General features: G+C 39.4%; 44 protein-coding genes (1 of these 44 running past the window's edge). 28 read left to right on the forward strand and 16 right to left on the reverse strand.

Going from position 1 to position 57,671, the window contains the following annotated elements; genetic code table 11:
- Positions 1-66: 66 nt before the first annotated feature.
- Positions 67-1,452: a Cu(+)/Ag(+) sensor histidine kinase gene (locus FVA69_RS03265; RefSeq protein WP_164528417.1), complete on the reverse strand. Its 1,386-nt coding sequence runs from the start codon at positions 1,450-1,452 to the stop codon at positions 67-69.
- Positions 1,445-2,128, reverse strand: coding sequence for a heavy metal response regulator transcription factor (locus FVA69_RS03270; RefSeq protein WP_109911851.1), 684 nt, complete (start codon positions 2,126-2,128; stop codon positions 1,445-1,447). Before FVA69_RS03270 ends, FVA69_RS03265 begins: the two co-directional genes overlap by 8 nt.
- 154 nt (positions 2,129-2,282) lie before the next feature.
- On the opposite strand from FVA69_RS03270, the gene FVA69_RS03275 reads away from it, so the two are divergent.
- Genes FVA69_RS03275 through FVA69_RS03295 form a run of 5 tightly spaced genes read left to right on the forward strand, consistent with a single transcriptional unit; the run spans position 2,283 to position 8,918 of the window.
- The gene (locus FVA69_RS03275; protein WP_164528418.1) at positions 2,283-3,677 is read left to right on the forward strand and encodes an efflux transporter outer membrane subunit; all 1,395 of its coding nucleotides are present in this window, start codon (positions 2,283-2,285) and stop codon (positions 3,675-3,677) included.
- An 8-nt stretch (positions 3,678-3,685) separates the two neighbouring features.
- Entirely contained in the window at positions 3,686-4,027 is a 342-nt protein-coding gene (locus tag FVA69_RS03280; protein ID WP_226537944.1) for a copper-binding protein, read from the forward strand.
- Positions 4,028-4,044: 17 nt separating this feature from the next.
- Positions 4,045-5,313, forward strand: a complete 1,269-nt coding sequence (locus tag FVA69_RS03285) for an efflux RND transporter periplasmic adaptor subunit (protein WP_110731402.1) — start codon at positions 4,045-4,047, stop codon at positions 5,311-5,313.
- A 3-nt stretch (positions 5,314-5,316) separates the two neighbouring features.
- Positions 5,317-8,454: an efflux RND transporter permease subunit gene (locus tag FVA69_RS03290; RefSeq protein WP_110731401.1), complete on the forward strand. Its 3,138-nt coding sequence runs from the start codon at positions 5,317-5,319 to the stop codon at positions 8,452-8,454.
- 41 nt (positions 8,455-8,495) lie between these two features.
- Entirely contained in the window at positions 8,496-8,918 is a 423-nt protein-coding gene (locus FVA69_RS03295; protein ID WP_164528419.1) for a DUF411 domain-containing protein, read from the forward strand.
- A gap of 51 nt (positions 8,919-8,969) precedes the next feature.
- Here the strand turns inward: FVA69_RS03295 and FVA69_RS03300 are convergent, their stop codons facing one another.
- Both FVA69_RS03300 and yaaA read right to left on the reverse strand, forming a co-directional pair.
- Positions 8,970-9,959, reverse strand: a complete 990-nt coding sequence (locus tag FVA69_RS03300) for an aldo/keto reductase (protein WP_004914707.1) — start codon at positions 9,957-9,959, stop codon at positions 8,970-8,972.
- A 191-nt stretch (positions 9,960-10,150) separates the two neighbouring features.
- Complete coding sequence (yaaA, locus tag FVA69_RS03305; protein ID WP_109911856.1) at positions 10,151-10,927, reverse strand: peroxide stress protein YaaA; 777 nt, start codon at positions 10,925-10,927, stop codon at positions 10,151-10,153.
- Positions 10,928-11,311: 384 nt separating this feature from the next.
- Here yaaA and tal point away from each other — a divergent pair, with 384 nt between their 5' ends.
- Together tal and mog are read left to right on the forward strand one after the other, a co-directional pair.
- Positions 11,312-12,265 carry a transaldolase gene (gene tal, locus FVA69_RS03310; RefSeq protein ID WP_004914703.1) on the forward strand — a complete coding sequence of 318 codons (954 nt, stop codon included), beginning with the start codon at positions 11,312-11,314 and terminating at the stop codon, positions 12,263-12,265.
- Positions 12,266-12,456: 191 nt separating this feature from the next.
- Positions 12,457-13,038: a molybdopterin adenylyltransferase gene (gene mog, locus FVA69_RS03315; RefSeq protein WP_164528420.1), complete on the forward strand. Its 582-nt coding sequence runs from the start codon at positions 12,457-12,459 to the stop codon at positions 13,036-13,038.
- Between the two features lie 79 nt (positions 13,039-13,117).
- Here the strand turns inward: mog and satP are convergent, their stop codons facing one another.
- A complete protein-coding gene (gene satP / locus FVA69_RS03320) occupies positions 13,118-13,684 on the reverse strand; it encodes an acetate uptake transporter (RefSeq protein ID WP_004905651.1) in 567 nt (188 codons plus the stop codon).
- A 335-nt stretch (positions 13,685-14,019) separates the two neighbouring features.
- Between satP and dnaK the strand changes: the two genes are divergently transcribed.
- Positions 14,020-15,936, forward strand: coding sequence for a molecular chaperone DnaK (gene dnaK / locus FVA69_RS03325; RefSeq protein WP_109911857.1), 1,917 nt, complete (start codon positions 14,020-14,022; stop codon positions 15,934-15,936).
- 110 nt (positions 15,937-16,046) lie between these two features.
- Positions 16,047-17,183: a molecular chaperone DnaJ gene (dnaJ, locus tag FVA69_RS03330; protein ID WP_109911858.1), complete on the forward strand. Its 1,137-nt coding sequence runs from the start codon at positions 16,047-16,049 to the stop codon at positions 17,181-17,183.
- A gap of 68 nt (positions 17,184-17,251) precedes the next feature.
- On the opposite strand, the gene FVA69_RS03335 is transcribed toward dnaJ, so the two are convergent.
- On the reverse strand, positions 17,252-18,652 hold the full coding sequence (locus FVA69_RS03335) for an amidohydrolase (protein WP_004914697.1): 1,401 nt from the start codon (positions 18,650-18,652) through the stop codon (positions 17,252-17,254).
- A gap of 120 nt (positions 18,653-18,772) precedes the next feature.
- Complete coding sequence (locus tag FVA69_RS03340; RefSeq protein ID WP_164528421.1) at positions 18,773-19,621, reverse strand: EamA family transporter; 849 nt, start codon at positions 19,619-19,621, stop codon at positions 18,773-18,775.
- 391 nt (positions 19,622-20,012) lie between these two features.
- Here FVA69_RS03340 and nhaA point away from each other — a divergent pair, with 391 nt between their 5' ends.
- Both nhaA and nhaR read left to right on the forward strand, forming a co-directional pair.
- On the forward strand, positions 20,013-21,182 hold the full coding sequence (nhaA, locus tag FVA69_RS03345; RefSeq protein WP_004914692.1) for a Na+/H+ antiporter NhaA: 1,170 nt from the start codon (positions 20,013-20,015) through the stop codon (positions 21,180-21,182).
- A gap of 195 nt (positions 21,183-21,377) precedes the next feature.
- Positions 21,378-22,298, forward strand: a complete 921-nt coding sequence (nhaR, locus tag FVA69_RS03350) for a transcriptional activator NhaR (RefSeq protein ID WP_004914690.1) — start codon at positions 21,378-21,380, stop codon at positions 22,296-22,298.
- 54 nt (positions 22,299-22,352) lie between these two features.
- On the opposite strand, the gene rpsT is transcribed toward nhaR, so the two are convergent.
- Positions 22,353-22,613, reverse strand: a complete 261-nt coding sequence (gene rpsT / locus FVA69_RS03355) for a 30S ribosomal protein S20 (protein WP_004914688.1) — start codon at positions 22,611-22,613, stop codon at positions 22,353-22,355.
- A 589-nt stretch (positions 22,614-23,202) separates the two neighbouring features.
- Here rpsT and ribF point away from each other — a divergent pair.
- The 9 genes from ribF (at position 23,203) to FVA69_RS03400 (ending at position 36,154) form a co-directional block, all read left to right on the forward strand.
- Positions 23,203-24,141: a bifunctional riboflavin kinase/FAD synthetase gene (ribF, locus tag FVA69_RS03360; RefSeq protein ID WP_109911859.1), complete on the forward strand. Its 939-nt coding sequence runs from the start codon at positions 23,203-23,205 to the stop codon at positions 24,139-24,141.
- A gap of 28 nt (positions 24,142-24,169) precedes the next feature.
- Positions 24,170-26,980 (forward strand): isoleucine--tRNA ligase, encoded by a 2,811-nt coding sequence (gene ileS, locus FVA69_RS03365; RefSeq protein WP_004914683.1) that lies wholly within the window; start codon positions 24,170-24,172, stop codon positions 26,978-26,980.
- The gene (gene lspA / locus FVA69_RS03370) at positions 26,980-27,483 is read left to right on the forward strand and encodes a signal peptidase II (protein WP_109911860.1); all 504 of its coding nucleotides are present in this window, start codon (positions 26,980-26,982) and stop codon (positions 27,481-27,483) included. Before ileS ends, lspA begins: the two co-directional genes overlap by 1 nt.
- Before the next feature lie 82 nt (positions 27,484-27,565).
- Positions 27,566-28,036 (forward strand): FKBP-type peptidyl-prolyl cis-trans isomerase, encoded by a 471-nt coding sequence (gene fkpB / locus FVA69_RS03375; RefSeq protein WP_004905629.1) that lies wholly within the window; start codon positions 27,566-27,568, stop codon positions 28,034-28,036.
- A complete protein-coding gene (gene ispH / locus FVA69_RS03380; RefSeq protein WP_004914678.1) occupies positions 28,017-28,970 on the forward strand; it encodes a 4-hydroxy-3-methylbut-2-enyl diphosphate reductase in 954 nt (317 codons plus the stop codon). Before fkpB ends, ispH begins: the two co-directional genes overlap by 20 nt.
- Before the next feature lie 290 nt (positions 28,971-29,260).
- Positions 29,261-30,082, forward strand: coding sequence for a 4-hydroxy-tetrahydrodipicolinate reductase (dapB, locus tag FVA69_RS03385; protein ID WP_109911861.1), 822 nt, complete (start codon positions 29,261-29,263; stop codon positions 30,080-30,082).
- A 446-nt stretch (positions 30,083-30,528) separates the two neighbouring features.
- On the forward strand, positions 30,529-31,692 hold the full coding sequence (gene carA, locus FVA69_RS03390) for a glutamine-hydrolyzing carbamoyl-phosphate synthase small subunit (RefSeq protein ID WP_164528422.1): 1,164 nt from the start codon (positions 30,529-30,531) through the stop codon (positions 31,690-31,692).
- Between the two features lie 15 nt (positions 31,693-31,707).
- Positions 31,708-34,929, forward strand: a complete 3,222-nt coding sequence (carB, locus tag FVA69_RS03395; protein ID WP_109911863.1) for a carbamoyl-phosphate synthase large subunit — start codon at positions 31,708-31,710, stop codon at positions 34,927-34,929.
- A gap of 202 nt (positions 34,930-35,131) precedes the next feature.
- The gene (locus tag FVA69_RS03400; RefSeq protein WP_164528423.1) at positions 35,132-36,154 is read left to right on the forward strand and encodes a MerR family transcriptional regulator; all 1,023 of its coding nucleotides are present in this window, start codon (positions 35,132-35,134) and stop codon (positions 36,152-36,154) included.
- Between the two features lie 57 nt (positions 36,155-36,211).
- Here FVA69_RS03400 and FVA69_RS03405 read toward each other — a convergent pair whose 3' ends face one another.
- Entirely contained in the window at positions 36,212-36,889 is a 678-nt protein-coding gene (locus FVA69_RS03405) for a DedA family protein (RefSeq protein ID WP_004914669.1), read from the reverse strand.
- A gap of 163 nt (positions 36,890-37,052) precedes the next feature.
- The gene (gene metC / locus FVA69_RS03410) at positions 37,053-38,237 is read right to left on the reverse strand and encodes a cystathionine beta-lyase (protein ID WP_110731399.1); all 1,185 of its coding nucleotides are present in this window, start codon (positions 38,235-38,237) and stop codon (positions 37,053-37,055) included.
- Between the two features lie 413 nt (positions 38,238-38,650).
- On the opposite strand from metC, the gene exbB reads away from it, so the two are divergent.
- The 4 genes from exbB to yedF all read left to right on the forward strand — a co-directional run bounded on the left by exbB (position 38,651) and on the right by yedF (position 43,007).
- Entirely contained in the window at positions 38,651-39,592 is a 942-nt protein-coding gene (exbB, locus tag FVA69_RS03415) for a tonB-system energizer ExbB (RefSeq protein ID WP_004914664.1), read from the forward strand.
- 5 nt (positions 39,593-39,597) lie between these two features.
- Positions 39,598-40,023 carry a TonB system transport protein ExbD gene (gene exbD, locus FVA69_RS03420; protein ID WP_004905603.1) on the forward strand — a complete coding sequence of 142 codons (426 nt, stop codon included), beginning with the start codon at positions 39,598-39,600 and terminating at the stop codon, positions 40,021-40,023.
- 1,533 nt (positions 40,024-41,556) lie between these two features.
- Positions 41,557-42,771, forward strand: coding sequence for a selenium metabolism membrane protein YedE/FdhT (gene yedE / locus FVA69_RS03425; protein ID WP_109911866.1), 1,215 nt, complete (start codon positions 41,557-41,559; stop codon positions 42,769-42,771).
- A complete protein-coding gene (yedF, locus tag FVA69_RS03430; RefSeq protein WP_004914660.1) occupies positions 42,768-43,007 on the forward strand; it encodes a sulfurtransferase-like selenium metabolism protein YedF in 240 nt (79 codons plus the stop codon). The genes yedE and yedF overlap by 4 nt, the downstream gene beginning before the upstream one ends.
- 339 nt (positions 43,008-43,346) lie before the next feature.
- Here the strand turns inward: yedF and FVA69_RS03435 are convergent, their stop codons facing one another.
- Both FVA69_RS03435 and rdgC read right to left on the reverse strand, forming a co-directional pair.
- Positions 43,347-43,862 carry a GNAT family N-acetyltransferase gene (locus FVA69_RS03435; RefSeq protein WP_004914659.1) on the reverse strand — a complete coding sequence of 172 codons (516 nt, stop codon included), beginning with the start codon at positions 43,860-43,862 and terminating at the stop codon, positions 43,347-43,349.
- A 237-nt stretch (positions 43,863-44,099) separates the two neighbouring features.
- Positions 44,100-45,005 (reverse strand): recombination-associated protein RdgC, encoded by a 906-nt coding sequence (rdgC, locus tag FVA69_RS03440; RefSeq protein WP_164528424.1) that lies wholly within the window; start codon positions 45,003-45,005, stop codon positions 44,100-44,102.
- Positions 45,006-45,194: 189 nt separating this feature from the next.
- Here rdgC and mak point away from each other — a divergent pair, with 189 nt between their 5' ends.
- Positions 45,195-46,100, forward strand: a complete 906-nt coding sequence (mak, locus tag FVA69_RS03445; RefSeq protein ID WP_109911867.1) for a fructokinase — start codon at positions 45,195-45,197, stop codon at positions 46,098-46,100.
- Between the two features lie 755 nt (positions 46,101-46,855).
- A complete protein-coding gene (locus tag FVA69_RS03450; RefSeq protein ID WP_164528425.1) occupies positions 46,856-48,805 on the forward strand; it encodes a bifunctional 2',3'-cyclic-nucleotide 2'-phosphodiesterase/3'-nucleotidase in 1,950 nt (649 codons plus the stop codon).
- A gap of 196 nt (positions 48,806-49,001) precedes the next feature.
- Here the strand turns inward: FVA69_RS03450 and FVA69_RS03455 are convergent, their stop codons facing one another.
- From FVA69_RS03455 to FVA69_RS03465, 3 genes are all read right to left on the reverse strand, one after another.
- Positions 49,002-49,301, reverse strand: coding sequence for a hypothetical protein (locus FVA69_RS03455; protein ID WP_004914650.1), 300 nt, complete (start codon positions 49,299-49,301; stop codon positions 49,002-49,004).
- 438 nt (positions 49,302-49,739) lie between these two features.
- Complete coding sequence (locus FVA69_RS03460) at positions 49,740-50,339, reverse strand: nitroreductase family protein (RefSeq protein WP_164528426.1); 600 nt, start codon at positions 50,337-50,339, stop codon at positions 49,740-49,742.
- A gap of 351 nt (positions 50,340-50,690) precedes the next feature.
- Positions 50,691-51,551 (reverse strand): MetQ/NlpA family ABC transporter substrate-binding protein, encoded by an 861-nt coding sequence (locus tag FVA69_RS03465; protein WP_004914646.1) that lies wholly within the window; start codon positions 51,549-51,551, stop codon positions 50,691-50,693.
- 238 nt (positions 51,552-51,789) lie between these two features.
- On the opposite strand from FVA69_RS03465, the gene FVA69_RS03470 reads away from it, so the two are divergent.
- Both FVA69_RS03470 and FVA69_RS03475 read left to right on the forward strand, forming a co-directional pair.
- A complete protein-coding gene (locus tag FVA69_RS03470) occupies positions 51,790-52,824 on the forward strand; it encodes an isopenicillin N synthase family dioxygenase (protein ID WP_164528427.1) in 1,035 nt (344 codons plus the stop codon).
- 48 nt (positions 52,825-52,872) lie between these two features.
- Complete coding sequence (locus tag FVA69_RS03475) at positions 52,873-54,156, forward strand: cystathionine gamma-synthase family protein (RefSeq protein WP_109911872.1); 1,284 nt, start codon at positions 52,873-52,875, stop codon at positions 54,154-54,156.
- Between the two features lie 47 nt (positions 54,157-54,203).
- Here the strand turns inward: FVA69_RS03475 and FVA69_RS03480 are convergent, their stop codons facing one another.
- Positions 54,204-57,671, reverse strand: partial view of an AAA family ATPase gene (locus tag FVA69_RS03480; RefSeq protein WP_164528428.1) — the 3' portion only. 216 nt of this gene lie beyond the right edge of the window; 3,468 of the gene's 3,684 nt are visible here — the last part of the coding sequence; its start codon lies off the right edge, out of view; it ends in the stop codon at positions 54,204-54,206.

Genomic DNA, 57,671 nt, shown 5'->3' on the forward strand with positions numbered 1-57,671 from the left:
CTTTATTTCTGTCTGAATACTGACAACAAAATGACAAAATTGCCATTTATAAAGAAATTTTTAATTTTATTTTATAGGTAAAAATACAGTGAAACGTGTTGAAAAATCATCTGATGTTACAGTGATCCTGCCTTTATGTGCTGATACAATCGATTTGACGATAGCTAATCCGATACCGCTTCCTTCATTTTTTCGTTGTCTTGATTTATCCACGCGATAAAACCTATCAAAAAGTTTAGCTAAATGTTCTTCTGGTATTTTTATACCAGGGTTGCTGATGATTAATTCAATTCCCTCTTTTACATTTGAAATATTAATACTGATAGAATCGCCTTTTGGGGTATAGCGGATAGCATTTGAGATTAAGTTAGTAATCGCTCTCCTTAACATGTCTTTATCGGCCATAATAGAGGTTGTTTCACCAATCAGCTTGAGTTTTATTTCATTCTCTTCTGCGAGATATTCAAAATAATCAAATATAAGCTCTATTTCAGTTTTAATATTAATCATTTTTTTCTCTGGAATAAGCCTATTATCATCTGCTTGAGCAAGAAAAAGCATGTCAGATATCATTCGTGATAGACGGTTATATTCTTCCAAATTAGAATATAACACCTCAACTAGCTCTTCTTTACTGCGGTTTTTACTCAGAGATATTTGAGTTTCAGTCATTAAATTAGTAATTGGCGTACGCATTTCATGGGCAATATCTGCAGAGAAATTCGTTTGCCTTACAAAAACATCTTCAATCTTTACTAACATCTGATTAAATGATTTAGTTAATTGCTTTAATTCATTAGGCACAGAGTCAGGGTCTAAACGAACACTTAAATTTTCAGAGGTTACATTCTTTATTTCATCGCTAACTTCTTTAAGTGGCTTGAGGCCTTTGATAACTAAAAAATAAACAACTGCAATAGTAAATAAACACAGTAAAATCGCACTGATTATCAGGTTATATATGAGAGAGCTAAGATAATTATGATGAAAATTAAGAGAAAGAGCCGTTACTAGGCGGTATTGCTGTATATCATTGGAGCGATATACCTTAATTTTACTTTCGGCTAATCGATAACTTTCAAGATATTGATCTGCATTATCTTTAGTCGAGTCATAATTTTTTAGGCGAGAAATGAGGTATACAGTTGCATTTGAGGAAGTCAGGACATTCCCATTTTGATCTATGAGGTAGACAACCAAATCTTGGTGTTCATTCAAAATAGTTCTGATACGTGAAAATTGTTCATCTTGTGAGTTAGTTTTTTCACTTAATAAACTGCGAATAGTGAGATTTATTTGGCTCAATGTATATTCATCTTGCTGTTTGAAATGTAACATAACTGAATTGATCATGATCGAGCTAAATAATAATAAAGCGAGGGAGAGGGTAATACTGATTAAAACAATAAGACGAATTGAAATAGAGACAGGAGATCGAAATAACTTAATCATTTTCAGGGATCTCAAGTAAATAGCCCATTCCTCTGATGGTATGAATCAATTTAGGTTCATAGCCTTGATCTATTTTAGCTCTCAGTCTTTTGACTGCAACATCAATGACATTGGTATCACTATCAAAATTCATATCCCAAACTTTTGAGGCTATTAGAGAACGAGAAAGAACTTCACCTTGGTGAAGAATAAAAAATTCCAATAAAGAAAACTCTTTACTGGTGAGTATAATTTTATCATTTTCACGGGTAACGCGCCGTTTGATCAGATCAACATGCAAATTAGCGATGGTAAATTGTGTTTTTTGGATGCTGTTATTGCCTCTGCGCAATAAAGTTCTCACTCGGGCAAGTAGCTCAGAAAAATCAAATGGTTTAACGAGATAATCGTCAGCACCTAACTCTAACCCTTTGACTCGATGTTCAACATTACCTAAAGCAGTAAGCATGAGTATTGGTGTATTTTTTCCTACACTGCGTAATTTTTTTGCAATCTCCCAGCCGTTAATATCCGGCAACATCACATCAAGAATAATTAAATCATAGTCTTCAGTTGTGGCCATATGCAGGCCTGTAATGCCATTTTCGATTGCATCAACAATAAACCCGGACTCACTTAAGCCTTTAGATAAGTATTCTCTCGTTTTATGTTCATCTTCAACAATAAGTAATTTCATCTTAGACCTAGCAGACAGGTAAACAATACTGCCATTCTAAGCACTACAGTAACGAAATGTAAAATGACAAATTTGTCATTTTCATGTCATGAATCTAACAGTTGTTCTTTTTTACTATAGCCTCAATTTTAATCACTAGAGGCATGGCTATACCATGTATTCCCCAAAAATATTAATTATAGCTTATGCCTTAATTTTGACGGGTTGTGTTTCGCTAGCCCCTGAATATCAACGTCCTAATCTTAATGTACCTCATCAATTCAGTAGCAATATTCCTGATGCAGTAAAGCAGGCTCAAATAGAATTATCGATTCCTAGTTGGGACAAATTTATTCAAGATCCACAAATGAAAAGAGCGATAGAAATTGCGCTTGAGAAAAACAGTGATTTATATCTTGCTGCGTTAGATGTAGAAGAAGCTCGTGTGCGTTTTGGGTTAGCGGAAGCTGAAAAATATCCTCGAGTTAATTCATCAATGAGTGCTGACTACAGCCAATCATTAGAGTCTGGCACATCGTTCAATAAGAAATATAGTGCGGGTATTGATATCAGCTATGAACTGGATTTTTTTGGACGTATTAAAAATTTATCTGATGCAGATAAAGCAAAATTTATCGCTTCTCAAGAGATGAACCGTGCGACACAAATTATAACAATCAAAACGGTAGCAGAAGCGTATTTAGATGTGGTGTATAACCAAAAACTATTATTAATTGCACAAGAGACGAAACAAAGCTACCTCAATAGTCAATCGATAGTAATACAAAAAGTGGCGGCAGGAAAAGCGGGGCTATCAGACTTAGAACAAGCTAAAGGACAAGTTCAGTCTATTTCTATTAATATCGAAAAAATTAAAAGTGAAATTGTAAAAAATGAAAATTTACTGAATTTTTTGACGAATGATTATGTAACAAAGATAAACTCAGAGTTAGGGCACTACGAACCGAATTATCCCTTGATTACAACACCTTCAAATATTCCCTCTGAAATATTATTAAAACGCCCAGATATTATGGCAGCGGAACAAAATATTGTTTCTGAGAATGCCAATATTGGTGTAGCGAGAGCTGCTTTTTTTCCTTCAATTTCCTTTAATACGGGTATCGCAAATAATAACGAGTCTTTAACTGGGCTATTTGATTCTTCAAATGGTATCTGGAATTTTATTCCTAAAATCACGTTACCTATTTTTACTGGAGGATCAAATAGCCGAAATTTAGAGTTGGCAAATATTAGAAAAAATAAAGCGATTGCTAATTATGAAAAAAGCATTCAGGTGGCGTTTCGTGAAGTGAAAGATGCCCTAGTGATCAAATCGAGTTTAGAAAAACAACTTATATCCCAAGAGCAATATGTCAACACGCTGCAAAACGTCTTAATACAGAAACAAGCTAGTTATCGATATGGTGGCTTGAGCTATCTCGATGTTCTTGAAGCACAGCGTAGCTTATTTACCGAACAGCAAAATTTATTGATGTTGAAAATAGAACAGCAGAAGAATGAAATAAATTTATTCTCTGCACTAGGTGGCGGATTAATAAAATCATGAGGGTAACAATGAAAAAATTAAATACGGTATTTTTTGCAATTTCAATGGCGATGTTAGCAGCAACTGGCTATGCAAACGGCGCTGAACATAACCACTCTATTTATCCAGAAAAAGTCGCAGAACCGACAATCAATACGGAAGGAAAGCTCATTTCGATTGATAAAGAGAACAAGAAATTAACGATTAACCATAAAGAAATTGAAAGTATTGGCTGGCCACCAATGACTATGCGTTTTACTTATGAAAATGAAAATATGATCAACGGTTTACAAGAAAATGATGAATTAAAATTTTCCTTTGTACAACAAGGTAATCTTTCAATGTTGAAATCCATCGAAAAGATAAACTAAATAGGTAGAGAGATGTTATGTCATTAGTTAACCTGACCAAATTGCTATTGGTAATTATTTTATCGAGCGTTATTTCAATTTTATTTTATCGTTATTTTTTCGTTGTAGAAAATAATAGCCAATCAGTTGAAAAACAAGAACGCACCGTATTGTATTGGTATGACCCAATGTATCCCAATACTAAATTTGATCAACCAGGAAAATCCCCATTTATGGACATGGACCTTGTTCCTAAATATGCGGATGAAAACTTGGCTTCAGCGGATAGCAAAGGAATAACAATTAACCCAACACAGACACAAAATTTAGGGCTTAAAACGGTGGATGTAAAGTGGGGAAAATTAAACTATGACTTAACATTTCCAGCTGAAATTGTGTTTAATGATCACCAATTTGCGATCGTACAAGCACGAGAAAATGGTTTTGTTGAAAAAGTTTATCCATTCACAGTCGGTGAGAGGATCCAAAAAGGCGTTCCTATTGCGGAGCTAACGATCCCAGCATGGGTTGAAGCACAAAGCGAATATCTCGCACTTAAACAAATGAATGCGAGCCAACAAGATCTTAATAGCGTCATTGAGCGTTTACGTTTAAATGGTATGCCAGAAGGTGCGCTTTCCCAGTTTATTAAAACAGGAAAAGTGCAAACACGTTTTACCGTTCAAGCCCCTATTTCTGGGGTAATTACTGCACTTAATTTGCGCTTAGGGATGAACGTATCCAAAGAAGTCGTTATTGCACAAATTCAAGGAACAGATCCATTGTGGATTAATGCATCTGTTCCTCAGTCAGTTGCTGAATTACTTAATCAACAAACACAATTTACAGTTTCTATTCCTGCCTACCCTTCGCAGTTATTTAATGTAAAAAACTGGTTGATATTACCCAGTGCAGATCAAGCAAGTCGTACAATTAATATTCGTACAGAAATTGCGGATCCTAACCATTTATTAAAACCGGGTATGACTGCATATTTAAATCTAGTTGCAGAAGGTAAGGAAAGTTTGTTGATCCCATCACAAGCCATTGTGGATTCAGGGAAAAAACAGCATGTTATTGCTGTTGGTGAGAATGGTGAATTTATTCCGAAAAGGGTGCGAGTGCTGAGTGAATCCCAACAAATGACGGCAATATCTGAAGGCTTACAAGTGGGCGAGCATATAGTGACTCAGGGGATTTTCCTAATTGATTCTGAAGCGAATATTGCCGGGGCATTAGCCAAGATGGAAGCGCTTCCCGAACCATCGGCGTCATCTAATCATTCATCACATAAATCTCAGGAGTAGAGTATGTTGGAATGGATTATAAGACGCTCAGTTGCTAACCGGTTTTTAGTGCTAATGGGGGTCGTATTTTTAGTTATTGCGGGTATTTGGAGCATTCGCAGTACTCCTGTTGATGCATTACCTGACTTATCTGATGTACAAGTGATCATCAAAACCACTTACCCAGGGCAAGCGCCACAATTGGTCGAAAACCAAGTCACATACCCGATAACAACCACAATGTTATCTGTGCCGGGAGCAAAAACGGTGCGTGGTTTTTCTGCCTTTGGCGACTCATATGTTTATGTTATTTTTGAAGATAATACAGATTTATACTGGGCTCGTTCACGAGTTTTAGAATATTTAAACCAAGTCCAAAACCAATTACCTAAAGGTGCAGTGGCATCCATTGGACCTGATGCGACAGGTGTTGGTTGGGTTTTTGAATATGCTTTAGTGGATAAAACGGGAAAGCATAATTTAGCGGAACTGCGTTCATTACAAGATTGGTTTTTGAAATATGAATTGAAGGCGTTGCCAAATGTTTCAGAAGTTGCAACCGTTGGCGGTGTGGTTAAATCTTACCAAATCTTAGTTGACCCACTCAAACTTAGCCAATTTTCAGTGACATTACCTGAAATAAAACAGGCAGTTGAAATGGCTAACCAAGAAGCGGGTGGGTCATCGATTGAAATTGCTGAAGCTGAATATATGGTTAGAGCAAGTGGCTACCTTCAATCTATTGATGACTTTAATAAAATCTACCTAAAAACCTCGGAAAATGGCGTCCCCATTTACTTACAAGATGTGGCTCGAATACAGGAAGGGCCCGAAATGCGCCGTGGGGTTGCAGAGCTAAATGGAGAAGGCGAGGTCGTGGGTGGTATTATCTTGCTTCGTTCAGGTGAAAATGCACGTAATGTGATTCATGATGTAAAACAGAAGCTTGAAGATTTAAGTGCTAGCTTGCCGGAAGGCATCGAAATTATCACGACTTATGATAGAAGTATTCTTATTGATAACGCGATTGATAATTTAAGTTATAAATTACTGGAAGAATTTATTGTTGTCGCATTAGTGTGTGCTGTTTTTTTATGGCATTTCCGTTCTGCTCTCGTGGCTATTATTTCCTTGCCTCTTGGATTATTTATTGCCTTTATCGTCATGCGCTACCAAGGAATAAATGCAAATATTATGTCATTAGGGGGTATTGCAATTGCGATCGGAGCCATGGTGGATGCTGCCATTGTTATGATAGAAAATGCACATAAAAAATTAGAAAAGTGGCAGCATGAAAATGAAGGTAAAGTCATTGATAATGCCCAGCGTTGGAAAGTTATTACGGACTCGGCTGTTGAGGTTGGACCCGCATTATTTATCAGCTTATTAATTATCACATTGTCTTTTATTCCTATCTTTACGTTAGAAGGGCAAGAAGGCCGTTTATTCGGTCCACTCGCATTTACAAAAACCTATGCCATGGCGGGGGCTGCAGCGTTAGCATTAATTGTTATTCCAATTCTAATGGGGTATTGGATCCGCGGTAATATTCCAAATGAAAATAAAAACCCACTGAATCGTTGGTTGATTTCACTCTACAGCCCTATTTTAACTAAGGTATTGGCATGGCCAAAAACAACTTTGTTAATTGGTTTCTTATCTTTATTTACCGTGATATGGCCATTAAAACATTTAGGTGGTGAATTTCTTCCTGCGATTAATGAAGGTGACTTACTTTATATGCCCTCAACGTTACCGGGGGTTTCTCCTGCACAAGCAGCATTTTTACTACAAAATACAGATAAGTTAATCAAAACTATTCCTGAGGTGGATACGGTATTTGGAAAAGTCGGTAAAGCTGAAACAGCTACGGATTCAGCCCCGATGGAAATGATTGAAACAACGATACGTTTGAAGCCGCAAACACAGTGGCGAGAAGGTATGACTCTCGAAAAAATTATTGATGAGCTTGATGAAACGGTGCGTTTACCTGGAGTTGCGAACTTATGGGTTCCTCCTATTCGCAATCGTATTGATATGTTATCTACGGGAGTCAAAAGCCCTATAGGTATCAAAGTATCCGGCAGAGATCTCGAAGAAATTGATGCATTAGCCCAAGAAATTGAAAAAGTCACCAAATCGGTGCCTGGAGTTGTTTCTGTTTTAGCCGAGCGATTGGTTGGTGGGCGCTATATTGATGTCAAAATTGATAGAGAAAAAGCAGCTCGTTTTGGTATGAGCATCAGTGACGTACAAGTTTATATTTCAATGGCGACTGGCGGGGAAATGGTTGGGGAAACGGTTGAAGGGATTGAGCGTTATCCAATTAGCATAAGATATCCTCAAGATTACCGAAATAGTGTATCTGCGATGAAATTGTTGCCAATTTTAACGCCGAGTAAACAGCAAATTGTGCTTAGTGATGTTGCGGATGTATTCGTGAATATGGGCGCTCCAATGTTGAAAACTGAGAATGCAAGACCGACTAGTTGGATTTATATTGATGCGCGCGATCGCGATATGGTCTCTGTTATTAAAGATATTGATGCAGCAATAAAAGATAACATCCAAATGAAGCCGGGTCTTAGCTATTCCTTTACGGGGCAATTCGAATTACTTGAAAGGGCTAATCAAAAGTTAATGTTAATGGTTCCCGCTACCATCATGATTATTTTTGTCTTGCTTTATTTAGCATTCAGACGATTTAGTGAAGCTTTGCTGATTTTATTAAGCTTACCTTTTGCTTTGGTTGGGGCTATTTGGTTCCTTTACTGGATGAACTTTAATTTATCGGTTGCGACAGGAACTGGATTTATTGCATTAGCAGGTGTAGCCGCTGAATTTGGTGTGGTAATGTTGATTTATTTACGCCATGCAATCGAAGATAAAGAAAAACAGCAAGGAATAAGCAGCTTATCAGATCAAGATTTAGACCGTGCATTATATGAAGGCGCTGTTTTACGAGTTCGTCCTAAAGCCATGACGGTTGCTGTAATTTTAGCGGGCTTATTACCCATATTACTTGGAACAGGCGTTGGTTCGGAAGTGATGAGCCGTATTGCGGCGCCGATGATTGGCGGCATGATCACCGCACCGTTATTATCCCTATTTATTATTCCTGCAGCTTATAAATTAATCTGCCAGTTACGTCATAATAAATAATGATGAATATTCACCATGACTATTTTGAAGGTAAATTAAAAATGAAAAAATTAATGTTGAGTGGAATGTTATTACTGTCATTTTCGGCATTTTCTCAAAGCCAGAGCGTGCAATTGTATAAAGATGCAAATTGCGGTTGCTGTGAATTGTGGGGAGAAGGGGTTAAAAAAGCGGGATATAACGTTGAAGTGAACGAAATTAGTTATGATGAATTAAATCAACTCAATGATGAATTGAAGGTCCCTTATAACTTACGCAGCTGCCACATAGCGAAATACAAAGGCAAAGTGATTGTTGGGCATGTTCCTGTGAGTAGCCTTGATGCGATTGATGCTTTACCGGCAGATGTGGTGGGAATTTCTGTTCCGGGCATGCCAATTGGTAGCCTAGGTATGGAGCAGCCAGATGGCCATACTCAGCCTTATTCTGTGGTGCAGTTTAAAGCAAATGGGGAATATCGTTAATTAAGCTGTATTTCAGTAAGTTGCAGGATTTCCTGCAACTTGTGTATTTCATTAGCTTTCTAATATTAATTCGATAGCTTTGAGCTCTTCTTGCGTAAAATTACGATTTTTTAGGATCCCCATCGCATCATCAATTTGGCTGATACGGCTTGCTCCGATGAGCACTGAAGTGATCCTATCATGTCTCAGTAACCATGCTAAGGCCATTTGGTTTAGCTTCTGTCCTCTTTTTACCGCCAGCTCGTTCAGCTGTTTAACCTTTGATAAAACGTTGGATGTGAGTCTTTCTGGCGGTAAAGAAGGATTACCCGCAGCGCGTGAATCCGCAGGAATACCATTAAGATAGCGATCGGTTAAAATTCCACCTGCTAACGGAGAGTATGCGATAGAGCCGACACCTTCTTCTTCCAGTAAATCAAGTAAATCTTCTTCAGGAGTGCGTTCTAGCATGGAATATCTAGGTTGGTGAATCAGGCAAGGGGTTCCTAATTCATTGAGAATATTAATGGCTTCTTTAGCTAAATTTGTTGGGTAATTAGAAATTCCCACATACAGAGCTTTTCCTTGGCGAACAATGAGATCTAGTGCTCCCATAGTTTCTTCTAATGGAGTATTGGGGTCAGGTCGATGATGATAAAAGATATCTACATAATCTAAACCCATGCGTTTCAAACTTTGATTTAGGCTTGCAACCAAATATTTTTTACTTCCCCAGTCGCCATAAGGGCCATCCCACATAGTGAAACCGGCTTTCGATGAAATGATCATTTCATCACGATAAGGCAGAAAATCCTGTTGCATGATCCTGCCAAATGTACTTTCGGCAGATCCTGGCGGTGGCCCATAATTATTCGCAAGATCGAAATGGGTGATCCCAAGGTCAAAAGCGTGGCGAAGCATGGCTTGGCAATTATCAAAGGGTTTGTTATCGCCAAAGTTGTGCCATAACCCTAATGAAATCAGTGGTAAGCGTAATCCGCTACGGCCACATAAACGATATTCCATTTCAGTATAGCGTTTTGATGATGCGACATAAGGCATACTTCACCTCCAAAATAGTGGGTAAAACTCAATTTATACTGTCATAAAGCTAAAAAGTAGGCTGAGGAATCAATGCTAATTCGTGCTTAGCAAGAAGGTTTATGAGTAAATTGTGATTGAGCCCGAAAAAAGAATGAAGTATTTTGAAATACGTGGGTATCTGCTGTGCGCCAGTCCCCACGTTTTGTGCATTAAGCTTGCTCTGGGCGAGTAAATATCAACTCGTTACCTTTAGATTGGCTTTCATCGAACTGATAGCCTTCTAAATTAAAATCAGCCAGTTGGTCTGTTTTCGTTAATTTATTTTGGATAATAAAACGGCTCATTAAACCTCGAGCTTTTTTTGCATAAAAACTGATAACTTTATATTTACCATTTTTTTCATCCAAGAAAATAGGCTTGATAATTTGGCCATCCAGTTTTTTTGTATTCACTGATTTGAAATATTCATCTGAGGCAAGATTGACTAATATTGGGTCTTTTTGCTCGGCTAATGCATGATTTAATTGCTTGGTGATAATGTCTCCCCAAAACTCATATAAATCTTTTCCACGGGTATTTTTTAAACGAATTCCCATTTCTAAGCGATAAGGCTGCATTAAATCTAGCGGTCTTAAAACACCATAAAGGCCTGATAATATACGTAAATGGGATTGAGCAAACTCAAAATCGTTTTGAGAAAACGTTTCTGCTTGCATACCCGTATATACATCACCTTTGAAGGCGAGGATCGCTTGGCGTGCATTTTCTGGGGTAAAGTCCGCATGCCATTCTGCAAAACGAGCGGCATTGAGCCCTGCAAGTTTGTCACTAATTTTCATTAAACTGGCGATATCCGCGGGGGTTAACTTACGACAGACATTAATTAATTTTTGAGACTCAGAGAGTAACTCAGGCTGAGTAAATTGCTGTGTTGCAAGTGGGCTTTCGTAGTCTAATGTTTTTGCAGGTGAAATTGTAATAAGCATGACTTGACCCTTAATAAAGAATGATACTACTTACTTTAGCAAAAATTCTGCCTAATTGGCTAATTGATACGATAAGCCAAACCAATATTATTCTTTATTACAATAACAGCACGATATAACTTGCTAAAAGGATTCAGTTTCTAATTGGCTAGCGAAATCGATTGCCAATCAAATAGTTGCTTTTGACTAGATTTACTTGCTTGCAGCAATATGGATGCATGATATTATCTGTAGACGGTGCGGCGATAGCCACAATTCCTTTATAATACGCAAAGTAATTCAAGTTGCAGTTTGTTAGCCTACACCACAAGAGTCGCAAGAATTGTAGGTAGCCAACACCGCTACAACTTGGAATATGACGGGTATAACAACGAGATTAAAGAAATGACCGATAAACTAACCTCATTACGTAGTCTGACAACTGTTGTTGCTGATACTGGCGACATCGAAGCAATGAAGCTTTACAAGCCACAAGACGCGACCACAAATCCATCGCTGATCTTAAATGCTGCACAAATTCCTGAGTACCGTAAATTAATTGATGAAGCGGTAGAATGGGCACGTAAGCAAAGCAATAATCGCGAGCAACAAATTGTTGATGCTTGTGACAAGCTGGCTGTTAATATCGGTCTGGAAATTCTGAAATTAGTTCCGGGTCGTATTTCTACTGAAGTTGATGCGCGCCTTTCTTATGATGAAGAAGCTTGTATTGCTAAAGCGCGTCACTTAATCAAAATGTACAACGATGCAGGCATCAGTAATGACCGTATTCTGATTAAACTGGCTTCGACTTGGCAGGGTATCCGTGCTGCAGAGAAACTGGAAAAAGAAGGCATTAACTGTAACCTGACTTTATTATTCTCTTTTGCTCAAGCACGTGCTTGTGCGGAAGCGGGTGTATACCTGATCTCTCCATTTGTGGGTCGTATTCTTGACTGGTACAAAGCGAATACAGATAAGAAAGAATTCGCGCCACATGAAGATCCAGGTGTGGTTTCTGTTACTGAAATCTACAACTACTACAAAGCTCACGGTTATAAAACTGTGGTAATGGGCGCAAGCTTCCGTAATGTGGGTGAAATCATTGAATTAGCCGGTTGTGACCGCTTAACTATCTCTCCAGGATTATTGAAAGAGCTGTCAGAATCACAAGGTGAATTAGTACGTAAACTGACAGATTCAGGTAAAACTCAAGAGCCAGGCGCTAAGTTGACGGAAGCAGAGTTCTACTGGCAGCACAATCAAGATCCAATGGCGGTTGATAAACTGTCTGATGGTATTCGTAAGTTTGCAGTAGACCAAGAGAAACTGGAAAAAATGATTGCAGATTTACTGTAATTTATTTCGTTTTTTCTTTAAAACCCAGCCGGTTGGTTGGGTTTTTTTATATCCATTTTTCATTGAGTTAGTTCTCAATTTGAAGATAAAAACACCTCGACACTGTATGCAGTCGTTCATCATGATATGATATCGCTCCTGTTTATTCTTAAGTGAACAGTTTTTGATTGAATAATTTCTTTGAGGTTTGTATGGATGAATTGCGCATAGGTCTGGTTTCTGTTTCTGATCGTGCTTCGAGCGGTATTTATGAAGACAAAGGTATTCCTGCACTAGAAGAGTGGTTAGCAAAAACGCTGACAACACCTTTTCGCATCGAAACTCGCCTGATCCCTGATGAGCAAATCATGATAGAGCAAACATTATGTGAGCTGGTGGATGAGTTTGCTTGCCATTTAGTCCTAACTACCGGGGGCACAGGCCCCGCTCGTCGCGATGTTACACCTGACGCAACCCTCGCGATTGCAGACCGTGAGATGCCGGGGTTTGGCGAACAAATGCGCCAAATTAGCCTAAAGTTCGTGCCTACTGCGATATTATCACGCCAAGTTGGAGTAATACGCAATCAGGCTCTGATTTTAAATTTACCAGGGCAGCCTAAAGCAATTGCGGAAACTCTGGAAGGCTTAAAGGACAAAGAAGGGAATGTAGTCGTTTCTGGTATTTTCGCCAGTGTTCCTTATTGTATTCAATTGCTTGATGGCCCATATGTGGAAACAGACCCTACGGTTGTGAAGGCATTTAGACCTAAATCAGCAATTCATTCTGAGTAGTATTTCAATATAATCAGGTGAGCATTGACTCACCTGATTAATAATATTTAATGCATAAAATCACATACGTTAGTCAAACTTAACCACGTTGACCAATCGGTAATACAGTTTTGCCATATTGCTCATTTAAGATTTCCGCAACCGCTAAATAAAATGCGCTAGCACCACAGATAATTCCTTCAAAACCTGCAAATTTTAGTAATGCCGCATTTCCCGTAATATTACCAATCGCTAATAAAGCGAATAATACAGTTAAGCTACCAAAGACAAATTGCAAAACAAAATTAGCTTTGAATGTTCCCAAGAACATAAAAAAGGTAAAAATTCCCCAAATAGCGAGGAAAACACCTAAAAACTCAGGTGAAGTTGCTTCAGCTAATCCCATTGAAGGTAAAAATAATAGACCAACTAATGCAATCCAAAACATCCCGTAAGAAGTAAATGCGGTTGCACCGAATGTATTGCCTTTTTTGTATTCAATCAGGCCCGCAATAAATTGAGCAATACCACCATAAAAAATGCCCATACTTAAAATAACGGATGAAAGAGGGAAAAAACCTGCGTTATGAATGTTTAGCAGGATGGTTGTCATACCAAAGCCTAGTAAACCAAGTGGGCCTGGATTTGCAAGAGAGCTAGACTGCATATAACCTCTGGTAAAATATATAAAATTCAAATAGATAAAAAACAGAAAGTTTTGCCAAAGTGACAGCGGCGGCGCATCATACGCAGTTTTGATTGTTTAAACCATGATCACAAGACAGGTTTTTTTGCAATAAATGCAAATTTTTTTGATTCTCCCCCTTGATGAATGAATTTGTGACCCCATCTTAAAAGCATCAACTGATATCAATCCAAATTATTGCGTATTGAAAAATAATTTAGGCTCAGAGTGAAAACTCCCTTGAAAATGAAATATTGAGCCTCATATAGATTGATATCGAAATCATAGTGAAAAGAATTCCTTTGGAGGCGTTTTAGATGGGTAAAATCATTGGTATCGACTTGGGTACAACTAACTCATGCGTTGCAATTATGGATGGTACTACAGCTCGTGTTCTGGAGAACAGCGAAGGTGATAGAACGACTCCTTCCATCATTGCGTACACTCAAGATGGTGAAATTTTAGTAGGTCAGCCAGCAAAACGTCAGGCTGTGACTAACCCAGAAAATACTTTATTTGCAATCAAACGTTTGATTGGTCGTCGTTTCCAAGACGAAGAAGTTCAGCGCGACGTTTCTATCATGCCATATAAAATCATTTCGGCTGATAACGGCGATGCTTGGTTAGATGTGAAAGGCCAAAAAATGGCTCCGCCACAAGTTTCAGCTGAAGTTCTGAAAAAAATGAAGAAAACAGCTGAAGACTATTTAGGTGAGCCTGTAACAGAAGCAGTTATTACTGTACCTGCTTACTTTAACGATGCTCAGCGTCAAGCGACTAAAGATGCTGGTCGTATCGCTGGTTTAGAAGTAAAACGTATCATTAACGAACCAACAGCTGCGGCATTAGCATATGGTTTAGATAGAGAAGTGGGTAACCGTACTATTGCGGTTTATGACTTAGGTGGTGGTACATTTGACTTATCAATCATCGAAATTGATGAAGTTGATGGCGAAAAAACCTATGAAGTTTTGGCAACCAATGGTGATACTCACTTAGGTGGTGAAGACTTCGATACTCGTTTAATCAACTACTTAGTTGAAGAGTTTAAGAAAGAACAAGGTGTTGACCTACGTAACGACCCGTTAGCGATGCAACGTCTGAAAGAAGCTGCAGAAAAAGCAAAAATTGAGCTGTCTTCTGCACAACAAACAGACGTTAACCTGCCGTACATTACAGCGGATGCAACAGGTCCTAAACATATGAATATTAAAGTGACTCGTGCGAAATTAGAGTCACTGGTAGAAGATTTAGTTAAGCGTTCTATGGAGCCAGTTAAAGTTGCTCTGCAAGACGCGGGCTTAAGCGTGAGCGAAATCAACGACGTTATTTTAGTTGGTGGCCAAACACGTATGCCAATGGTTCAAAAAGTTGTTGCTGATTTCTTTGGTAAAGAACCACGTAAAGACGTGAACCCTGACGAAGCAGTTGCAATGGGTGCGGCAGTACAAGGTGGTGTTTTAGCGGGTGATGTTAAAGACGTTCTGTTACTTGACGTAACTCCTCTGTCTTTAGGTATCGAAACCATGGGTGGTGTGATGACTTCGTTAATCTCGAAGAACACCACTATCCCAACGAAACATAGCCAAGTATTCTCAACAGCGGAAGATAACCAAGCAGCGGTAACTATCCATGTTCTGCAAGGTGAGCGTAAACGTGCAAGTGACAACAAATCACTGGGTCAGTTTAACTTAGATGGTATTCAACCTGCCCCACGCGGTATGCCACAAATTGAAGTGACTTTTGATATCGATGCTGATGGTATCTTGCATGTTTCTGCGAAAGATAAAAATAGCGGACGTGAGCAAAACATCACCATTAAGGCTTCTTCAGGTCTGAATGACGAGGAAATCGAAAAAATGGTACGTGACGCAGAAGCAAACGCTGAAGCTGACCGTAAATTTGAAGAGTTAGTTCAGGTTCGTAACCAAGCTGACCAATTAGTTCACGGTACTCGTAAACAAATTGAAGAAGCCGGTGATAAATTACCAGCTGAAGATAAAGCGAATATTGAAAAAGCAACTTCTGAATTAGAAGCGGCAGCAAAAGGTGAAGATAAAGCGGATATTGAAGCGAAAATCCAAGCTTTAGTCACTGCATCTGCAAAACTTCTGGAAATCGCACAGCAACAAGCTCAAGCGCAAGCGGGTGGTGCTGCTGGCGCAGAAGCGAAGAAAGATGATGACGTTGTTGATGCTGAATTCGAAGAAGTTAACGACAAAGATAAAAAATAATGCCCTTAGCGGGCGCAGTAGCTGTAGCAAATGCTAGTTAATGGTTACTGATACCGGATACGGGCGTCGAGGGAACTCTACGCCCGTTCCGCATGTTAAGGGTAAATAGAATGGCGAAAAGAGATTTTTATGAGGTGCTAGGCCTCGAAAGAAATGCTTCAGATAAAGATATTAAGCGAGCTTATAAGCGCTTAGCGATGAAGCATCACCCCGACCGTAATCAGGGGGATAAAGAATCAGAAGGTAAATTTAAAGAAATTAAAGAAGCTTACGAAGTTCTTTCTGACGAGCAAAAACGCGCCGCTTATGACCAATATGGTCATGCAGCGTTTGAGCAAGGCGGAATGGGCGGAGGCGGCGGCTTTGGTGGTGGCGCTGACTTTAGTGATATCTTTGGTGACGTCTTCGGTGATATTTTTGGAGGTGGCCGCAGACAGCAGCGCCCAAGCCGTGGTTCTGACCTACAGTACAACATGGAACTGACTCTTGAAGAGGCTGTCCGTGGAGTGACCAAAGAAATCCGTATTCCGACCTTAGAAACCTGTGACGTTTGTCATGGTAATGGTGCGAAACCGGGAACCAGTGCGGATACGTGCTCAACCTGTCACGGTATGGGCCAAGTCCATATGCGCCAAGGCTTTTTCTCTGTACAGCAGCCTTGTCCAACTTGCCATGGTCGCGGTAAAGTTATCAAAGATCCATGCAACAAATGTCATGGTCATGGCCGTGTTGAAAGATATAAAACACTGTCAGTTAAAATTCCAGCTGGCGTAGATACGGGTGACCGTGTTCGTTTGTCAGGGGAAGGTGAAGCCGGAGAAAACGGAGCACCAGCAGGAGACTTATTTGTTCAGGTTCATGTATTGCCTCATAATATTTTTGAGCGTGATGGTAATAACCTGCACTGTGAGGTGCCGATTAACTTTGCTGATGCAGCACTGGGTGGCGAAATTGAAGTGCCAACCCTTGATGGGCGTGTAAAACTGAAAATCCCAGCAGAAACTCAAACCGGTAAAATTTTCCGTATGAAAGGAAAAGGTGTGAAATCGGTACGTGGTGGCCTGCAAGGTGATTTAATGTGCCACATCGTTGTTGAAACCCCTGTTAAACTCAATGAGAAACAAAAAGAGTTACTCAAAGAATTTGGTGAATCATTAGGTGGAAAGAGCGGTGAGAAGAACAGCCCGCGCTCTAAAAGCTTTTTAGATGGTGTGAAGAAATTCTTTGATGATTTAACTAATAAATAATTAGTTAATAGTTGGTAAAGTTAGAATGGCTGACTGAGCATATTGCCAAGTCAGCCATTTTTTTTATCTTATTTTACAACTTCACCGCTAGCAACCACAGTTTCTCGGACTTTATTGGCAAAATCTTGAGCTTCTTTGATGATTGAATTTTCATCCGCAGTCAGTATTTTACGGTCTTTCATCAATACGTTGCCATCAACTATGGTATGACGAACATTGGCTCCATTAGCCCCATATACCAGCGCAGCATATGGGCTATACATAGGAACCATATTAGGTGATTTAGTATCAATAACAATAATATCAGCTAATTTCCCTGGTTCGAGAGAGCCCAGTTTATCTTCCATGTGTAATACACGAGCAGAGCCCATTGTTGCCATATCAACAACAGTGATTGGTGGCATCGCTGCTCTATCTTTATTTGCTAGTTTGTGAATCTTACCCACTAAATTCAATTCATTTAACGTCGTCAACGTATTACTCGACATTGGTCCATCAGTTCCCAAGCCAACACGGATCCCTTTTTCAAGCATGGTTGTCACAGGGGCAACACCCTTAGCGGACTTAGTATTCGCACTGATATTATGTGCAACACCGACATCATATTGTTTGAGCAAATCTATATCTTTTTCATCAACCATAATGGCATGGGCAGCTATTACTTTATTGTTCAGTGCACCTATGTCTGCCATATATTGTACCGGGCTTTTGCCACCAGTGCGTTTGGCGATTTCTTCTTGCTCACGATCTGTTTCCGCTAGATGGATCATCACGGGAACATCAAGTTCTTGAGATAATTTTGCTATTTTTTGTAAATGCTCTGTTGTGTTGGTATAAGGGGCATGGGGAGCAAAAGCAGGAGTGATACGTGGGTGATCTTTGTATTGATTAATAAAGTTTACGGCATAATTGATGCCTTCATCTGCATTTTTTGCATCAGCGACAGGAAATTGAATAACAGATTCACCAAGGACAGCTCTTAAGCCAATTTTATCAACGGTTTTAGCCACTTCATCTTCAAAATAATACATATCAACGTATGTTGTGACACCCCCTTTAATCATTTCAACATTAGCAAGGTTTGCCCCAACTCGTACCATTTCACGGGAGACCATTTTATTTTCTAATGGGAAAATATAACGGTGTAAACGGTCTGGTACATCATCGGCTAAAGAACGAAATACGGTCATAGATGCATGTGTATGCGTGTTAATTAGACCTGGCATGACAATATCACCATCAACATTCAGTACATTAGGTGCTTGATAATGTTGAGTAAGCTCAGGGCCACCAACGGCAATAATTTTATTGCCTTTGATGACAACCGTACCATGGTCAATAACCTGTTTTTGAGCATCCATAGTTAAGATGGTGCCATCTACAATTATGATGTCAGCGGGTGTAGCAGCAAAGCTAGAAAAAGAAGCACTAATAATGGAAATAGCCAGTAAAGATTTTAAAAGCGACATTTTGGCCTCATATCTGGTGAGAAAATATAAAAACTATAGGTAAATAAAAAAAATAATACTATTTTTAATAAAACAAAATTGATTGCTTGGTAACCGAACATTTAAATAATAATAATTTTATTAATGACTTAATTTTGCTAATAAAACACCAAAAACAATAACAACACAGGCAACGACTCGCATGACGTTGAATTTCTCTTTAAGAAAAGCAATAGATAGGAACATAGCGAATAGTACACTAGTTTCTCTAATTGCAGCGACCATGACAATGGGTGCTTGGCTCATCGCCCATATGGCAATACCATAGCTAATCAGTTGCATTAACCCACCTAGTAACCCAGAGCGCCAGTATTGTTGAATTCCAACAATTAGGGTACCACGATATTTGATAAAGCCAGGTACAGCTAACACAATCCCATTCAATAGAAATAACCAAAGTGTATACACTACAGGGTCTTCACTTGCTCTAGCACCATAGCCATCAGATAAGGTATAACAGGCAGTAAAAAAGGCAGTTGATATGGCAAAAGCCAGTGCTTTTCCTTTGATATTTAAGGTGAAATTTTTTCCTGCAAAGGCAATGAGCACTACGCCACTAATGATAAATAAAACACCAATAAGGCCCATTAATGGAATTAGCTCACTAAATAGCAAAGCGCCGAGTAGTGCAGTCATTAATGGCGCAGACCCACGTGATATGGGGTATATCTGGCTTAAATCACCATGTGTATAAGCCTGGCTTAAAAAATAGGTATAGCCAATATGAAATAATACCGATAAAGCTAACCAATGGATAGCTTCTGGTGATGGTAGGCCTAACCAGAATATTGCTGGTAGCGTTAAGATGCCAGAAAAAACAGAAATCATGACTAGACCGAAAAAGCGGTCATTGCCAAATTTAACAATGGCGTTCCAGCTTGCATGGCAAAAAGCAGCAAAAAGCACGGCAAATAGTACGTGAGTTGTCATTAGTAAATTGTAATCTTGAGTTTTTTATTGGCAATCTAATCGCATTTTATTTGCGAAGCGCTTTGCAAATATCTTGCAAGCAGTTTCCCACATTTAAAATCTTCACGAAAGGTATCGAGAAAAGAAGATATATAATTATTCTGTGGTGGTTGAAAAATGTAGGTTGGATACTGTAATAAGAAATTGAAATTATAAAGTCCATTTTTAACAAAATTTGTTATTTGTTTTTATAAAAGTTGTCTATAGTAAAATTAACGTTTCTTTATCATTCTCTGTGATGCTTAACTTAAATTACTCGATAATTCCGATTTATTTCTGATGAATAAACGACTTTTTGCGAATTGATGATTAGCATAGTATTAACATTCAAAAATATATTGGGGTTAACTATATGACAGCAATTATTCGTAAATTTCTAAGGTTAGAAGCAGCAGGGGGCTTACTCCTGATTATTGCTGCCATAGTCGCTTTAATGATGGCTAATTCGCCATTACAAGGGGCTTATCAGCAATTTTTAGATATTCCTGTATCAATTAAAATATCAGAGTTTGGTTTAGATAAACCTCTGATATTATGGATTAATGACTTCTTAATGGCGATTTTCTTTTTGGTGGTCGGCCTTGAAGTAAAACGTGAATTATTAGAGGGATCTCTTGCCGGGCGTGATAAAGCGATATTTCCAGCAATTGCAGCATTAGGGGGAATGATTGCCCCTGCACTAATTTACCTGTTATTTAATGGGGGAGATGCAGTTACTCAGCAAGGTTGGGCGATACCTGCAGCGACAGATATTGCGTTTGCTTTGGGGGTGATGGCTTTATTAGGTAAGCGGGTTCCAACAGAACTTAAGGTATTCTTATTAGCATTGGCTATTATTGATGACCTTGGTGTTATCGTAATTATTGCTTTTTTCTACACAAGTTCTGTTTCTTTGGTTGCATTGGGGCTTTCAGCATTGTGCATCGCCATTCTCTGTATGATGAATTGGCGTAGAGTAGAGAATACAGCGGCTTACTTAGTTATTGGGTTAATATTATGGGTGTGTATTTTGAAATCTGGGGTTCATGCCACACTAGCAGGGGTCATTGTTGGCTTCTTGATTCCTTTACATGGTACTAACCAGACCAAGCCTTCAGAAGAATTGGAACACGTCTTACACCCATGGGTTGTTTACTTAATTCTACCTATTTTTGCGTTTGCTAATTCGGGTGTACAGCTTCAAGGTGTAACATTAGAAGGTTTATTAAGCCCACTGCCATTAGGTGTCGCTGCAGGGCTAATTTTTGGTAAGCCTATCGGAATTTTTCTATTTAGTTGGGTTTCGGTAAAACTTGGGTTTGCAAAGTTGCCTGAGTCGATTAACTTAAAACAGGTTTTTGCCGTTTCTGTATTGTGTGGGATCGGTTTTACTATGTCTATTTTTATAACCGGCCTCGCATTTGATGGGCTTGATGAGGTGTATAGTACCTATTCACGTCTAGGTATTTTGCTTGGTTCTACGTTAGCTGCATTTTTAGGTTACTTTATGTTAAGAGTCGTGTTACCGAAACAAAAAGACTAACTTAGTACCAGCTCAATATTTAATTTTGCAAATTATTAGTAAGAATTTCCGAACTAATAATCTATGATATACCGTAGTGTGTTTATAAATACACTACGGTATTCATTTTAAAGGCTCTGAGAAATATGAGCTGCGGGTAAATGTGTATGGTCAATAGTGGTTTTTCTAGCTAGTGACGGTACAAAAGGAATCGATATGCGGGTTTCACATCTTAATTTTAACCATCTTTACTACTTCTGGCATGTATGTAAAGAAGGCTCTGTCGTCGGAGCAGCAGAAGCGCTTTACCTGACTCCTCAGACAATTACAGGGCAAATAAAAGCATTGGAAGAACGATTAGGTGGAAAATTATTCAAAAGGCAGGGGCGAGGTTTGGTGCCATCTGAGCTTGGGCAATTAATTTTTCGCTATGCAGATAAAATGTTCATGCTTAGCCAAGAAATGCTAGATATCGTTAATTACAGCCGCGAATCTAATTTACTGTTTGACGTCGGGGTTGCGGATACCCTATCAAAACAGTTAGTTAGTAAAATATTAGAAACTACAGTTGTAGAGCATGAACAAATTCATTTGCGTTGTTTTGAATCAACACATGAATTGCTATTAGAACAGCTCAGCCAACATAAATTGGACATGATTTTGTCTGACTGCCCAGTTGACTCATCGCAGCAAGAAGGCTTATTTTCGGTGAAATTGGGCGAGTGTAATATGAGTTTCTTTTGTCGTCAGCCAATCCCTAAAAAGCCATTCCCTGAATGTTTAGAGGAACGTCGTTTATTAATTCCTGGGCGGCGATATTTGTTAGGTAGGCATATCTTAGCTTGGATACGAAATAAAAATCTGCAAGTTGAAGTGTTAGGTGAGTTTGATGATGCGGCGCTTATGAAAGCATTTGGTATGCATTATAACGCGATTTTTGTAGCTCCATCGCAGTATACACCTGATCTTCTAGGTGGCGAAGACATTGTAGAGTTAGGCCGTTTAGAGAGCGTAAAAGAAGAATATTACGTTATTTTTGCAGAGAGAATGATACAGCACCCAGCAGTACAGCGAGTGTGTAATAAAGATTTTTCAGATTTATTTTCAGTTCCGCTTGATAGCTTAGATAAAAAATAACGACAAATAAAAAACCGGCATAAGCCGGTTTTTTAAGCTAATCAAGAAGCAAAATTACATTGCTTTGATTTGAGCAACTAAGTTAGCTTTATGACGTGCTGCTTTATTTTTGTGGATCAGGCCTTTAGTAGCATGGCGATCAACAATAGGTTGCATGTCATTGAATGCTTTCTGAGCAGCTTCTTTATCGCCTGCAGCGATAGCAAGGTAAACTTTCTTGATAAAAGTACGTACCATAGAGCGACGGCTAGCGTTATGCTGGCGACGTTTCTCTGACTGAACGGCACGTTTCTTAGCTGATTTGATATTAGCCAAGGTCCAACTCCCAAATGTATTCTATTGAGGACAATTCAAAGGTCGAGGAATATGCCCTTTCGCCCTTCATTTGTCAATGGATTTGTGCAAATAAACATCGTGTACTTCGATGCTCATGCGCTGTGAATGGTGCAAGATTCTATCAGCAAATATAAGAAGAATACAGATCTTAGCGTGAAAAAATGCGTAATTGATGGCAGAAATTTAAAAAGAATTAAGGCGAAAAATATTTTTTAGTTTATCAATCAGTGGGTAGTATGAAAACCAAGCATGTTATGGTTGTTTTTTGTTCTTTTTGACCACGAGGTTATAACCATTGAAGTATAAAACATAAAAATATAATATTTTTAGAGACCTTGGAACAAATTTGTTGTATTGATAATCCATTGGTTACCCCAAAGTTTTTGATGTTCGAATCTAATTGCTCTGTTTGAGGAGCGTAATAACCCACTAATTGCATAAAAATAGTGGTTAATAAATCGTGTAGAGATCAAAAAAATAGGGTTTAATGAAACCTTTTGCGAACTAAGGTTAACCTTATGCGTCGTACAAGGTATAATCCTGCAATTTCCTCGGTATTGAGCCTGTTATGGAGCTAATTCGCGGTATACAGAATATCCGGGCGTGCCATCATGGTTGCGTGCTGACTATCGGTAATTTTGATGGTGTCCATCGTGGGCATCAGGTTTTGCTTCAAAATTTGAAACTTAAGGGAGCGCAGTTAGGGTTACCAACTGTCGTGATGATATTTGAGCCACAGCCCCTTGAATTTTTTATTGGTGACAAAGCGCCTGCGCGTTTGACACGCTTGCGAGACAAAGTTAAATATCTTGCAGACAGTGGTATTGATTACCTCTTATGTGTTGAATTTAACCAGCACTTTGCATCATTAACACCCGCTGAGTTTGTTGCTGACTTACTTGTCAGTAAGCTTGGGGTAAAGTATCTCGCTATAGGTGATGATTTCCGCTTTGGGAAAAATCGCATGGGGGATTTTACTTTTTTACAACAGGCGGGTGATGAATTCGGTTTTGAAGTTGCAGATACAGAAAGCTTCTGTGATTCAGGGCTTCGTATTAGCAGTACGGCGATACGAAAAGCGATTCAAGAAAACAATCTTGAATTAGCTGAAAGCCTATTAGGGCATTCTTATCGTATTAGCGGGCGAGTGGTTCATGGTAATCAACTTGGCAGAACAATAGGTTTTCCAACAGCAAACCTACCGTTAAAACGTTTAGTCACACCAGTTACTGGTGTGTATGCTGTAGAAGTTTACGGTTTAGGTGATAAGCCTCTACCTGGTGTGGCAAATATTGGCACACGTCCGACTGTATCTGGAAAAGGAACACAGTTAGAAGTTCATCTGATTGATGCAAATATGGATTTATATGGGCGTCATATCGATGTAGTGTTACGTAAGAAATTACGTGATGAGCAGCGGTTTGCTTCGTTGGAAGCGCTTAAGGAGCAAATTGCTAATGATGTAATTGCAGCGAGAGAGTATCTTACTGCAATAGGAATCAGATAATTTAGCGGAAAATTGGAACTGAGAATCGATGAGTGACTATAAAAATACCCTGAATCTACCAGAAACAGGGTTCCCAATGCGTGGCGATCTCGCTAAACGCGAACCACAGATGTTAGAGCGCTGGTACAAAGAAGGTTTGTATCAGGCAATCCGTAAAGCAAAATCGGGCAAGAAAACCTTTATTCTGCACGATGGTCCTCCGTATGCTAACGGCAGTATTCATATTGGTCACTCAGTTAACAAAATTCTCAAAGATATTATTATTAAGTCCAAAGGGTTGGCGGGTTATGATTCCCCATACATCCCAGGTTGGGACTGCCATGGATTACCGATTGAACATAAAGTTGAACAAATCGTCGGTAAGCCAGGGGAAAAAGTTTCTGCCGCTGAATTTCGTGCACAATGCCGTCAATACGCTAAAGAGCAAATTGAAGGTCAAAAAGCTGATTTCATGCGTCTTGGTGTTTTAGGTGAGTGGGATAAACCTTATCTAACAATGGATTTTAAAACCGAGGCTCACATTATTCGAGCATTGGCGAAAACTATTGCAAACGGCCATTTAGTGAAAGGGGCAAAACCTGTTCACTGGTGTACAGCTTGCGGTTCTTCATTAGCGGAAGCTGAAGTCGAATATTATGATAAAACCTCGCCATCTATCTATGTTCGATTCCCTGCGGTAGATGGCAAAACCGTGTGCGAAAAATTTGGTGTGGCAAGTGACAAAACTCCGTCGCTGGTTATTTGGACAACGACACCTTGGACATTGCCAGCAAACCGTGCAATTTCATTAAATCCTGAATTCAAATATAACTTGGTCGATGCAAATGGTGAGTTAGTCATTTTAGCTGCTGACCTTGTTGAAGACGTGATGAAAACTGCGGGTATCACCGCATGGGAAGTTCTTGGTGAATGCGAAGGTTCAGCATTAGAATTGTTGCGCTTCCAGCACCCATTTATGGGCTTTGATGTTCCTGCTATTTTGGGCGATCACGTGACATTAGACGCAGGTACGGGGGCTGTTCATACCGCACCAGGCCACGGCCCTGAAGACTATGTTGTCGGGCAGAAATATGGCTTAGAAACGGCTAATCCTGTGGGCCCAGATGGCTGCTTCTTACCAAATACTTACCCAACATTAGATGGTGTATTTATTTTTAAAGCTAATGACCTTATCGTTGAATTATTGAACGAAAAAGGTGCGTTACTGTACAAACAAGCGATTCAACACAGCTACCCATGTTGCTGGCGCCATAAGACTCCAGTTATCTTCCGTGCTACGCCACAGTGGTTTATCGGCATGGATAAAAACGGCTTACGTGAACAATCTCTGAAAGAAATTGATATTGTTCAATGGATCCCGGGTTGGGGACGTGCACGAATTGAGTCTATGGTTGAAAACCGCCCTGACTGGTGTATTTCTCGTCAGCGTACTTGGGGTACCCCAATGTCGTTGTTTGTTCATAAAGACACTGAAGAGCTACATCCTCGCACGTTAGAATTAATGGAAGAAGTGGCTAAGCGTGTTGAAGTGGATGGCATCCAAGCATGGTGGGATCTTGACCCTGCCGAGCTTCTGGGTGATGAAGCTGAAATATATCGTAAAGTACCTGATACCTTAGACGTGTGGTTTGATTCAGGCTCAACGCATTTTGCGGTTGTTGATGCACGTCCTGAATTCCATGGTAATTCAGCGGATATGTACCTTGAAGGGTCGGATCAACACCGTGGCTGGTTTATGTCATCATTGATGTTATCAACAGCAATGAAAGGGAAAGCACCTTATCGCCAAGTGTTGACACATGGTTTTACTGTTGATGGCCAAGGCCGCAAAATGTCTAAATCTTTAGGCAACACAGTAAGCCCACAAGATGTAATGAATAAACTGGGTGCAGATATCTTACGTTTATGGGTTGCATCAACGGATTATACTGGCGAAATCGCGGTTTCAGATGAAATTTTAAAACGTGCTGCTGATTCATATCGCCGTATTCGTAATACTGCACGTTTCTTACTGGCTAACCTGAGTGGTTTCAATCCTGAAACCGATATGGTGAAACCAGAAGATATGGTGGTTTTAGACCGTTGGGCGGTGAGCCGTGCGTTAGAAGCTCAGCAAGAAATAGCCAAAGCTTATGATGAATACGACTTCTTGTCTGTTATCCAGAGATTAATGCATTTCTGCTCCATTGAAATGGGGTCATTCTATCTGGATATCATCAAAGACCGTCAGTATACGGCGAAAAGTGATAGTTTAGCGCGTCGTAGTTGCCAAACTGCGTTATTCCATATTGTTGAAGCGTTAGTGCGTTGGATGGCTCCAGTTCTGTCCTTCACTTCCGATGAAATTTGGAATGAGTTACCAGGAAAACGCGCTCAATTCGTTCTTACCGAAGAGTGGTATGACGGTTTGTTTGGTTTAGATGAATCAAATGAAATGAACAACAGCTTCTGGACTGAGCTATTGGCTGTTCGTGGTGAAGTGAATAAGGTCTTAGAACAAGCGCGTACTGATAAGCTTATCGGGGGCTCATTAGAAGCTGCGGTGACATTGTATGCGGATAAAGCTCTGGCCGAAAAACTGCAAAGCTTGGGTGATGAATTACGCTTTGTTTTACTGACATCACAAGCCCATGTCGCTGATATCGCAACAGCTCCAGCAGATGCACAAGAAAGTGAATTGAAAGGCCTGAAAATTGCTTTCAGTAAAGCAGCGGGTGAAAAATGCCCACGTTGCTGGCATTATGCAAGTGATATTGGTTCTTCAAGCGAGCAACCAGAAATCTGTGGTCGCTGTGTCACTAACGTAGCCGGTAACGGCGAAACACGTAAGTTTGCTTAATGAAGACGCCAGTTTGTTCTACCGGTTTGCGTTGGTTATGGTTAACCATTGTGATCATCGTTGCGGATTTAGGCATTAAGCAATTAGTGCTTAGTGACCTAAATTTGTACGAACCGCATCCGATCATGCCATTTTTTAACATAATGTATGCGCAAAATTTTGGCGCGGCATTTAGTTTCTTGGCTGATGAAGGCGGATGGCAACGTTGGTTCTTTGCAGGTATTGCAATTGGGATCTCCGTTATCTTAATGGTTATGATGTATCGCCAAAGTGCACAAAAACGCCTATCTAACATTGCATATGCATTGATTATTGGTGGTGCTATCGGTAATTTAAGCGACCGTTTAGTCCATGGCTTCGTTATCGATTACCTTGATTTTTACGTCGGTAATTGGCATTGGCCGACATTTAACCTAGCGGATATGGCGATATGTATTGGTGCAGCTCTTGTGATTTTAGAAGGTTTCCTACCAGATAAATCAAAGCAAGAAAAAGCCAAATAAAATGGTAGTGCACTAGGTTAGAATGTAATAACTCACAGCCCAGATTTTCTGGGCTGAATTTTATGATAAATAGGTTTGGTTTATGTCTACTCAAATACAGGCGCAGAGCTCTGTTTTACTGCATTTCACACTGAAATTGGAAGATGGCTCTACGGCTGATTCCTCGCATGCACAAGGAAAGCCTGCGTTGTTTGTTTTAGGGAATGACTCCTTATCGCCAGAACTTGAAGCTCAATTGATTGGCCTTAATGAAGGTGAAAAGAAAAGTTTTTCGCTGCCCGGAGACACTGTTTTTGGGAAACATAATCCTGATTTAGTTCAATATTTTTCATTGCGTGACTTTATAGAAACAGGCATTCCTGAAATTGGTACGATAATGCTATTTACCGCGATGAATGGCAGTGAAATGCCAGGTGTAGTAAAATCAATTGAAGGTGAGTCGATTACTATTGATTTTAACCACCCTCTCGCTGAGCAGCAGATTAGTTTTGATATCGAAGTGCTTGAAGTAGACCCGCAATTGGAGAATCACAATGCAAATATTAATGGCTAACCCTCGTGGGTTTTGTGCTGGCGTAGACCGCGCAATTAGCATCGTAGAAAGGGCATTAGAAATATATGGTGCTCCGATTTACGTTCGTCACGAAGTGGTTCATAACCGTTATGTTGTTGATGATTTACGTCAACGTGGTGCTATCTTTATTGAAGAAATCTCAGAAGTACCGGATGGGTCAATCTTGATTTTTTCTGCGCATGGCGTTTCTCAAGCCATTCGCCAAGAAGCGCGTTCTCGCGATCTAACGATGTTATTTGACGCCACTTGTCCTTTGGTGACGAAAGTCCATATGGAAGTTGCACGAGCGAGTCGTAAAGGCAAAGAAGCTATTTTAATTGGGCATGCCGGGCATCCAGAAGTCGAAGGCACGATGGGCCAATATAGTAACCCTGAAGGTGGGATGTATCTTGTTGAGAGCCCAGAAGATGTTTGGAAATTAAAAGTGAAAGATGAAAATAATCTCTCTTTCATGACACAAACAACACTTTCTGTTGATGATACCTCTGATGTTATTGATGCACTGACTTCTCGCTTTCCAAGCATTGTAGGACCTCGTAAAGACGATATTTGCTATGCAACGACTAACCGCCAAGAGGCAGCGAGAGAACTTGCAGAACGCGCTGATATTGTTTTAGTCGTCGGTTCTAAAAACTCATCAAACTCAAATCGTCTAGCGGAATTAGCTTCGCGCATGCAAAAACCTGCATTTTTAATTGATGGTGCAGAAGATATTAAAACGGAATGGTTAGCAGATAAAAACATTATCGGCTTAACTGCGGGGGCATCAGCGCCAGACATCTTAGTTAGGCAAGTCATTGATCGACTTAAAGAGTTAGGAGCCGACTCGGTTGTTGAATTGCAAGGGCGTGAAGAAAATATCGTCTTTGAAGTCCCTAAAGAATTAAGAGTTGAGGTTAAAGAGATTAATTAATCATTTGGTTTTAATTACAGGAACAGCCGCTTTACCATTCCTATCTTTGCGGCTGTTTTAACCTTTTTATTCAAGTTGTTCCTTTCGCGTTTTCTCTCAATTAAAACTTTTACTGATAATCTCTATGCTTTCTACGCTTTTGTTAATAACTCTGCATTTTTGCTAGCAGAATACAGTCAGGATAGTTAATCTGTATCACAATCATTTCTAAACTGTGGGTAAAAATAGCCTTTTTATCCTAAACAACAGTTCAAATTTATATATTTGCATTAATTAAAAAAGGATAAACCATGGCAAATTCAGTGGTACGTGTCGCAATAGTTGGTGCAGGTGGACGTATGGGACGCCAGCTAATCCAAGCCGCACAACAACAAGATGGAATTCAATTGGGGGCAGCGATTGAGCGTGAAGGATCATCACTTATCGGAACCGATGCAGGTGAACTCGCAGGTATCGGTAAGTTAGGTATTTCCATTGTTGATTCACTTGACCAAGTTGTTAATGATTTTGATGTGGTTATTGATTTTACGCGTCCAGAAGGCACATTGCATTACTTAGCATTTTGTAAAGCCAACCAAAAAGCCATGGTCATTGGTACGACAGGGTTTGATGAGCAAGGGAAGCAAGCCATTGCCGAAGCTGCGAAATCTATTCCTATTGTCTTTGCAGCAAATTTCAGTGTTGGCGTCAATGTCGTACTGAAATTACTGGAAAAAGCAGCAAAAGTAATGGGAAATTACACGGATATTGAAATTGTTGAAGCTCATCACCGCCATAAAGTGGATGCGCCATCAGGTACTGCTTTAGCTATGGGGGAATCTATTGCTAGCGCGCTGGGTAAAAATTTAAAAGAGTGTGCCGTATACACCCGTGAAGGCTACACAGGAGAGCGAGAACCTGGAACCATTGGTTTTGCAACTATCCGAGCTGGGGATATTGTGGGTGAACATACCGCCATGTTTGCAGATATCGGGGAACGAGTTGAAATTACTCACAAAGCCTCTAGCCGCATGACCTTTGCAAATGGTGCAATTAAAGCATCAGGTTGGGTTTGTGCTAGAAATAGTGGGTTATATAATATGAAAGATGTGTTAAATCTTGATGATTTATAGTATTTATTATTTATTTTTTTGTTTATATATCAGTTAATTGCGATTAATAAGTATTTATTTTATGTTGATTTGAATTATTTGCATTCAAATCAACATAACCTTATCTTTTCATTGTTTTTATCTTCGGTTTTGCTCGTTAATTATCCTTCCCTCCTTCTTTTAGCTGAGTTATTATCAATAAACTAGTTATCTTACTTTGCAACCGTTTACTAATTCATTTTTACTATGATTTATACTACTCATCCAACTAAAAGCGAGGTAGTTGAGTAAAAAAGTAAGATAAAAGTGAAAAAAATGCATTTTTTTCTAGACAAGACCCTATCTCATCATTAGAATGCGCGCAATTTGCCAAAAATTTGCTTAAAAACTCATTTTGGCATTGATTTAGATCGCAAAATCTGAATTAATATGCAAAAAACGTGATTTATTATTCTCCGGAGGGTGTTTTGATTAAGTCAGCTATATTGGTTCTGGAAGACGGAACCCAATTCCACGGGCGTGCTATCGGTGCAGAAGGCGCTGCTGTTGGAGAAGTCGTTTTCAACACGTCGATGACCGGATATCAAGAAATAATTACAGACCCTTCCTATTCCCGCCAAATTGTTACTCTCACTTATCCCCATATTGGTAATGTCGGCACTAATGCTGATGACGAAGAATCTCCAAATGTTCATGCTCAAGGCTTAATCATTCGTGACTTACCATTGGTATACAGTAACTTCCGCGGGCAAGAAGGGTTATCTGAATATCTAAAACGCCATAATGTGGTGGCGATTGCAGATATCGATACACGTAAATTGACACGTTTACTGAGAGAAAAAGGCGCTCAAAACGGTTGTATCATTGCGGGTGATAACCCAGATGTTGCACTGGCATTGGAAAAAGCGCGTAGTTTTTCAGGTTTGAATGGGTTGGATTTAGCAAAAGAAGTCTGCACTAAAGAGATTTATAACTGGTCCCAAGGTTCATGGACGCTGGAAAATGGCCAGCAAGGCGCAAAAACTGCGGATGAACTCCCTTTACATGTTGTCGCTTATGACTTCGGTGCGAAGCGCAATATTTTACGTATGTTAGTTGACCGTGGCTGCCGTTTAACGGTGGTACCAGCAACAACACCCGCAGAAACTGTATTAGCGATGAACCCCGATGGTATTTTCTTATCGAATGGCCCTGGTGACCCAGCCCCATGCGATTACGCCATCAAGGCCATTGAAACATTTTTAACCACAGAAATTCCAGTATTTGGTATCTGTTTAGGGCACCAGTTACTTGCCCTGGCGAGTGGCGCTAATACCATGAAAATGAAGTTTGGCCATCATGGTGCTAACCATCCAGTTAAAGATTTAGATAAAGATGTGGTGATGATCACGGCGCAAAACCATGGTTTTGCTGTTGATGAATCGACACTTCCCGACACACTGCGAGTGACTCACAAGTCGCTGTTTGATGGAACATTGCAAGGTATTCACCGTACGGATAAACCAGCATTCAGTTTTCAAGGCCACCCAGAAGCAAGTTCAGGGCCACATGATGCGGCAAATTTATTCGACCATTTCATTGAATTAATTAATGAATACCGTCAGAACACACCTCGTCAAAACGCACAATAATCGGGAGCAAAAGAAATGGCAAAACGTACTGATATAAAAAGCATTCTGATTTTAGGTGCCGGCCCGATTGTGATTGGCCAAGCATGTGAATTTGACTACTCAGGTGCTCAAGCATGTAAAGCACTGCGTGAAGAAGGCTACCGCGTAATCTTAGTTAACTCGAACCCTGCGACAATAATGACTGACCCAGAAATGGCAGATGCAACTTACATCGAGCCGATTCACTGGGAAGTTGTGCGTAAAATCATCGAAAAAGAGCGCCCAGATGCAGTATTACCAACCATGGGTGGCCAAACCGCACTGAACTGTGCGCTTGAATTAGAGCGTAAAGGCGTTTTAGCCGAGTTCGGCGTCACTATGATTGGGGCAACGGCAGATGCAATCGATAAAGCTGAAGATCGCCAACGTTTTGATAAAGCAATGAAAAAAATCGGCTTGGGTACAGCACGCTCAGGTATTGCACATAATATGGAAGAGGCATATGCCGTTGCAGATGCGGTCGGCTTTCCCTGTATTATTCGCCCATCATTTACGATGGGAGGCACCGGTGGTGGTATTGCCTACAACCGTGAAGAGTTTGAAGAAATCTGTACTCGCGGTTTAGATTTGTCCCCTACTAACGAATTATTGATTGATGAATCGCTCATTGGCTGGAAAGAATACGAAATGGAAGTTGTCCGCGATAAAAAAGACAACTGTATTATCGTTTGTTCCATTGAAAACTTCGATGCCATGGGGATCCACACGGGGGATTCTATCACCGTAGCTCCTGCTCAGACATTGACCGATAAAGAATATCAAATCATGCGTGATGCATCGATGGCAGTGTTGCGTGAAATCGGCGTTGAAACGGGCGGCTCTAATGTTCAATTTGCGGTAAACCCTAAAGATGGTCGCTTAATTGTTATTGAAATGAACCCACGGGTTTCGCGCTCATCAGCGCTTGCTTCTAAAGCGACGGGCTTCCCAATTGCAAAAATTGCGGCAAAATTAGCAGTGGGTTATACCCTTGATGAGCTAATGAATGACATCACTGGTGGCCGTACTCCGGCATCATTTGAGCCTTCCATTGACTATGTTGTGACAAAAATTCCACGTTTTAACTTTGAAAAATTTGCGGGCACGAATGATCGACTAACAACGCAAATGAAATCTGTCGGCGAAGTGATGGCTATTGGTCGCACATTCCAAGAATCAATGCAAAAAGCATTACGTGGCTTAGAAGTAGGCGCAACAGGCTTCGACCCGAAAGTGGCCCAAGAAGACCCTGAAGCACTAACTCGCATCCGTCGTGAGTTAAAAGATGCAGGTGGAGAACGTATCTGGTTTATCGCGGATGCGTTCCGTGCCGGTCTTTCTGTTGATGGTGTTTTCAATTTAACCAATATTGACCGCTGGTTCTTAGTGCAAATCGAAGAATTGGTGCGTTTAGAAGAAGAAGTGGCTGAATTAGGCATCAATGGCCTAACTAAGGACTTCTTACGTGTACTTAAGCGTAAAGGATTTGCAGATGCACGTCTGGCAAGTTTAGTCGGTGTTTCTGAAGCAGAACTACGCAAACTACGTCAAGGCTATGATTTACATCCCGTTTATAAACGTGTTGATACCTGTGCGGCAGAGTTTGCAACAGACACGGCTTATATGTATTCCACATACGAAGATGAGTGTGAGTCAAACCCAAATAATGCTAAACCGAAGGTGATGGTATTAGGCGGTGGGCCAAACCGAATTGGGCAAGGGATTGAATTTGACTATTGCTGTGTACATGCATCTCTAGCGTTACGTGAAGACGGCTATGAAACCATTATGGTGAATTGTAACCCAGAAACTGTTTCAACCGATTACGACACGTCAGACCGTCTCTATTTCGAACCTGTCACTCTTGAAGATGTGCTGGAAATTGTACGCATCGAGCAGCCAAAAGGTGTGATTGTGCAGTATGGTGGTCAAACACCATTAAAATTAGCTAGAGCGTTGGAAGCTGCGGGTGTTCCTGTTATTGGTACGAGCCCAGATGCCATTGACCGCGCAGAAGACCGTGAACGTTTCCAGCAGGCCGTTAATCGCTTGAACTTAAAGCAGCCACAGAATGCAACTGTCACTGCTATTGAGCAAGCAGTTGAAAAAGCAGCTGTTATTGGTTATCCACTGGTTGTTCGCCCATCCTATGTGTTAGGTGGCCGTGCAATGGAAATCGTATATGATGAAATCGATTTGCGTCGCTATTTCCAAACGGCGGTGAGCGTTTCTAACGATGCGCCAGTGCTACTTGATCGCTTCTTAGACGACGCAGTTGAAGTTGACGTAGATGCGATCTGTGACGGTGAGATGGTGCTGATTGGCGGTATCATGGAGCACATTGAGCAAGCTGGCGTGCACTCTGGTGACTCTGCATGTTCACTACCTGCATATACACTTAGCCAAGAAATTCAAGATGTGATGCGCGAACAAGTCCGCAATCTTGCCTTCGAATTACGTGTACGTGGCTTGATGAATGTGCAGTTTGCCGTCAAAAATAACGAAGTTTATTTAATTGAAGTCAATCCACGTGCCGCAAGAACTGTGCCTTTTGTCTCTAAAGCAACAGGTGTACCATTAGCGAAAGTTGCAGCGCGAGTGATGGTAGGGCAAACCTTGGCACAGCAAGGAGTAACGGAAGAAGTTATTCCACCATACTACTCTGTAAAAGAGGTCGTATTGCCATTTAATAAATTCCCTGGGGTTGACCCAATTCTTGGGCCTGAAATGCGCTCAACAGGTGAAGTAATGGGTGTCGGCCGGACATTTGCAGAAGCATTTGCTAAAGCGATGTTAGGCAGTAGCTCGACGATGAAAAAATCAGGCCGTGCACTGTTATCCGTTCGTGAAGGGGATAAAACACGTGTGGTTGATTTAGCCGCTAAGCTGTTAAAACACGGCTTTGAGTTAGATGCTACTCACGGTACGGCGATTGTGTTAGGAGAGGCTGGGATTAATCCGCGCCTCGTTAACAAAGTTCATGAAGGTCGTCCACACATTCAAGATAGAATTAAGAATGGTGAATATGATTACATTGTGAATACCACCGCAGGCCGTCAAGCTATTGAAGACTCAAAATTAATTCGTCGCAGTGCATTGCGCTACAAAGTTCACTATGACACGACGTTGAATGGCGGTTTTGCCACCACGATGTCGCTCAGTGCAGATCCAACAGATACAGTAATCTCTGTACAAGAAATGCATGCATTAATTAAGTAATTATTTAATAAGTCACCTATGTAAGCCTCAGTATTCAATTTACTGGGGCTTTTTTATGGCTACTTTTAAACTATCGCTAGCGAGAAAATAATTGTCTGGTGATATTGTGGGTAAAATATAATTCCAATAAAAAATGCAAAATTGAGATTGACTCTCACGTAACGTGAGGCACTAACCTTGGTCGCAATTACAGGAGGAACCTATGCTATTTCAAGTTGGTGAGATTGCGGAAAAAACAGGATTAACCATCCGTACACTGCATCATTATGAAGAAATTGGCTTATTGGTACCAACTGCAAGAACCGATGCGGGTTATCGGCTTTACAACATGCAATGCATAGAGCGTTTAACGCAAATTCAATTGCTACGGCAGGTTGGAGTCAAACTGAAAAACATCGGTGAATTACTGGATGGCCAGAGTGGAGATATGACGAGTTTGCTGCAAGAACGAATTGCATTATTAACGGAACAAATGGAGCAAATGGCGACATTACGTTATCGATTAGAGCAATTACACAAGCAAATGCAAACAGGTAATAGTTTAACTCAGGCTGATTGGTTTTCTGTATTGGAGATGATGTCGATGTTTGATAAATATTTTACCCCTCAAGAATTGGAACAATTGCCACTCTATACGGCGCACACGCTGAAAAACCAAGAGTGGCAACAACGCATAGCAACGGTAAATAAGTTGATGGAACAAGGTGTAACACCTCAATCTATCGAGGTGCAACAAATTGCACATGAATGGATGACGGCATTAGAAAGAGATACCGGAGGCAACCCGGATTTCTTTGCACGATTGAATCGAATTCATTTATCGGATAACACGTTAGCCTATTCATCAGGTATTTCTGTTGCAATGATCCAATATGTAGCAGAGGGTTTTAGTGAGTACCAATTATCACTGTTTAAACCACATTTAACCGCGGAGCAATTTGCTTTTGTTCAGCAGCATTATTTTTCCTCAGGTGAGGCGTGGCCCGAATTAATCGCAGGTTTATATAATGCATTAAAAGCACATAAATCCCCAGACTCACCCGAAGTACAACAATTAGCGAAAACATGGTTAGCGATGTTCAACCAGTTTACGGGGGGAGATCCTGAGCTACAAGAGAGAATTCGGGTAATTTATCGTGAGGAACCCAAGACTTCGCAAGGAACATGGATGACAGCAGAAATTGGCCAGTACTTATTTTCTGCTATTAGTTTGATGGATCAATAAGTTTGATGGATCAATAAAACCAAATGGCCGCTAATTAGCGGCCATTACTCGGTCATACTATGATTTTTCTTTGCTACCAGAGAGTGCCTTTCGGTGTTTCCAATACATTACAATTGAACCAATTAGCCCACTAATTAGTAGGATGACAGGGATAATCATTAGCGCACTAATAACAATTTGCTCATGTTCTTTCACAAAAGGAATTTGGTTTAAGGCATACCCCAAGGTGACAATCAAGCCAACCCATAACAAGCCACTTAGCCAGTTAAAAAATTGGAAACGGCGGTGACTTAATTCAGATAACCCAGCGAGCAAAGGTAATATTGTTCTGACAAATGCAAGGAAGCGGCCGATAAGTAGGGCGTATAATCCTTGCTTATTAAACATATTATTTGCTTTGGTGTGATATTCCTCAGGAATTTGCGCTAACCAGCGTTTCACAACCTTGGTTTCACTTAACCATCGGCCTTGTAGAAAACCTAACCAGCAACCTAAACTGGCTGCTGTTGTTAGCAATAGTATTGTGGGAATAAAGTGTAAGACCCCTTTGGCAATTAATGCACCTGAAAGGATCAACAAGGTATCACCGGGTAGGAAAGCGGCGGGAAGAACGCCATTTTCTAAAACAATGACAACAAAAAGTACGGTATAAATAACCCAAAGCACTTCAGGGTTGGAGAGTTTAAGGAAATCGTGGTGCCAAAGTGCCAGTACGATTTCGCGTAGGACTTCCATAATCATTCCTGTATCTGCGTAAAAGCGAATTTCTTTATCATCTATATTACAGGAAAAAAAGGGTTCAAGTTTGATTTGTTTGATGAATTAATCATTGAGTGGATAAATTGCAGGAAATATTTAATGATTATCCTGCAATTAACATCTTGATTTAAGCTACAAATTAAATTCGCTCAAAAGCTAATTGTAAGTCGTGAATTAAATCATCGGTGTGCTCTAAACCGATATGCACTCGGAAGAAGGTGCCTTCTTTTGGTGAAAAATCATACTGCCGCATACTGAGCAAATCTTCTTTTTGGTATCCCAAAATCAGCGATTCAAAACCCCCCCATGAATAACCCATTTTAAAATGATTAAAATTATCAAGAAAAGCGGTAAATTGCTCCGTGGTTAAGCGTGATTTTAGTTGGAAAGAGAACAGACCATTAGAGCCTGTAAAATCACGAATAAAGAATTCATGACCCGGAGAATTCTCAAGTGCCGGGTGAAAAACCTGTTCAACTTCAGGACGTTGCTGTAACCAATTAGCAACTTGTAAGCTATTAATTTGATGCTGTTTTAATCGAGTCGGTAATGTATGCAGGCCACGATTAGCCATATAAACAGTGTCTGGGTCAGCTGTTTGACCTAAGAGATAAGAATTTTCACGTAATGTTTCAATACAGCGTTGGTTTGCCACAGCAAGGCCGAGCATTCCGTCGGAATGGCCATTGATATATTTAGTTGCTGATTGGATTGAAACGTCAACATCAAATAATAATGGTTTAAGTAAGACGCCCGCAGCCCAAGTGTTATCAATCATAATGACAATTTCAGGCGATTTAGCACGTATAGCTTTTACGATTGCAGGTAAGTCATGAACTTCCATGGTGATAGAGCCGGGGGATTCTAAGAATACAATACGTGTATTGGATTGTATTAAATCAGCAATCCCCGTTCCGATTAGGGGATCAAAATACGTGGTTTGGACATTTAACTTAGTGAGAATATTGTCGCAAAAATTTTGGGTTGGGTCATAAGCTGAACCGGTAACAAGGATATGTTCGCCTGCAGAGATAAAGGACAAAATGGCATTGGTAATTGCGGCAGCACCTGAAGGGTAAAGGACACAACCTGCACCTGCTTCTAATTCTGTCATGGCTTCTTGGAAAGCAAAATGTGTTTGCGTACCACGGCGTCCATAAAATAGTACGTTATTTGCACGATGGCGAGTTGCATGTCGTTTTTCTTCAAGCGTATCAAAAATAATAGAAGAAGCTCGTTGAATAACGGGGTTTACTCCTTTTTGTGTGTATTTAGGGTTTCGCCCAATATGAACTAATTGTGTTTCAGGTTTTATGTCTGCCATGATTTTTCCCTACACAGGATGTGAACTAGTTAAACTCAAAGGTGATTTATACTAAGACGTTAAATGATCCTGATAGAAATGTAACCTGAGTATTCTTCAACTTTCAATTCATAGGTAAGTCTCATTTTCTCAGGTTGCGTATGAACACTTAATTGAGCTATGAATTATTAAGGAAAATAACCGCATAATAGAGAAGGACATGTTTGTCTAAACGCAAAAAAATATAAAAAAATCGCGAATACTAATGATAATTACTATCAATTCGCGCTGTGTTTGATATCATCAGCACCGTCTTTTTGAAAAGAGACGGACAGCGCGAGTCAAATTTCGCTTTTAAAGGTTAGTCGATGAATGGCACAATCATCGATATGAATTTTATTATACAACACTAAAAAGAGAGTAAAGGCCAACTGATGCGTAAACTAACAGCTTCTATTCTATTGGCGTTCGGCTTGATGGGTACGGCAGTCGCTGAAACCACACCTGCAACAACACCAGCTGCGTCTCAAAATACACCATCAACACAACCGGCAGTAAACCCGGCTGCACCAACAACAACACCAAGTGCTGAAGTTGCATCAGTACCCGCTGAGCCTGTACAAGGCGAAGCTGTGAACACAACAGTTGTTAATGAAAACATTGAAATTGCAACAGAAGCACCAACAGGAGGTTTTGATCAAGACTTATCTGTTTGGGGAATGTACCAAAATGCAGATAACGTGGTTAAAACCGTTATGATTGGTTTGGTGATTGCTTCTGTTATTACATGGGCGCTATTTTTCTCAAAAGGTTTGGAGATTTTAGTTGCTCGCCGTCGCTTAAAAGCAGAAGCGAAAGCGATTGCTGAGGTAAAATCACTTGATGAGGCGGTCAGTATTGCAGAAGGCTTCAAAGCAAATAGCATTACTCGTATGTTATTAAATGAAGCTGTTACTGAGCGAGCTTTATCAGCGAATAGCTCTGATTTATCAGGTACAAAAGAGCGCACATCATTCCGCCTAGAAAGGGCTGTTGCTGCTATTAGCCGTTATATGGGGCGTGGCAATGGTTATTTGGCTACTATTGGTGCGATTTCTCCATTCGTCGGTTTATTTGGAACTGTCTGGGGGATCATGAATAGCTTTATCGGGATTGCCCACTCACAAACCACTAACCTTGCTGTTGTTGCGCCAGGTATTGCAGAAGCATTATTAGCAACAGCAATCGGTCTTATTGCCGCTATCCCTGCGGTTGTGATTTATAATATTTTTGCTCGTATGATCAACAACTATCGTGGTCAAGTAGGAGATGTCGCTGCTCAGTCCGCATTGTTACTGGGGCGTGATCTTGATCTGGCAAATAGCAAAGCAAGGTAATTATTATGGCAATGCGTTTAGGTGACGAACAAGACGATAGCGGTGAAATGCATGAAATTAACGTAACACCTTTTATCGATGTTATGTTGGTTTTATTGATTATCTTTATGGTTGCGGCACCATTGGCAACAGTTGATATTAAAGTCGACTTACCCGCCTCGACAGCGAAGCCGCAGCCGCGTCCAGAAAAACCCGTTTTTTTAACGGTGAAATCGGACAGCCAGCTTTTTATTGGGGACCAAGCTGTGACAAAAGAACAGCTTGCTTCTACACTTGACCAAGCAACAAGTTCTAATAAGGAAACGACAATCTTTTTCCAAGCGGACAAGAGTGTTGATTATGAAACTATGATGGATGTAATGAATGCATTGCGTCAATCTGGGTACTTGAAGATTGGTTTAGTGGGTATGGAAGCAACAACTTCAAAATAAGCGAATTACATCGTATAAACGCGTTTTATCGTTAAGGGTAAAACGCGTTTTTTTATTATCTAACTATGCCTTAAGGTAAGCCTGTGGCGATCTAATTTACCTTTGGCACTATTTTTGTCTATCTCATCACATTTATTTTGCTAATTAGATTTCTTTTTAAGAATTTTATTCTTATTTGACGCTTTCTATTCGTAATTTGATAGGCTGGGGTGGCTATTGCACTCATTGTTTCACTCTATTTAGGATATTTTTGCTTGTATTTTCTATAAGCAATGAAACATCTTATTAATTTTTATAATGAATCATTGTTTGTTTTTTCTTTATTATCACAGTAATGTCTATTGATTTTACCTTTTTTACTATTTATCTATTAGTTACATTGATTCATTTTCTTGGTTTTTTAATTTTTAAATGCGAGTTAAATAGCATATTAATGCTGATTATTTTATCAAAAGTGATGCAATAGCGATGTGAAACTTAACTAAAAATAAACCATATTATAATTAAGGATTTATGTGGGGATCATTTTTAATCTATTTGACCTAATTCCTTATTAAATTGGTGGTTATTTTGTAAGGGAAGGATTCATCAGAAAAGTTATTATTTATCATGAGCCTGATTGTTTTTATATTTAATTCGTAGGTTAATAAATTTTAATTACGTAAATACCATTAATATTTATAATTGAAAAATATGTAAGTTTTATTAATGTTCAGAAGGTTTTATTATTCCAGAAAATATATTTGTAAAGCTATGTGATATATATTAATTAATATTAAATTTACTTTTAAATTTTAAGTAAATTGTTTTCTATAAAAAATGTAAATTGTTTGTAATATCTTAACTATAGGTTAAATATTTTGCCTGATTTCGTTTTTTTTTAATGTATCTATTTGATTTTAATTGCTTTATTGCATGGTTTTTGTAGCTTGTCATGAAAATAAAAAAACACTTGCGCAACAAAAGTGTTGCGCTATAATGCAACCAATAACATTTAGAAACACTTTTAAATACTTTATTATACTGAGTTATCTATTTTTATAATTTACTTATGCTAGGGAATCAATAAGGCCAATGCTAATTTGGAAATAATACAAAGTTAGTGAACGTTTAGGCCTTTGTATTAAAAATAGTTATAATTACTTAACAAGTAGGTCAGCTAAGTGAACGTATTTATACTGTGAGATAAGTGTTATTACTGGAGTCAAATGGGCTGACTACAGACTACGCATAGCAAGCGTCGCCGTAATACGGCAATTTCATATTATACTCTTCTATAGATAAAATAAGACTACACTTCCAGCGTTATCATTGAGATAGCGCTTTTTTTTTTATTCTCATCTATTTCTTTAAATCTGAGTGTGCTCAAGATCAATCTGTCTCTCGTTTTATGATGAAATAACTTCACGAAAAAATTTATCGGAGTATGATGTTGCCACTTCGCTGTGGGGATCGATATAAATACTTATAACGATAATTATACAACGGCGAATTTCTCTGCCAAGGTCTGGCGTGAATGAATTGGAAGTAACAATGACTTGGTCTGATTTTAAATCTCGCTATCTCATCGGTTTTTGGAAACCATTACCTGCAGTTATTGCCGCAGGTATCTTATCAACCTATTACTTTGGCTTGACTGGCACATTCTGGGCGGTCACGGGTGAGTTTACGCGTTGGGGCGGGCACATCATGCAATTATTTGGTGCAGAGCCAGAGACATGGGGCTATTTTAAAGTTATTGGTTTTGAGGGTACACCTCTGGATCGTATTGATGGCGTGATGATCATTGGTATGTTTGCCGGGTGTTTTGCCGCTGCATTATGGGCCAATAATATTAAATTACGAATGCCTCAGCATCGGATACGTATTTTTCAAGCTATTTTAGGCGGTATTATCGCTGGATTTGGTGCTCGTTTGGCGATGGGGTGTAATTTAGCTGCATTCTTTACTGGTATCCCTCAATTTTCATTACACGCATGGTATTTTGCTGTTGCTACTGCGGCAGGGTCATACTTTGGTGCGAAATTCACACTAATGCCAATGTTTCGCATTCCTGTGAAACTAAAAAAAGTCAGCACCGCATCGCCGTTAACACAAAATCATAATGTGGCGAAAAGGCGCTTTAAACTGGGAATGGTGATTTTCACTTTAGCACTGGCTTGGGGCTTTTATACCTTATTAGACTCCCCAGTAATGGGGTTTGCCATTTTATGTGGTATTGGCTTCGGGTTACTGATAGAAAGAGCACAAATTTGTTTTACCTCTGCATTTCGTGATCTGTGGATCACCGGACGCACCCATATGGCGAAAGCTATCATTATTGGTATGGCGGTCAGTGCGATTGGTATTTTCAGCTATGTGCAGTTAGGTGCAACGCCAAAAATTTTATGGGCTGGGCCGAATGCCGTCATTGGTGGATTACTGTTTGGCTTCGGTATTGTACTCGCTGGTGGCTGTGAAACGGGCTGGATGTACCGTGCGGTAGAAGGCCAGGTTCATTATTGGTGGGTAGGTTTTGGTAATATTATTGGTGCTACAGTACTGGCTTACTACTGGGATGACTTAGGCCCTTGGCTAGCGACTGATTTTGACAAAGTTAATTTACTTGAAACCTTTGGACCAGAAGGTGGATTACTGGTCACTTATGGGTTATTAGCGGTCGCATTTGTACTAATGTTGGTCTGGGAAAAACATTTTTTCCGTAAACGTTCTCAAAAAGCATCTAATGTATCCGTGGAGGTTGTATGAGTAAGAAAGACATTATCCCTGATTACCGGTTAGATATGGTCGGCGAACCTTGTCCATACCCAGCAGTGGCAACATTAGAAGCAATGCCATCGTTGAAAAAAGGTGAAATATTAGAGGTAGTAAGTGATTGCCCGCAGTCGATCAATAATATTCCTCTGGATGCGAAAAACTACGGTTATACTGTGTTGGATATTCAGCAAGATGGGCCGACTATTCGTTATCTTATCCAAAAATAACGAATACGCGTCATATTTTGCACTGTCGCGGCGTTGGCTTCATGCGTTAGCCCTAGTCACATACTTGTGTATGCTCCTAGGGTCTAACGCATTTGCCGCCTTGCGACAGCACAAACTATTTAGCGTATTGGTATTGGTCATGCTTCGTGCTGTAGCGTTGTTGACTGCACTTATAGGCTTACGCCTATTCCCTAATCACACTGCATGCTCCTAAGGCTCGGTTCGCTTGTCGCCTAGTTACAACCCAAATTATATAGGGTATCTTAGTGATACCCTGTAAATATTAAAGCGGTCGGTAAATCGGGAAATTGAACACGGTTAGTATAGGTGGTAGTTCGATTACTCTTCTTGTTCTTGCCAATTAGTAATATCTAGAACCAACTCACATTCGTCATCCATATAAGCGCCTGTTGGAACAAAACCAAGCTTTTTGTAGAACTCAAATGGGCTTTCTTCCCCTTCACCACAGCTATTATAAAGGCGAGGATAACCTTTTCTCTTTAAATACTGGATGACTTGAACTAAAGCTTCTCGGCCAAACCCCAGTTTTTGGTAGGGTTCTGCAATCATAAAGCGCCAAAGCATAATGCCGTCATATTCTAACTCATCGTCATCTAGCCCTGAATGCAGCATGATAAAACCAACAGGGACATCATCAGCGTATATGCCTCGATACCATGCACAATCAGAAAATTGTGCTTCCACCATGGAATAGGCGTTATCTGCTACCATATTACGCTGTGCCTCACTAAGTGTATGACTTAGTAAGCAAATTTCAGAAAAATTTTCTGCAGTGACTTTTTGTAGGGTAACCAGTGAATTTTCATCTAATTCAGGTTCGATGAGCTCTTTCATAACATTTCCTTCGACAGAATATTGACCATAATCATCAGTGATGGATTATTTTTATTATTGTTGTTGAACATAATTAAATATCAGAAATTTGCGATATGGATATAAATCAATCAACCAGAGATTTCACAACCAGTCAATGACTTAATTGTGGCTATGTAAGCGGGATCTAAAAAGTGATGGCAACTTACTTAAGTGTTAGTTGCCATTGTGAGAGCAATAGAGGATATGGAAACAAATTTAGTGTTCGGCTTCACCACCTAAGACATCAATCAAGCGAGCGATTAATGCACTGAGTTCATCGGTCATTAAGACGTAATCAGCATCAAATTTTTGAGCGTAGTCTTCTTTGGCGATGTCATCATTTTGGTCTTTTAATGTATCGCTAAATTTGAGGCGTTTTAGTGAACCATCGTCAGATAACATGAACTGGATACGCTCTTCCCAATCTAAGGCCAGTTTGGTAACGAGCTTGCCAGCTTCAATGTGGTTTGCGATTTCATCAGAAATTAGGTCTTGCTTCTTACAGCGGATAATACCACCTTCTTCTAAGATAGCTTTTAGCTCTGCTTCATCCATGACAGCAAAGCCTTGTGGTAATGAGCCTGAACGGATCCACTCAGTAAGTGTTAGCTCTATAGGGTCTTTAAAAGTCAGAGGAACGACAGGTAAAGAACCTAAGCTTTTGCGGAGTAAGGCTAAATTATCTTCAGCGCGTTTTGCGCTTGCGGCATCAACAATAATTAATTGATTTACAGTATCAATCCAAATGTAGGTTTTACTAAATTTACTAAATGCGCGAGGGAGTAAAGCATGGACGACTTCATCTTTTAAGGAGTCTTTCTCGGTTTTTTTTAACTTACGCCCTTGTTCAGCTTCTAGTTTTTCAATTTTATCCTGTAGTTCTTGCTTTATTACAGGAGATGGCAGCATTTTTTCTTCTTTTTTAGCACAAATAAGAATTTGATTACCCGCAGCATGCGTCAATGCATCACCACCATTCATAGGGGAAACCCAGCCAGTTTGCATCATGTCTTGGCTACCACAAGGATGATAGGCGAGGGCGGCAAGCTGTTTCTCTAAATCATCTGCGGAGAGTGCCAAATCCCGATTTAGGCGATAGACCAATATATTCTTGAACCACATGAAAAACCTACCTTTGTTGATAAATAGCCAGTTAGAGCATGGGGCTATGATAGCGAATTGTCTGTTATTAAGCGAAAAAAAATACGTTGACGTTGAGGGCTGCTATCATTTCATTAGCTAACTATTGATAATACTCCTCAAATCAAGCCATGATAACCATAGAACCCTTGAATAGTAGAGAGCATCATAATGAGAATAGGTATTGACCTTGGTGGAACCAAAATTGAAGTTATTGCATTGGATGACAGTGGTAATACTTTGTTTCGTAAACGTATTCCAACACCTCGTGGTGATTATGATGCGACACTTAAAGCGATCGCGAGTTTAGTGGCGGATGCAGAAACGGCGACGGGGTTGTCAGGCAGTGTTGGTGTTGGGATCCCTGGAACCTTGTCTCCAGTGACAGGAAGAGTTAAAAACGCCAATTCCACATGGCTTAATGGCAGACCGTTCGATGCCGATTTAAGTTATTTATTAAACCGTAAAGTAAAAATGGCAAATGACGCTAATTGTCTCGCCGTCTCTGAGGCCGTTGATGGTGCAGGAGCAGGCGAGAAAGTCGTGTTTGCCGTAATTATCGGAACTGGATGTGGTGCAGGAATTGCAATAAATGGGCAAGTGCACTCAGGGGGAAATGGCGTTGCAGGGGAATGGGGTCATAACCCTCTACCATGGCAAGATGAGCAAGATAGGCAATTTCTAGTAACAGAAAACTGCTATTGCGGGCTGACAGGTTGCACGGAATTGTTTGTCTCAGGCACAGGGTTTATGGCGGATTACGCGAAAATGTCAGGAAGCCAAAAAACGGGAATGGAAATTGTCGAATTAGCACAATCAGGTGATAAATATGCCAAGATCGCACTGGAAAATTACCTCAACCGCCTCGCAAAAGCCCTCGGACAAGCCATTAATATGTTAGACCCAGACGTGATAGTGCTAGGGGGCGGAATGAGCAATGTCGATTACTTATATGAAGCGTTGCCAGCAAGGATCTGCCAATGGGTATTTGGTGGGGAGTGTGATACGCCTATTCGTAAAGCGGTGCATGGCGATTCGAGTGGGGTGCGCGGAGCCGCTTGGTTGTTTTCGTCCTAATTTGCGCTGTAGCGTTGTTGGCTACTCGGGTCACATACTAATGTATGCTCCTATTTTTTCGTCATACTTCAAGCTGTGGCTGCGTTGGCTTCATTCAGTCACTCTAGTCACATATTTATGTATGCTCCTTGAGATGACCTCATTTTTCCGCCTTGCCACAACTTGAATTATTTAAAAAAAATGTAGTTTACTTTGAGGAGAAAACGACAAATTATCTTATTTTCGCCTAGTTATGGTACACATAAGTTAGAAAATAATATTGATATTTTAATGCTTAAATAATCATCTTTTTTTACTTAAATTAAATTTTAATTAATTGAAGATGATTTAATAAATATATTTATTAAATCAAATTTGATAAGTAAGATTGATTATTTTATTTATGTAACGAATTGTGGTTTTTTAATCAAAATAAGTTTACTTTGTATTAAGTGATATAAATCACAATTCTTTTTTTACTTCAAAAAATATTCACAATACCTCGACAAGATAACTTCAATTATTTTGGGTAAATTTGTCATCATTAATTCATTTTTGTGAGCTATATAAAAATCAAGCCCAATAAAAAGATGAAAACCGTGATTTAGTCACAAAAAATGGTTAGTGTTTGCAGTGTATTATCATTAAAAATTGACGTCATGCACATAGTGTAAAATTTTAACGCTATTTTTGTTGTTTATTTGTTCAATTTTACAGGATAGGTACTCAAATTTGAGAGGCAATTTTCTCTCAAAAATGGCAACTAAGGGGATTACATGAATAAAGTATTAAAACTTTCAACACTTGCTATGTTAGTCGCATTTAATGCGAACGCAGCAACGGTTGATTTACGCGTAATGGAAACATCGGATGTTCACAGCAACCTCGTTGACTTTGATTATTATAGAGACAAGCCGACAGAGCAATTTGGTTACGTACGTACCGCGACATTAATTAAAGCCGCTAAACAAGAAGCAACAAACTCAGTATTAGTGGACAACGGAGATTTAATCCAAGGTAGCCCATTAGCAGACTATATAGTAGGTGAAGGTTTAAAAGACGGTGAATCTCACCCGGCACATAAACTTTTAAATACTATGGGTTACACCGTAGGTAACTTCGGTAACCATGAGTTTAACTTTGGATTAGAGTTCTTACACAAAGCGATTGATGGCGCAAAATTCCCATACATTAATGCCAATATTATCGACGCGAAAACAGGTAAAAACTACTTTAACCCATACATTATTGTCGATACACCGGTTAAAGATAGAGACGGCAAAACACACACCATCAAGATTGGTTATATTGGTTTTGTTCCACCACAAATTCTCATTTGGGATAAACCAAATTTAGAAGGCAAAGTATTAGTTAATGACATTACTGAAACCGCGAAAAAATTTGTACCTCAAATGAAAAAAGAGGGAGCAGATTTAGTTGTTGCGATCCCTCACTCTGGTTTCTCGCAAGAGCCATATAAAGCAATGGCTGAAAACTCAGTTTATTACCTCAGCGAAGTTCCGGGTATTGACGCGATTATGTTTGGCCACTCACACGGTGTGTTCCCAAGCAAAGATTTCAGTGATATCAAGGGTGTTGATGTTGCGAAAGGGACTGTTAATGGCGTGCCAGCCGTCATGCCAGGGCAGTGGGGTGATCATTTAGGTGTTGTTGATTTAGTGGTCAATAATGATGATGGTGCTTGGAAAGTAGTTGATGCAACCGCTCACGCACGCCCTGTCTATGACAAACCAAATAAGAAAGCCTTGGTTGAACGCGATGGCGACCTCGCAAAAATTATTGAGCAAGAACACCAAGATACTCGTAAATTTGTTGGGAAACATATCGGTAAAGCATCCGAAAACATGTACAGCTATTTAGCATTGGTTCAAAGCGACCCAACTGTACAAATCGTGAATGACGCCCAAATCGATTACACCAAAAACTTTATTCAAGGTGACCCTGATCTGGCTGATTTACCGGTTCTTGCAGCCGCAGCACCATTTAAGGCAGGCGGTCGTAAAAATTCACCGACTGAATTCATTGAAGTCGAAAAAGGTGATTTAACCTTCCGTAATGCTGCTGACTTGTATTTATATCCAAATACATTGGTTGTGGTTAAAGCGACTGGTGCGGATGTCGTCGAATGGTTAGAATGTTCAGCAGGAATGTTCAATCAAATCAACCCACAATCAACAGCACCACAAAGCTTATTGAATTGGAATGGTTTCAGAACTTATAACTTTGATACAATTAGTGGTGTAAATTATCAAATCGACTTGACTCAACCAGCGAAATACGATGTTGATTGCCAAACTGTCAACAAAGATGCTAACCGAATCAAAAATGTCACCTATCAAGGTAAGCCGATTGATCCAAAAGCCACCTTCTTAGTGGCAACGAATAACTACCGTGGCTACGGCGGTAAATTTGCGGGAACAGGTGATAATAATGTTGCATTTGCATCTCCGGATGAAAACCGTTCTATTTTAGCGGCTTATATTGCTAAAGAGTCTAAAGAGAAAGGACAAATTGCGACTAAAGCGGCTAATAATTGGTCATTTACACCAATTAAAACAGACAAAAAACTGGATATTCGCTTTGAAACTGCACCAAGTGAAAAAGCTGCAAACTTCATCAAGGAAAATGCACAGTATCCGATGAAACAAGTCGGTACTGATGATATTGGTTTTGCTATTTATCAAATAGACTTAACCGAGAAGTAATCTTAACGCATTTGTATTATTCAAGCCTACCTACGGGTGGGCTTTTTAATGGCTAACTGATAGGTTTGGGAGGCGATTTTTTTAGAGGAAAAAACGTGAAGTGAGGATAATAAGGGAAAATAGTGCTCGGAATATAAACATCACTTTTAAAGTTTAATACCCCGAGCGGTTATAATTTAATGTAGACATCATATTACTATTCATAAAAAACATTCAACATAGGTAATTTAGAATATTTATCATATTCTACTTTAACATATTCAGACTCTATCTTTTGGCCCTCTTTTAAGGAACGGGTTATCGAGATGTCTTTACCTTTCCGGTAACATTTAACATTAACTTGCTCTTTATGTTCAACATTGACTGAACATTGTGGCTCATAGATATAACCTGTAAATGAAATTGTACCTCCTGATGAATTATTGCCTGCATAGGTGAAAGAACAACTTGAAATGATTATAGCAACAACAGATGTTAGTAAAGATAAACCTTTCATAGTCCACCCCCTTAATAACACGTTACACGATGAAGCGTGTTTTTGTGCTTTCACTTTTAGTGTAGTTCAAATATCCATAATGCAAAACTAAAAATGAAAATATACTTAGAGTTTAGTGGGGTGATTGATTAATTCGTTGATAAGTATCAATTTATCTATTTGTTTAATTTCTTCTGATCAATTAATGAGCAAGTGGTAATGAAAGTGTAATAATAACAGTGTAATTGTAAATATTTATATTTATTTCGATAAAGTATTTTTAATAAATATGTTTTGTCGATAGCGCAGATTAATTTAGAATAAGTTATTATTATATTTTAAATGGTGGAAATCATAAGTGATGACATTAAGCTATGCACTTTAATAATATGATATAAATAAAATCCCCCCGTAAGTATATTACGAGGGGATTATTTAAAATTTTAGTATTATTTCAGCTTATTTGAAAACTTTGAAACGAATATCATCGTCCATAAAGTCTTTATCACCTGCTGGTGAATTAATAGAACCAAATACCATTTGAGCGCGTAATATCCAGTTAGCAGGCACATTCCATGCTGCTTGAACGTCATTATCAATCAGTGGATTATAGTGTTGTAAAGATGCACCAATATTTTCTTGTGATAATGCAGTCCAGACTGCGAATTGAGCGATACCACTGGCTTGTTCAGACCAAATTGGGAAGTTATCCGCATATAAAGGAAATTGCTCTTGTAAGCCTTTTACGATGTCTTGGTCTTCAAAAAACAGAATAGAACCGGCACCTGCAGCAAAGCTATCAATTTTTTGTTCTGTTGCAGCGAAGGCTTGCTCAGGAACAATTTTACGTAGTGCTTCTTTGGTCATATTCCATAATTTTTTGTGTTCAGCACCAAATAAAATTACGACACGAGATGTTTGTGAGTTAAATGATGATGGTGAATGTTTAACTGCTTCTTTAATTAATTTCGTGACGTGTTCTTCTGATACAGGTAAAGCATCGCCGAGGTTATAAATGGTACGACGATTTTTAATCATTTCGATAAATGCGTTAGACATTTTAGTCTCCTAGCTTTTCATTAGCGCACGGCATGTTATTGAATAAATCTTAGAAGCCGTAGTGTGTTTCAATGGTTATTACTATAACGTGGGGAATAAAAAATCATAGAAAAAAAATTTAACGATAAGGTTCAAATTTTTGCGCCAAGTTAAGGGTTGGATTTAATTGATTTAAAATCAATAGGTTATTTTTATTTTTAGCGATGATTCATAGCAAAAAACCACATTAATAAACACTAATGAATGATATGCATAGAAAATAATTGAGTATAAAAGGGGGAGGAATATGGGAAATGAAAGAGCCTAGCTAGAGGCGTAACCCTGCTAGGCAAGAATGATAACTAGTTTTACTTAATTGAGTTCACTAACATTTTTGGTTATTTCGATTTTAGTTCCGCCAAAATTATCAATGATGTACTTTCTTACCGCTTCAGTGTGGTACAGTTCTGCTAATTTGGCAAATTTGGGGTTATCCTTGTTATCTGTTTTAACGACTAATAAATTGATATTATTGATAATAGTCTCATCATTTTCTTCCCTAAATAACGAGTCAGTTAAAACATTTAACCCACCTTCTTGTGCAGCTGTATTACCGATGACTGCGATATCAACATCAGGTAATGCCCTTGGGCCATGAGCATATTTTATTTGCCTAAACACTAAGTTCTTAGGGTTCGAGACAATATCATTAGTAGACCCTGTGGCTTGGTTGAAATCAGGTTTTAATGCAATTAACCCTGACTTTTCAAGTAATTTAAGTGCACGTATATGGTTGGCGGCATCGTTAGGAATGGCAACGATAGATTGCTGAGGTAAATCAGCCAATTTTTTATGCTTTACCGAATATATGCCCATTGGCTCAAAATAGGTGGTTGAAATTGCGGTTAATTGGTTATTATGACTTTTATTAAAATCTTTTAAAAAGCCCCAAGATTGAAATGCATTAACATCAACATCTCCGTCAATAGTGGCGACATTAAGTGTTATTCCATCATCAATAATTTTGACATCAATATCGAGGTTGGCTTTTTTAGCTTCCGGTGATTGAGCAATAAATTGCCATATATCTGCATCACTACCGTGGCTACCAATAACAATTTTTTGTGATGCTGCTTTTTGTGACTCTGTTGTTTCGTTAGTGCTTTCTTCTTGGGAACATGCCACCAAGGCCGTTAACGACAAAGACAATAACACTGCAGGTAGTTTTTTCATTTGATGATCTCTAATTGGTTTTGTTATCAGTATCTAACCAAATAAAAATAACGCTTTATAAATAATATTTTTTCCACATTTTTTCTTTTTAGTTATATGAGGCTAAAATATTCAAAAAGTTATATCGATATAGTTTTAAATTATTTTTAGTAATATCAGATGTGGTATTTAATCGAGTGATAAATATATCGTGAATTTTATTCATTATTTAAATAAATATTTAAAAAGGCCGATTAATATGTCTATCACACAATTACCTATTATTGATTTACATGAGCTTGAAAACCCTGAAACACGAGAGAGTTTCTATATAAAATTGCGCTTTATTGCCAGGGAAATTGGCTTTTTTTATCTCGTTGGGCATAATATTTCCGTTGGCACCCGAGAGCAATTATTAGCGACAACCAAGCAATTTTTTGCCTTACCTCAAAGCGAAAAAGAAAGTATCTCGATGGAATATTCAAAGCATTTTCGAGGGTACACGGCATCCACTGAAGAGAGCACTCGTAGCCAGCCAGATTACCGTGAACAGATTGATATTGGCGAAGAGTTACCGGCATTACAACTTAATCAAGATGACCCTATCTGGTTTAATTTACATGGGCCAAACCAATGGCCACAATCCTTACCTGAACTTAAACCCCAAGCACTTGCGTGGCAACGTGAAATGCGAACCATTGCGGTAAAATTAATTAAAGCATTTTTAGTTGCATTAGAATTGCCTGAAAATAGCTTTGATGAAATTATTGCCGACCCTGCCCAACATTTATTAAAACTTATTCATTATCCGGCAAGGGAAGATAATAATGAAGGGGAGCAAGGGGTTGGAGCGCACAAAGATGCGGGAATTTTAACCTTATTATGGCAGGATAATAGTGGGGGGCTACAAGTTGAAACTGATGCTGGTTGGATAGATGTTGAACCTTTGGAAAATGCATTTGTGGTAAATATTGGAGAAGTATTTGAATTAGCCACTAATGGCTATTTACGTGCGAATGTTCATCAAGTTGTTAGGCGTAAAAATAGTCATTCCCGCTATTCCATTGCTTATTTTATTACACCAAATATTTTTGCGGAAGAAGTCCCATTATTAAATTTACCCCATTATTTAGCACAACAAGCGTTAGGGCCGGATAGCGATCCATTAAACCCATTATTTACCAATCTCGGAAAAAATGTCATTAAAGGGCGATTGCGTTCCCATTTAACAGTAACTCGTCGCTTTTATCCTAAGGAATATGAGCAAATAATAAGTAATAACAATATTATCTGAGTAATCGAGTCGTTAGAGATATGATGATAAACCGTATTGGAGCTAAAAATGTCAGAACAAAGCTATAAAAAGGATTTACAAGGTAAAGAATTATCCCCAGAAACTTTAATGATGAGTTATGGGTATGACCCTAAGCTTTCAGAAGGATCAATTAAACCGCCTGTTTTTCTGACATCTACATTTGTATTTAAAACTGCTCAGGAAGGAAAAGATTTTTTTAATTTAGTTAGTGGGCGCACACAAACAAGCGAAAACCAGAAACAAGGACTGGTGTATTCACGTTTTAACCACCCAAATAGTGAGATTGTTGAAGATAGACTAGCCCTGTATGAAGGTGCAGAAAGCGCAGCACTATTTTCTTCCGGTATGTCGGCAATTACAACTTGCTTAATGGCAGTATTGCAACCGGGTGATGTACTACTCCACTCTCAGCCACTCTATGGTGGAACTGAAACCCTATTTTTAAACACGTTGGCTCGTTTCGGAATAACTTCGGTTCCATTTCAAAATGGGTACGAGCAGAAATCCATCTTAGAAGTTGCTAATCGAGTCGGGAAAGAGCAAAAAATTGCGGCTATCTATATTGAAACACCATCTAACCCATTGAATACACTTGTTGATATTGAATTAATTAGCCATGTGGCTAAGCAGATAGCTGCGAAGCAAAATGGGCAAACTCCGTTAGTCATTTGCGACAATACGTTGCTAGGGCCTGTGTTTCAAAAGCCTTTGTCGTTAGGTGCAGATTTGAGTGTGTACTCACTAACTAAATATGTGGGAGGGCATTCAGACTTAGTCGCAGGTGCGGTGGTTGGAAGTCAGAAGCTAGTCAAGAAAGTAAAAGCTCAACGTAATGCCATCGGTACACAGCTTGACCCTCACTCTAGCTGGATGTTAGGGCGGTCGTTAGAAACATTACAATTACGTATGGAAAGGGCAAATGAGAGTGCAAAAATATTAGCTGAATATCTCCATCAGCACCCTAAAGTCAGTAAAGTGCATTTTCCTGCTTTTTTTCCGAAAGCGAGTGTAGAGCATCAAGTTTATCAAAAACAATGTACAGGAGCGGGTTCAACTTTCTCTATCAATGTAGGGAATAATGAGGCGGATGCATTTCGTTTTCTAGACAACTTAGCAATCTTTAAATTAGCGGTTAGTTTAGGGGGAACTGAGTCGCTCGCTAGCCATCCGGCATCGACAACTCATTCAGGTGTTGCTCAAAAGGTCAGAGAGCAAATCGGTATTAGTGATAATTTAGTTCGTCTATCTATAGGTATTGAAAATGTGAATGACCTTAAATATGCATTGGAATTAGCATTAGAGGCGATTTAATCATCAGGGTGGGGAAATTTCCCACCCTGAATGGCCACTAAATTGAGTTAGGTGATGCGATATTGTGCGGGAAGTTCGCTAAAGCCAAGCCCATTGCCTTTTTTCACTGCAATTTGGACGGGAATACGTTCTTTCATTGCTTCCACATGGCTAATTACGCCAATAGTTTTGCCAGATGCATTTAAACTTTCTAATGCATCAAGGGCAATATCTAACGTTTCTGCATCTAAAGTACCAAAACCTTCGTCTAAAAAGAGCGATTCTAATTGTGTACGGTGACTTACCATATCGGATAGCGCTAAAGCTAATGCTAAACTCACTAAAAAACTTTCCCCACCCGAAAGGGTTTTAATATCTCGAATGCTATCCGCTTGCCAGCCATCAATAACTTGTAATTCAAGGTTTGCTTGGTGGCTACGCTGTAATAAATAGCGGCCATGAAGTTTCTCAAGCTGTTGATTTGCTAAAGAAACTAAACAGTCCAAAGTTAAGCCCTGCGCATAACGTCGGAATTTATCTCCTTCAGCAGAACCAATAAGTAAGCTGAGATAGCTCCAGTCATCATAACTTAATTGGCTTTTTTCTATTTGTTGCAGCAAATCTTGTTGTTGATGGCGCAGTTGCTTGTCTGTACTGAGCTGGTTAATTATCTGGCCTTGTTTTTGGTTTATTTGCTTAATTTCTTCATCGAACTGAGTAACAATTGTTTGTAATTGCGTTTCATTAAGCGCTGAAAAATCAGTGATACGCTGTTGATTCAGTGCTTCAATAGCCTGCACCCCCTCTTTATAACGCGTTTCACACTGTATGCGAGCTTGGTTAATATGTTGTTTTAGTGCTTCTAATTGTTGTTTTTCTTCATGGCTGATTAACGCATCAAGGAAAGCTTGTTGATGACGAAATGGGCTATCCATAAGTGCTTGAATAAACAGGGTATTAGCTTGTATTTGCGCCAGTTTTGTTTTTTCACAGGCGTCAATGAGCTCTTGATAACTTCCATTCATAGATGCGATGGCTTTATCAACCTCATTGAGTTGTTTGCTTAATTGTTCCTGAGTTTGGAAAAGTATGGTTTGTTTGTCATTCAACTGCTGAATAAATTGGCTGATAGCTAAGCCAGAAAGCAGTGTTTTTCGTTGCGCTGTTTTTTGCTCTAAACCTAACTCAATTTGTTTAAGGCGATTTCTTTCTTGTTCAATTTGTTGATTGAGAATATTGAGTTGCTCTGACTCAACTTTTAATGTGGCATTATTGACCTCAATTTGTTGGCTAAGTGTTTGCGCCGCCATTTTTTGGTTATTAAAACGCTCACTTCGCTGAGTAATATCGAGAACCCATTCATCGAACTTATCTTTATCTGGCACATTTAAGTTAAATGGCGCTAGGGTAGATTGCCACTGCTCTATTTGTCTCTGTTTACGTTGTTGGAATTGGCTCTGTTCTTTTTGCAACTCATCATGTTGTTGTGTTTGGTTTTTTAAGCGTTCTTCGACTAATAACAGGTCTGATTGCAACTGGGTAAAGCTTGCTTGTTGTTCGTGTAAATGATGTTTGGTTTGCTGGTATTCACGCTCAAGAGCAGCCATATCCACAACTATTTTCTGTTGCGTCGCCAATTGCTCTGTTAATTGATTAACAAAGAGCGTAACGGCTTGTTCATTTTGGGCCAACTCAGGTGTGAGTGCTTGCTCACATGTCTTTTGCCACTGTTGGTTAAATACATCGAATTGTTCATTGATTTGCTGCTGTTGCTGTAAATTTTCGTTTTGACGTTGTTTTTGTGTGTGAAGTTGTGATTCTAACTGAGTTTGTTGTTGTTTTAATTGGTCGAGTTTATTTGTTAGTTCAATGAGTTGTTGCTGTGTTTCACTGAGATGGATTGATTGATAATCGTTAACTGCCGGGTGTTCTGTTGAACCACATAATGGGCAGGGGTTACCTGCTATTAGTTGCTGGCGCTCATGCTCTAGGCTGACAATTTTTTGTTCTAATTGTAATTTATCATTGGTTAGTTTGATGAGTGGGGTCAATTCATTAATATGTGTTACCGCAAGGCTCAACGCTTTTTGCGTAGTGGTGATATCTTGCGCTAATTCAACATCTTTTTGGAGCTGTTTCTGTTTTTGCGTTTGCGCATTAAGGCATTGAGATAATATTAATGGCAATAACTTAGCATGTTGCAAACGTGCTTGTAGCTGTTCAATGTGTTGATTGATGGTGTTAATGTCATGTTTTTCTTGGTTTCGCTTGTAGATTTCTTCTTGTTTTTTGAACGCTACAGTGCTGTGCTCTAACTCGAGACGTTTTTGGGATAATTTCTCTGTTTGCTGCTGCTGTTGCCGCTGTAACTGCTCGACTTCATTTGAAAGTATCTGTTGTTTTTCGTGCAAGCTGGCCAGTTTATCAGCTAATTCGAAAATAAAATGGCCTTGTTGTTGCCAACTGCCTATTTGTGAACTGAGCTCAGCGTCTTTTGGGTGTTCTTCTAGGAATATATTGTGTTTTTTTAACTCAATGTACGCATTTTGGATCTGACTTTGCGTTTCACTAACTAAGCATTGCTTTTGCTGAAGAGTGATTTGTTGTTGTTCAATTTGCTGTTTAATTTCAGATTGTTGCTGTTTCAATTGTGCAATTTGGTTATCAAGAGGCCTGACTGTTTCATCAATCAATTGATGTTGTTGTTTGGCAAAATCAAGGTGTTGTTGATACTCGGATTGCGATTTAAACAACTTTTCTTGCAGTGGGGTGCGCTCAGTTTGTTGGGTTTGCAAGCTAAGTTTCAAATGGTGTTGTTTATTCGTGTATTCAGTGAGTTGTTGCTGTTGTCGTTCAACTTCCTGCCATAATGGACGAAGGGATTCCGCAGGGGCACTATCAGCTAATCTTTTTAATTGAGGTTGCGCGGCTTGGAGCTCAAGTTCGTTTTTTTTGAGTTCTTCATCAAGTGATTGCATGCGCTGGGTGAGTTGATGATATTGTTGCCACCAATTAACCCCTTGTTGGTGGCGAGCACGCTGTTGCTTGGTTTGTGCTTCTTGTTCAAGCAAATCGTTTTGCTGTACCAATAATTCTTGATGTTCTACTTCTGTGAGTAAATTAATGTTTTGCGCTTTTGCTTTTAGCAAATCTAAGTCAATTTTGGCTTGCTTGTGTTGATTAAAAACATAAATTGAAATTTGGCTATAAATTTCGGTGCCTGTAATTTCTTCAAGTAAATCAGCGCGTTCTTTCTCAGAGGCATTTAAAAAAGCCGCGAAGTCCCCTTGGGAGAGTAAAATGGATTTAGTAAAACGCTCATAATCAAGCCCTGTTATTTGCGCCACTAATTCTTTTATCTCTGTGATTTTTACGGTCAATATTTTACCATCAGCAACCGTTGCAAGCTCTGCTTTAGGCTGTTGTAAATTGCCATCAGGTTTCCCTCCAGCCCGTCGTTGGCTCCAAAAGGCTCGATAAGCTTTACCTTTGACCTCAAACTCTACCTCCGCGAGGCATTCCCCTGTATGGCGAGT

The organism is Providencia sp. PROV004, from assembly GCF_011045615.1.
Lineage (GTDB): Bacteria > Pseudomonadota > Gammaproteobacteria > Enterobacterales > Enterobacteriaceae > Providencia > Providencia rettgeri.

What these genes read in the sequence shown, in the direction of transcription:
- FVA69_RS03265 (WP_164528417.1), bottom strand. Translation starts at nt 1,452, where the DNA reads ATGATTAAGTTATTTCGATCTCCTGTCTCTATTTCAATTCGTCTTATT.
- FVA69_RS03270 (WP_109911851.1), bottom strand. Translation starts at nt 2,128, where the DNA reads ATGAAATTACTTATTGTTGAAGATGAACATAAAACGAGAGAATACTTA.
- FVA69_RS03275 (WP_164528418.1), top strand. Translation starts at nt 2,283, where the DNA reads ATGTATTCCCCAAAAATATTAATTATAGCTTATGCCTTAATTTTGACG.
- FVA69_RS03280 (WP_226537944.1), top strand. Translation starts at nt 3,686, where the DNA reads ATGAAAAAATTAAATACGGTATTTTTTGCAATTTCAATGGCGATGTTA.
- FVA69_RS03285 (WP_110731402.1), top strand. Translation starts at nt 4,045, where the DNA reads ATGTCATTAGTTAACCTGACCAAATTGCTATTGGTAATTATTTTATCG.
- FVA69_RS03290 (WP_110731401.1), top strand. Translation starts at nt 5,317, where the DNA reads ATGTTGGAATGGATTATAAGACGCTCAGTTGCTAACCGGTTTTTAGTG.
- FVA69_RS03295 (WP_164528419.1), top strand. Translation starts at nt 8,496, where the DNA reads ATGAAAAAATTAATGTTGAGTGGAATGTTATTACTGTCATTTTCGGCA.
- FVA69_RS03300 (WP_004914707.1), bottom strand. Translation starts at nt 9,959, where the DNA reads ATGCCTTATGTCGCATCATCAAAACGCTATACTGAAATGGAATATCGT.
- yaaA (WP_109911856.1), bottom strand. Translation starts at nt 10,927, where the DNA reads ATGCTTATTACAATTTCACCTGCAAAAACATTAGACTACGAAAGCCCA.
- tal (WP_004914703.1), top strand. Translation starts at nt 11,312, where the DNA reads ATGACCGATAAACTAACCTCATTACGTAGTCTGACAACTGTTGTTGCT.
- mog (WP_164528420.1), top strand. Translation starts at nt 12,457, where the DNA reads ATGGATGAATTGCGCATAGGTCTGGTTTCTGTTTCTGATCGTGCTTCG.
- satP (WP_004905651.1), bottom strand. Translation starts at nt 13,684, where the DNA reads ATGCAGTCTAGCTCTCTTGCAAATCCAGGCCCACTTGGTTTACTAGGC.
- dnaK (WP_109911857.1), top strand. Translation starts at nt 14,020, where the DNA reads ATGGGTAAAATCATTGGTATCGACTTGGGTACAACTAACTCATGCGTT.
- dnaJ (WP_109911858.1), top strand. Translation starts at nt 16,047, where the DNA reads ATGGCGAAAAGAGATTTTTATGAGGTGCTAGGCCTCGAAAGAAATGCT.
- FVA69_RS03335 (WP_004914697.1), bottom strand. Translation starts at nt 18,652, where the DNA reads ATGTCGCTTTTAAAATCTTTACTGGCTATTTCCATTATTAGTGCTTCT.
- FVA69_RS03340 (WP_164528421.1), bottom strand. Translation starts at nt 19,621, where the DNA reads ATGACAACTCACGTACTATTTGCCGTGCTTTTTGCTGCTTTTTGCCAT.
- nhaA (WP_004914692.1), top strand. Translation starts at nt 20,013, where the DNA reads ATGACAGCAATTATTCGTAAATTTCTAAGGTTAGAAGCAGCAGGGGGC.
- nhaR (WP_004914690.1), top strand. Translation starts at nt 21,378, where the DNA reads ATGCGGGTTTCACATCTTAATTTTAACCATCTTTACTACTTCTGGCAT.
- ribF (WP_109911859.1), top strand. Translation starts at nt 23,203, where the DNA reads ATGGAGCTAATTCGCGGTATACAGAATATCCGGGCGTGCCATCATGGT.
- ileS (WP_004914683.1), top strand. Translation starts at nt 24,170, where the DNA reads ATGAGTGACTATAAAAATACCCTGAATCTACCAGAAACAGGGTTCCCA.
- lspA (WP_109911860.1), top strand. Translation starts at nt 26,980, where the DNA reads ATGAAGACGCCAGTTTGTTCTACCGGTTTGCGTTGGTTATGGTTAACC.
- fkpB (WP_004905629.1), top strand. Translation starts at nt 27,566, where the DNA reads ATGTCTACTCAAATACAGGCGCAGAGCTCTGTTTTACTGCATTTCACA.
- ispH (WP_004914678.1), top strand. Translation starts at nt 28,017, where the DNA reads ATGCAAATATTAATGGCTAACCCTCGTGGGTTTTGTGCTGGCGTAGAC.
- dapB (WP_109911861.1), top strand. Translation starts at nt 29,261, where the DNA reads ATGGCAAATTCAGTGGTACGTGTCGCAATAGTTGGTGCAGGTGGACGT.
- carB (WP_109911863.1), top strand. Translation starts at nt 31,708, where the DNA reads ATGGCAAAACGTACTGATATAAAAAGCATTCTGATTTTAGGTGCCGGC.
- FVA69_RS03400 (WP_164528423.1), top strand. Translation starts at nt 35,132, where the DNA reads ATGCTATTTCAAGTTGGTGAGATTGCGGAAAAAACAGGATTAACCATC.
- FVA69_RS03405 (WP_004914669.1), bottom strand. Translation starts at nt 36,889, where the DNA reads ATGGAAGTCCTACGCGAAATCGTACTGGCACTTTGGCACCACGATTTC.
- metC (WP_110731399.1), bottom strand. Translation starts at nt 38,237, where the DNA reads ATGGCAGACATAAAACCTGAAACACAATTAGTTCATATTGGGCGAAAC.
- exbB (WP_004914664.1), top strand. Translation starts at nt 38,651, where the DNA reads ATGCGTAAACTAACAGCTTCTATTCTATTGGCGTTCGGCTTGATGGGT.
- exbD (WP_004905603.1), top strand. Translation starts at nt 39,598, where the DNA reads ATGGCAATGCGTTTAGGTGACGAACAAGACGATAGCGGTGAAATGCAT.
- yedE (WP_109911866.1), top strand. Translation starts at nt 41,557, where the DNA reads ATGACTTGGTCTGATTTTAAATCTCGCTATCTCATCGGTTTTTGGAAA.
- yedF (WP_004914660.1), top strand. Translation starts at nt 42,768, where the DNA reads ATGAGTAAGAAAGACATTATCCCTGATTACCGGTTAGATATGGTCGGC.
- FVA69_RS03435 (WP_004914659.1), bottom strand. Translation starts at nt 43,862, where the DNA reads ATGAAAGAGCTCATCGAACCTGAATTAGATGAAAATTCACTGGTTACC.
- rdgC (WP_164528424.1), bottom strand. Translation starts at nt 45,005, where the DNA reads ATGTGGTTCAAGAATATATTGGTCTATCGCCTAAATCGGGATTTGGCA.
- mak (WP_109911867.1), top strand. Translation starts at nt 45,195, where the DNA reads ATGAGAATAGGTATTGACCTTGGTGGAACCAAAATTGAAGTTATTGCA.
- FVA69_RS03450 (WP_164528425.1), top strand. Translation starts at nt 46,856, where the DNA reads ATGAATAAAGTATTAAAACTTTCAACACTTGCTATGTTAGTCGCATTT.
- FVA69_RS03455 (WP_004914650.1), bottom strand. Translation starts at nt 49,301, where the DNA reads ATGAAAGGTTTATCTTTACTAACATCTGTTGTTGCTATAATCATTTCA.
- FVA69_RS03460 (WP_164528426.1), bottom strand. Translation starts at nt 50,339, where the DNA reads ATGTCTAACGCATTTATCGAAATGATTAAAAATCGTCGTACCATTTAT.
- FVA69_RS03465 (WP_004914646.1), bottom strand. Translation starts at nt 51,551, where the DNA reads ATGAAAAAACTACCTGCAGTGTTATTGTCTTTGTCGTTAACGGCCTTG.
- FVA69_RS03470 (WP_164528427.1), top strand. Translation starts at nt 51,790, where the DNA reads ATGTCTATCACACAATTACCTATTATTGATTTACATGAGCTTGAAAAC.
- FVA69_RS03475 (WP_109911872.1), top strand. Translation starts at nt 52,873, where the DNA reads ATGTCAGAACAAAGCTATAAAAAGGATTTACAAGGTAAAGAATTATCC.